This window comes from Brevundimonas diminuta (assembly GCF_039673845.1).
GTDB classification, from domain to species: Bacteria; Pseudomonadota; Alphaproteobacteria; order Caulobacterales; family Caulobacteraceae; genus Brevundimonas; species Brevundimonas diminuta_E.
Genome location: NZ_JBDJMK010000001.1, coordinates 336214 through 393884, shown reverse-complemented (window position 1 = coordinate 393884; position 57671 = coordinate 336214). Strand labels below are relative to the sequence as shown.

Genomic DNA, 57671 nt, shown 5'->3' with positions numbered 1-57671 from the left:
AACACCCTGATCTACATGCGCGGCAAGGGGATCGTCCTGAACGAGCCTTCGGTTGTCGCCCTGCGTAACGTCGGCGGTCGCAAGATCGTCCACGCCGTCGGTCTGGAAGCCAAGCAGATGCTGGGCCGCACCCCGGGCCACATGGAAGCCATCCGCCCGATGCGCGACGGCGTCATCGCCGACTTCGAAGTCGCCGAAGAGATGATCAAGCACTTCATCCGCAAGGTTCATAACCGCAAGGGCTTTGTGAACCCGAAGATGATCGTCTGCGTCCCCTCGGGCGCCACGGCGGTTGAGCGCCGCGCCATTCACGACAGCTGCCTGAACGCCTCGGCGCGTCGCGTCGGCTTGCTGCCCGAGCCGATGGCCGCCGCGATCGGCGCCGGTCTGCCGATCCATGAGCCGACCGGCTCGATGGTCGTCGATATCGGCGGCGGCACGACCGAGGTGGCGGTGCTGTCGCTGTCGGGCGTGGTCTATTCGCGCTCGGTGCGCGTCGGCGGCGACATGATGGACGACGCCATCATCGCCTATATGCGCCGCAACCATAATCTGCTCATCGGCGAGACGACCGCCGAGCGCATCAAGAAGGACATCGGCACCGCCCGCGTCCCCGCCGACGGCGAAGGCCTGTCGATCGAGGTCAAGGGCCGCGACCTGATGCAGGGCGTGCCGCGCGAAGTGAAGATGAGCGAGCGTCAGGCGGCGGAAGCCCTGGCCGAGCCGGTGGCCCAGATCGTCGAGGCTGTGAAGGTCGCGCTGGAAGCCACGCCGCCGGAACTGGCCGCTGATATCGCCGACAAGGGCATCATGCTGACGGGCGGCGGTGCGCTGCTGCGCGGGCTGGACACCGAAATCCGCGACCACACGGGCCTGCCGGTCCAGGTGGCGGACGATCCGCTGTCGTGCGTCGCCATCGGCTGCGGCAAGGTGCTGGAGCACCCGTCGTGGATGAAGGGCGTCCTCGAAGCGTCGCTCTGAGGCTGACTGGTCTGGCGCAGGCGCCGCTGTCCTGAAAAGGGGCGGATTCCTGCGGCAGGTTTAAATCATCGGCGGGCTGGCGCCCGCCGGTTCCTACGCTCTAGCAGGAAGGCTGGCCGTGGCGTTTCGCGACGGACCGTTCGAGAATCTGAAGGTGCCGCTGATTTGGACAGCGGCCATCATGGTCGTGGGCGGGATTATCGCCGCGATCATGCTTCTGCTTGTCGACAAGCCGCAACCGGCGATGGACGAACTGGATCCGCCCCGCGCCGGGTTCGACCGCGTCGCCGGGGCCGGGACCGGGGTTCTGGCCGCGCCCGTGCGCTGGTCGGGCGATGCGGTCGATTACGTCAAGGGCTACTTCTTCGCCGTGTCTGAAAACCGCCGCCTGCGCGCGGAGCTGGCCGAAATGAGCGGCTGGCGCGACGAAGCCCTGGCGCTGAAGAACATCAATGGCCGCTATGAGCGGTTGCTGGGCGTCCAGACCGAACCGCCGATACCCATGACGGCAGGCCGCGCCATCAGCGATGCGCGGGGGCCTTTCGCCCGTTCGCGCCTGCTGAACGTCGGCGCGGACAAGGGCGTTCGCGTGGGCAATCCGGTTCTGGGCGAGCATGGTCTGGTGGGCCGTATCGCCGGGGCTTCGGGCGCACACAGCCGCATGATCCTGCTGACGGATGTCGCCTCGCGCATTCCTGTGCTGGTCGAGCGCACGGACGCTCGCGCCGTGCTGACCGGCGACGGCAGCCGCAGCCCGCGTCTCGACTATGTGCGAGGGCAGGGTTCGGTGCAGGAAGGCGACCGTATCCTGACATCAGGCGACGGCGGCGGTTTCCCGCGCGGCCTGCCTGTCGGCGTGGTGGCCAAGGGCGTGGACGGCACATGGCGGATCAAGCTGTACAGCGACCGCACAGCCATCGACTATGTGCGCGTCCTGTTGTTCCAGGACTTCGGCCAACTGGCGGATCAGGACGCGCTGAACGCGCCGCCGCTGCTCAGCCTCGCCACAGCGCCGCCGCCTGACGCCGCACAGGCTGTCGCTATTCAGGACGTGGCCACGCGCCGCGCCGCCGCCGCCGAAGCCGCCGCCGAACGGGTTCGCGCCGCCAACGCCGCGCCGCCTCCCGACACCACTGTCGCCGCCGCGCCAGCGCCTGCGCCTGCGCCCGCCGCCCGCGCGCCGGTCCGTCGCGCGGCGACGCCGGCCTCGGCTCCGGTCCAGCCCGCGCCGCAGGCGCCGGCGGCGCCTGATGGAGGCGGGGAGTGAGACGCACGATCACGGTGCGGATGGTTGGTCCGATGCAGTGGATCGGCTACCCGGCGCTGATCGCCGCAGCCGCCACCATCCTGTTCGCCATTCCGCTGCGCCTGTTCGGCATGACCCTGCCTGAACCGGTCTGGCCCATGGTTCTGGCCTTCGCCTGGCCGCTGATCCGCCCGTCGATGCTGGCGCCTCTGGTGCTGTTCGGACTGGGCGTGTTCCTGGACTTCTTCTGGGGCGGTCAGACGGGATTGTGGGCGCTGAGCCTGCTGCTGATCTATGGCGCTATTCTTCTGGCGTCGAAATATCTGGCGGGGCAGGCGACGATCGTCCTGTTCGCCCTCTATGTGGCCTCAACCGGCATGGCCTTCGCCGTGGCGTGGTTCGTCACCCTGATGGAGTTAGGCGCCGCCCCTCATTTCCTGGCGATTCTGGGACAGATGATCCCGACGCTGCTGCTGTTCCCTCTGGCTCATCTGTTGATCGAGCGGTTTGACGACGCGGACGTCCGATTCCTGTGAGCAGCGAACCGAACATCTTCTTTTCGGACGTGAACGAGCGGCAGGGCTCCTTCCTGCGGCGCACCATGATTCTGGGCGCGGGCACGGTCATCGGCGGGCTGGCGCTGGTGGGCCGTCTGGCACATCTGCAGATCGTCAAGTCGGAAGAGTTCGCCACCCTGGCGACGCGCAACCAGTTCAACTTCCGCCAGGTGCCGCCGCCGCGCGGCCTGATCAAGGACCGCAACGGCGTGGTCATCGCCGGCAACCGGCCCAGCTTCCGCGTTCTTGTCGTGCGCGACGAGACGAAGGATCTGGATCAGACGCTGGACCTGCTGGGCCAACTGCTGCCCGACACTCTGGACCGTCGCCGCACCATCATCCGCGAGGTGAACGCCGCGCCGCGCTTCTCGCCCGTTCCGGTCAAGAGCGACCTGACGTGGGAAGAGTTCTCCAAGGTCAATCTGCACGCGGCTGAACTCCCCGGCGTCATGGCCGACATGAACGAGGCCCGCTATTATCCGCACGGCGGCGCCTACGCCCATGTGGTCGGCTATGTGGCCAAGGTGTCGGACCGCGACGTTCAGGCGATCCGCGACAAGGGCGAACAGCCGCCCGCCATCCTGTTCAACCCCGGTTTCCGTATCGGCCGTCAGGGCATCGAGCGCTCGCTGGACCTTGATCTGCGCGGCGTCGAGGGCGGCAAGCGGGTCGAGGTGAACGCACGCGGCCGCGTTGTGGCTGAGGATATCGCAGGGTCGCGTCCGGCGGTTCAGGGGGCCGAGGTCGTCCTGACGCTGGACAACGATGTCCAGCAGCGCGCGCTGGAAGTCTTCGGCGAAGAGGCGGGCAGCATCGTCGTGATGGACGTCCGCAACGGCGACATCCTGGCCATGGTGTCGTCGCCGTCGTTTGATCCCAACCTGTTTGTTTCAGGCGTCCCGACCAAGGTCTATCGCGCCCTGGCCGACTATGAACGTCGTCCGCTGCTGGACAAGGCGCTGAGCGGCACCTTCGCGCCCGGTTCGACCTTCAAGCCGGTCGTGGGTCTGGCGGCGATGAGGCGCGGTCTGGACCCCAGCCGCCGCATCTTCTGCAACGGCAGCTTCTATCTGGGGCGGCGGTTCGCCTGTCTGGGGCGTCACGGTGCGGTTGATCTGCGCGGCGCCATCAAGGCGTCCTGCAACGTCTACTTCATGACCCTGGCCAGCGAGATGGGGCCGGACGCCATCGCCGAGACCTCGCGCGATATGGGATTCGGTCAGACCTTCGATATCGGCATTCCGGGCCAGAAGGCCGGGCTGGTGCCCGATCGTGAATGGCGCCGCAAGAACCCGGTGCGGGGCGATCCGAACTGGTATCCGGGCGAGAACCCCAGCTATGGCATCGGTCAGGGCGCCCTGACGGTGAACGCCCTTCAGCTGGCGGTCTATACGGCGCGGATCGCCAATGGCCGCAAGGCGGTCGTACCTCGCCTGATCAAGTCGATCGGCGGCGTGGAGCAGACCAAGGGCACGGCGTTCGCCGATCTGCCCTTCACGCCGGAAATGCTGAAAGTCCTGCGCGACGGCATGGAGGCGGTGACGGCGGCGGGCGGCACCGGCTTCCGCAACAGTCAGCTGGGCCTCGGCACGGTGAAGATGGCGGGCAAGACCGGCACGGCGCAGGCGCGCAACTATGGCGCGGGTTCTCGCAAGGGAGCCGGGCGGCCGTGGTCCCAGAAGGATCACAACCTGTTCGTCGCCTATGCGCCGACGGATAATCCGCGTTACGCTGTTTCGGTCATCGTCCAGCACGGCGGTCTGGGCGGCGGCACGGCCGGGGCGCCGCGCGCGCGCGAAGTCATGAAGGTCGCCCTTTTGAAGGACCCCGAAATCCGCGCCCGCATCGAATCCGCCGGCTTTGAAGCTCAGGAAGACGAGGGCGCGCGTGAAGCCGAGGCGCGGGGCGAACCCGACAACGGGGCTGAAACCACGGCTGCTCCGCCTCCGCTGACGGAGCCAGGACAATGACTGCATCCGCCCTGACGCGCCCCGGCGAGCGGGACCGCCTGTCGACCAAGTTCGCGGAACTGGATTGGCGCATCATCGGCCTGCTGTGCATCCTGGCCGGGATCGGCACGGCCATGCTCTATTCGATTGCGGGCGGTCACTGGCAGCCGTGGGCGGCCAAGCACCTGATCCGTTTCGGCATCTTGCTGGCGGGCATGATCGCCCTGGCCATGGTTCACCCCAAGTGGTGGTTCCACGCGGCCTATCCGGTTTACGGCGTCCTGCTGTTCATGGTGATGCTGGTTGAGTTCACCCCGCTGGGCTATGTGGCGGGCGGCGCCAAGAACTGGCTGCATCTGGGCTTTATCCGCATCCAGCCCGCCGAGTTTGTCAAGATCGGCCTCGTTCTGGCGCTGGCGCGCTGGTACCATGGAGCTTCGGCGCAGGACGCGCGCTGGTCGTGGAAGCTGTTGATTCCGGCCGGGATTATCGGCGTTCCCTTCATCCTTGTCGCCAAACAGCCGGACCTGGGCTCGGCCATGATCATCGGCATGACCGGTGCGGCGATGATGTTTATGGCCGGTCTGAGCTGGCGCGTGATCGCCGCAGGACTGGCGGCGGCGGTGGCGGTCGTTCCGCCCTTCGTCATGTTCGGTATGCATGACTATCAGCGCAACCGGGTCCTGACCTTCCTGGATCCGGAGGCTGATCCGTCCGGCACCGGCTACAACATCATCCAGTCCAAGATCGCCCTGGGCTCGGGCGGACTGATGGGCAAGGGCTATGGTCTGGGCAGCCAGAGCCAGCTGGAATTCCTGCCTGAACGCCACACGGACTTCATCTTCTCGACCGTGTCGGAAGAGTTTGGCTTCATCGGCTCCTTCACCGTCCTGGCCTGTTATGTGGCGCTGATCCTGATTTCGCTGCGGATCGCGGCCCTGTCGCACAGCCATTTCGGTCGGATGGCGACCGCGGGCATGACGTCCTTTGTGGCGCTGTTCGTCCTGATCAATGGGGCGATGGTGATGGGGTTGGCGCCGGTCGTGGGCGTGCCCATGCCCATGCTGTCCTATGGGGGATCGTCGATGATGACGGTGATGGTGGGTTTCGGACTGGTGCTGTCGACGCGGGTTCACCGCTATGCCGAACTGCCAAAGGGGCAGGGCCTGTTCTGATCGCGGGTGCGCGGCGTTAGGTTGAGATCATGACTGTTCAGACGCCTGAGACTCAAGCCGCCGATATTCCCAAGGCTGACCCCGCCATGTTCTCGGACTGTGGCGCGACGCCCTGTCCCCAGCCGGTTCTGGCCGACCCTAGAAACGAAGCGGCGGTCCAGGCCGAGGGCATGCGGATGCGCGACAATCCGGCGGAATGGGCCTTTGTCCGCCTGTCCAAGCTGATCGAGGAATTCGAGGCCAACCTCGATAAGGACGAAGAGATCGGCGCCCGCATGGTCGGGCTGCCCGGCGACGGCGCCATGCAGATCATGGACGTCGGCTTCTGGGGGCCGGACCTGATCATGTTCTTCGGCAGCAACGCCGACGGCAAGCCGGTGCGCCTGATCCAGCACTATAGCCAGATCAATGTGGTCCTCAGCGCCATGAAGAAGCCGGAGGAGCGCGAGGCCCGCCGCATCGGCTTCCAACTCAGCGAAATGGTCGAAAAGACCAACCCGAAATAGCGCGGCTCAAACCGCCGCCCGGCAGGAAAACCGGGCGACGGCCGAGACCTGTTTCTAGAGCGAGGCGGCCCAGTCGGTGGCGCGGATCAGGCTGTCGATGATGCCCGGTTCGGACGAGGCGTGTCCGGCGTCGCCGACGATGTCGAGCTTCGCCTCGGGCCAGGCGCGATGCAGGGACCAGGCGCCGGAAATCGGCGTCACCACGTCGAACCGCCCCTGCGCGATCCAGCAGGGGAGGTGGCGGATGGTTTCGATGTTCTCGAGAATCCAGTTCTCGCTGTCGAAGAAGCCGCCGTTGGTGAAATACCAGTTCTCGATCCGGGCGAAGGCCACGGCGAACTCGGGGTCGGCGAACTTGTCCGGCTTGCCGGACGGGCCCTGGATGCTGACAGTATTGCCTTCCCAGGTGGCCCAGGCGACGGCGCAGCGGTTGCGCTCTTCGACATCATCGCCGGTCAGTCGCTTGTAATAAGCGGCCATCAGATCGCCGCGCTCGGCCTCGGGGATGGGGGCCAGGAAGTCTTCCCACGCGTCGGGGAAGATCATCGAGGCGCCGTCCTGATAGAACCAGTGCAGTTCCTTCTTCGTCAGCAGGAAGATGCCGCGCAGCACCAGCGACAGACAGCGGTCCGGGTGTTTGATGGCGTAGGTCATCGACAGGGTCGAACCCCACGAACCGCCGAAGACCACCCATTTGTCGATGCCCAGTTTCTCGCGCAGGCGCTCGATGTCCGCGACCAGATCCCAGGTCGTGTTGTTCTCCAGCGAGGCGTTGGGCCGCGACAGGCCGCACCCGCGCTGATCGAACATGACGATGCGATATTTGGCCGGGTCGAAGTAGCGGCGCATCCCCGGATTGACCGCGCCGCCGGGACCGCCGTGCAGGACGATGACCGGCACGCCATGCGGATTGCCGCTTTCCTCGTAATAGATCTCGTGGATGCTGTCGGTCTGCATCCAGCCCGAGGCGTAGGCTTCGATTTCAGGATAGAGGTCGCGGCGCACGGTATCGGTCACGGGGGCGGTGTCCTTCTGTGTAAAGGGGGGCGCGTCAAGGCGCTTAAGCAGTCAGGCCTTGGCGGTTCCTGACGAGAAGGCGGCGAAGATCATCAGCACCCATGCCGCGATCATCAGCAGGCCGCCGATCGGCGCCACGGCGCCCATGATCGGCATGGCCAGCAGTCCGACCATGGTCAGGGACAGGCAGAAGATCAGCCCGCCAGCGCCGGCCAGCCATCCGGCCAGCCGCAGCAGGCGCCCGGCGCCGAACAGGGCCAGCGCAGCGGTGAGGGCGGCGTGGACCATCTGATAATGGCCGCCGGTCGCCAACAGGTCCCTGATTTCGGGGGCGACGCCATGGGCGGCGAAGGAGCCGACGATCACGGCCATGGCGCCGTTGAAACCGGCGAATGCGAGGAGTTTGCGGTCAGGATTCATATCAGGGTGTCTAGACTACAAAAACGGTGAAGTCTGCTATCGGGCGCCGATGAAATCCGCATCGCGCATGGCGCTGCAATATATTCTGCTGTTCAGCGCCAGCGGCGTGACCCTGCCGTTCGCCGGACTGTGGTTCCGCGATCAGGGCATGAGCGGCGCACAGATCGGCGCCCTGCTGGCGATTCCCATGCTGGCGCGGGCCGTGACGGGACCGCTTCTGGCGGTCTGGGCGGATGGTTTCGCGCTGCGACGCACACCGATCGCCCTGTTGGGACTGGTCATGGCGATCGGCTATGGCGGCGCGGGTCTGGTCGAGGGATTCGCTGCGTGGGCCTTCTTTTGGCTGTTGGGGGCGACGGCGGCGGCGGCCCTGATTCCGCTCAGCGATGTGATGACGCTGCGGGTGTCGGCGCGTGAGGGGTTTGCCTTTTCCCTGCCGCGCGGGTGCGGCTCGGCAGCCTTCGTCTTCGCCAATCTGGCCATGGGGGCGCTGCTGACGCGGGTGTCGTCCGATGCGGTCATCGTCTGGGCGGTGGCGGCGTCCCTGTTGATCGCGATCACGGCGTGGCGCGTCCTGCCGGACGAACCGGTGTCGCAGGGCGGTCCCGTCTCAGGGCTGGAGCGGTTCCGCGGACTGGGGCGGCTGTTGCGCCAGCCGGTCTTCATGGCGGCCATCTACGCCGTCGGCGCGGTTCAGGCGGCGCACGCCTTCTACTACGGCTTTTCGGCCATCGCCTGGCGCGCGCAGGGGCTGGCCGAGAGCGTTACGGGGATGCTGTGGGCCTTTTCCGTGGTGGTCGAGATCGGCTTCATGTGGTGGGTCGAACCGTGGCGTCGCCGGATCGGCGTCGGCCCGTGGACGCTGCTGTTCATCGGAGCGGGGGCGGCGGTCCTGCGCTGGAGCCTGATGGCCTTTGCGCCGCCGCTATGGATGCTGATCCCGTTGCAGATGCTGCACGCCCTCACTTTCGCCGCCACCTATCTGGCGGGGGTGCAGATCGTCGAGAGGCTGTGCCCGCCGGACAGCCACACCGCCGCCCAGACGCTGTCGTCGGCCCTGTCGGCTGGGGTGCTGATCGGGCTGGCGACGCTGGCCAGCGGGCCGCTGTATGACGCCGTGGGGCTGAAAGCCTATTTGGCCATGGCGGTGTTGGCCCTGAGCGGGGCTCTGGTCGGCCTGTGGGCGCGATCAAAAGGGACGGCGTCAGGCCACGCTTGAGCGAGGCAGGGGCGCCAGACGCCGCGCCATGGCCGAGGCGGCCGTCTTGACCGCCGTGCGCACCATCGCCTCGCTCTGACCGTCGGGAATCCGCAGCAGGCCGATGGACGGCGAGTTCAGATTGTCCGGCAGTTCCGCCAGAATGCGATAGAGGACATGGCTTCCGGCGTCCTCTTCGGCGTCGGATGTGGCTATGGCGGAAACGCCCGCCTCCAGCAGATCGCGCAGGATGTCGGCGACCGGCGCCGTGACGCGGGCGATGCCGGGATCGGTTTCATCCGGGCGGTTCCGGGCGTCCGGGCGGCGATGCTCGACCCGCATCTGCACCCGCACGGGGCCGCTGTGGATCGTGCGACCCAGCAGCAGCAGGGCGGAACACTCGCCGCGCGTCAGCAGGCCGGTCAGGGTATCGGCTAACTGATCGGCCGAGGCGTCGCCGGGAATGGCCAGGGTGCGGGCGCCGGGCGGGCACCACGGCTCGCCCGACAGGTCTTCGACCGGATCCCAGGCGGTCCAGGACGGCGACCAGGCGCAGATGGCGATGCCCGGGCGACGGTCAGCAGACGCCGGGGGACGTGCGTTGGAAGCCTGGTCCATCAAGGGAAGAAGACCTCAATGAGCGCCCCTGGGGCGCGCCGCTGGGCGGACGGTGCGGTAAAAAGCGCCGACAGGTCAAGTGTGTCGGCAATCAGGCGGCCTGACCGCGCGGTCATGGCGGTCAGCCCAGATCGCCCACGGCGGCGTCCAGAAGCATAAAGGCGCGGCCTTCATCCGTGGCCAGCCGCATCTGCACATCCTCGGCGTTTCCGCGCTCGGCCTGAATCTTCAGGCCTTGGGCGAAGGCGCGGACATAGGTTTCGGCGTCCATGCGCAGTCCGTCGTCGGCCAGCACCCGGCGCGAGACGCTGCGCACGGCGGCGGGCGCCACGCGACGGACGATCTGGCGCGCGCGGGCGGGGTCATGCCCGGCGAAGGCCTGTGCCGCCTCTTCCACGCGCGGGCGCGGCAGCAGGGCGTTGGGATCAACTCCCATGCGCCGTATGGCCGAGGTCACACGGCCGGCCAAAGCGTCGATTTCCTCGGGCGTGCCGATGGCGGCGTTCAATTCCAGCGGAGCCGCCGCCGGGGCCGTCGCCTGTTCAGGCGGCGCCAGATCACGCCAGCTCAGAGCGTCGCCGATGCGTTCAGGCGCAGGCGCTTCAACCGGCGCCGGAGAGGGCTGGGCGGCAGGTGCCGGGGCGGGGTCCGCTTCCGGTGCGGCTTCGGGGCGGATGCGGCCGCGCAGGCCCAGACCTGAGGCGATGCCCGACACCAGGCCGGACGCCGCGGGGGCCGGACGCACCGGCTCTGGTTCCGGGGCAGGCGCAGGCGCAGCGGCTGGGCGGCGGCGGGCGCCGCCCTCGGCGGACACCACGCCCATCAGGCGCACGGCCTCGGTCAGCATTTCGTAGTTGCGGCGCACGCGATCCTGGAACCCGGCGTCCAGCGCCTCGGTGTCCTCGGCCGCCTTGCGCGAGGCGGCGGTCAGGGCGCTGAGTCCTTCTTCGACGGCGGTGCGCACGGAATCGACGCGGGCGCGGGCTTCGTCAGGCAGGCGTGCAGCGCGCTGATCCATTTCGGCGACCGCCTGTTCGACCGAGGTCAGGGCGTCGGTGACCTGAGCCAGCGTCGCCTGCAGGCTGTCGACCAGCTTCTGGCCGGTCAGGTCGACCATGTCGGCGGTCTGGGCGACGATGCGGCGGGCGCCGTCGATGCGGGCCTCGGCGGCTTCATCCGCCTTCTGGGCGGCGTCGAACAGGGATTCGCCCAGACGGTCGGCGCGGATCTGGGCCTGTTCGATCGCGGTCTGGGCGGCGGCGCGCTGTTCATCGGCCGTGGCCTGCAGGGCGGCCAGCGACCGGCGCGTCTCCTCGACCAGCAGGTCGCGGGATTCAGCGGCCAGACTTTCAAACCGGTCCAGCGACAGCTTGGTGGCGTGGTCGAAGCCGTCGGCCTCACGCTGGGACATTTCGACCAGCGCCTTGAACTGGTCGAGCACGGCGTCGACCTGAGACTTGATGGCGGCGGCGGCGTCATCGCCGCGTTGGTTGATGTCCTCGGCGGCCGTGCGGGTCTGGGACAGGTGATCCAGAAGCTGGGCGCGCTGGCTCTCGATCTGGGCCGAGAAGTCTTCCTGATCGGTGCGCAGAGCATAGGCGGCCGTGACCAGTGCGGCGCGCTGCTGGCCCAGGCCTTCCTCGACCGACTGAATCTGTTCGGCGACGCCGGAACCGGCCGTCTCCAGCCGCAGGGTCTGACGCGCCAGGTCGTCGGCGGCGGCGCGGGCGGCTTCTTGCGCCTCATTGGCGGCGGCGGCCAGATCGGCGGCGCGGGCGGCCAGCGCGGCCTCGGCTTCGCGCAACTGGGTCTGGGCTAGATCGGAGGCGTCGGCCACCATGCGCGACTGGCGCTCGACCGTCTCGACGACGGCGGAGGCCTGCCCCTCAAGCTTTCCGCCCAGCAGGCCCATCTGTTCGCGCTCCTGCGACAGTTGTTCGGCCAGACGGCGGGCCGTGCCGCCCGCCAGTTCGGCGGCGTCGTTCAGCAGGCCGGATTCCTTGACCAGAGCTTCGCGCAGGGCGGCCAGATCATTGCGCGCGCGTTCGGCGGATTGGGCGGCGCGGTCGATGTCTTCGCGCAGGGTGTTCAGCACCTGTCCGGCCTGATCGGCGGCCAGCGCCGTCGGCCCGACCATGGCGTCGGCCATTTCACGCGCGCGCCGCGTCTCCTGCGCCAGCCCGGCGCCCTGACGGATGGCGTGGGCCAGCAGGACGAACAGACCCACCGGCGCCAACAGGATCAGGACGTAGACAGCGATCCGCAGCGGATCCAGCTCCATCATCCCCGAGCCCAGCTCATAGGCGAACCATGACGCCAGCCCGCCGATCCACAGGGCCGAGGCCAGCCCGGCCATCAGATAGGCGTTGCCGCCGCTCGCGGCTTTGCCCGCCCGTTTCGCGCTGCGCTTTGCAGGAGGCGCGGCGGGCGTGACCGTGGTGGGCGGGGCGTCGGCGGATTCGGCGAACGGAGACAGGGCGCGCCCGGCCTTCTCGGCCTCGGCGGCGCGCTGTTCGGCCAATGCCTGCTGCTCGGCCAGACGGCGGCGCTGGCGTTCGGACATGGGGCGCGACGGCGCCTCGGGCAGGGGATCGAGCGTCGCGCCGGTCGCCGACAGGGCGTCATCAGCGGCATCGACGGCTTCGGGCGCGGCGAGGGGATCCGCTTCCGTTTCGGCGGACTCGGGGTCGGTCAGGTTGAGCGGCGGCCGATGGCTGGATTTCATGGGCGTCGATCCCGATCACTGATCGCCGCCAACGGCGACGAAGGGCGCAAGGCTGTGACCCTAACGGCTGGAGCGTGAGGCGAAAAGGCTGGAGCGCGGATTAGATCGCCGTTTGACGACGCAGATCAATGTGATCTGTGGATCAGCAGCTCGGCGGCGTGCTGACCTGAACCGTCGTGACGGCCGCAGCCGGGCGGGTTTCGCCGCAATCGCGCACGCGCTGAACCTCACGATCGGACTTGTGCGCCGGGTTCAGATCGACGCCGAATTGCGACAGCGCCGCTGCGGCGAGCAGGGCGATCAAACCGGCCAGCATCTCGATCAGAGCTTGCATCCTCTGATTGTGCCAGAAATCGGGCGCTTCCACAATGTGACGATGAGGGCGCGGACCCTCATTGCCGGGGCGCGCCGAAAATGAAACGATCCGTCCCGGCTGGCGCCTGAAGAGATCGTGACCGCATCCCGTCGTCACGCGAATCAGCCATTGCGGGGGGTATGCGAGCAGACCAGTTCTATGACGGCAGCCTGCTGGAGACCCCCAACGGCGTTTGGCGGTCCGCGACGGCGCATCGTTTCGCGCCGTTGATGGAGAACAAGACCTATTTCGACGCCTTGGCCTCGGCGTTGCAGAAGGCCGAGCGCTCCATCCTGATTCTGGGCTGGCAGTTCGATCCGCGCACCCGTCTGGACCCTGAAAGCCCGCTGTTGGATCGTCGCGGCGAGATCGGCCACCAGCTGAAGGCGCTGGTGCGGCGCAAGCCAGAACTTGAGGTCCGGCTGCTGATCTGGCGCTCGCCGCTGCTGATCGCCGCCTCGCAGGGCTTTTATCCGCACAAGGCCCAGCGCTGGTTCCGCGGCCGGATCGTCGAGTTCCGGCTGGATGGGCCGGGCCTGCTGGGCGCCTGCCATCACCAGAAGGTGGTGGTGATCGACAATCAGATCGCCTTCTGCGGCGGCGGCGACATCTCGACCGACCGCTGGGATTCCGAGGCGCACCTGTCCGGCGATCCGCGCCGCTGCGAGCCGACGGGCGTGATCCCGTCGCCCCGGCATGAGGTCATGTGCGTGGTGGACGGCCCGGCGGCGCACACCCTGGGCGATCTGGCGCGCGAACGCTGGCGCCGGGCCACGGGCGAGGTGCTGGATACGACCGTCTGGCGCAATCGCGACGCCTGGCCGGACGGGGTTCAGCCGACCCTGCACGACATTCCTATGGGCCTGTCGCGCACCGAGCCGCAGGTGCGCCGACGGGCCGAGGTGCGCGAGAATGAGATCTTGCACCTTGAAGCCATTAAGCGCGCGAAGTCTCTGATCTATATGGAAAACCAGTATTTCACCTCGCCCCAGCTGGCGGCGGCGCTGGCCGAGCGGCTGGCCGAGCCGGACGGGCCGGAGGTGGTGCTGGTGTCGACCGGGCGCAGCCCCAGCTGGTTCGACGGCCTGACGATGGACACGGCGCGGGCCGAGGTGCTGTACCGGCTGGAGCAGGCCGATATCCACGACCGCTTCACCGCCTTCTATCCGGTGACGAAACAGGGCGAGCGGATCATCGTCCACGCCAAGATGACCATCATCGACGACAAGCTTCTGCGGATCGGCTCCAGCAATCTGAACAACCGCTCGATGGGACTGGACACGGAATGCGACGCCTCGTTCGAGGCGGGCGATGAGGCCCAGCGTGAGGTGATCCGCCGCTTCCGCCACCACTCGCTGGGCCATTTCATCGGCGTGACGGGGGATGCGTTCGCCCAGGCGGAAAGCCTGATGGGCTCCATCGGTCAGGCGATCCAGACCTTTGGCCATGGGCGGATGAAGCTGTTGGGCACGGCCAGGCCGACGCGGGTCGAGCGGATGTTCGCCGAGTGGCAGTTCGGCGATCCGGTCTCGGCGACGGACGCGTGGCGGCCGTGGAAGCGGCTGAACCGCTCACAGCGCACCCGGCCGAAATCCGAGGGCGGTCAGGCGCCGGGCTGAGCGCCGGGCAGGTCGATCTCGAAATCGAGAATGAGCGGCAGGTGATCCGACGCCGTGCGCGCCATCAACGACGACGGCGCCTGAACGCCTGTCACGCGGATCTCCGGGCTGACGAAGCAGTGGTCGATGCGGATGGCCGGAAAGTTCGACGGAAAGGTCTTGATCGAGGGCTTCAGTCCCAGACGGCGCTGGGCGTCGTCCAGCCGCCGCGCCAGAGTCTGATAGGGGCGGGTGATCGAGGTCGCGTTGAAGTCGCCGGTCAGTATGGTCGGGCCGGTGCAGGCCGGATCGCCCAGCCAGTCCTCGCCCATCAGGGCCTCGGTCTGCAGACGCTGCTCGCGCGGGATCAGGCCCAGGTGGGTGTTCATGACGTTGACTGTGACGCCGTCGAAATCGATCGCCAACCACAGGGCGCCGCGCGGCTCCAGTCCCTTGAGGCCGGGCATGGTGGGCAGGGCGGCGGCGCGCACCAGCCGCTCGGGACGGCTGGTCAGGATGGCGTCGCCGTAAAGCTCGGCCTCGACGGTCATGGCGGGGTGGAACTGCACGCTCATGGCCAGACGTTGGGCGATGACGCCGGCCTGATCGACGTGGCCCGTGCGGGCGCGGCCGACGTCCAGTTCCTGCAGGCAGACGATGTCCGGCGCATATTCAGCGATGACGTCGGCGATGCGGCCTACGTCCAGCCTGCGGTCGACGCCGACGCAGCGGTGGACGTTATAGGTCAGTAGTCTCGGCATGAATTCCCTGCCTGCGGTCCTGCACGACTTTCGCGCGGCAATGCGGCGGTCGCGAGGCCCTGATTAACCGGACTAGATGACAACCAGTTTGTCGGGGATTTCGTTCACATCGGTCGGGCTGGGCGGGAAACGTTCGGCCAGCACCTGACCGCACAGGGCGACGGCCTTTTCAAAGCCCTCGACCGGCTGTTCGCGGCGCAGGGCGCCGGTCAGGGCCGCCACGGCGTCGGCCCAGACTTCAGGGCTGACGCAGGCGTGGATGGCTTCATCGGCCACCACCTCGACCTGATGATCGGCCAGGGCGGCGAAGATCAGGACGCCCGTGCGCGCCTCGGTGACGTGCAGGCCGTGGGCCAGGAACTGCTGCATGGCGGCGCGCCGGACGCGCGTGCGGCGCAGGGCGCGCGGGGTCAGCAGACGCCGCACGGGCGGGATCAGGCTGAGGAAGAAGACCATCAGAAACACGACGGCCTGCACCAGGGCATAGGCGCCTAGCGCCCGGCCGATGTCCGACGCGCGCTCGGCGTCATGGGCCGCCTCCCAGCCGCTGCCGAAGCTCAGCCAGTCGCCGTTGAAGCCGAACGGGATCAGCGCCAGCGGCGCCAGCAAGGCCGCCGCCGCCGCCCAGCCGACGCTGACATCGCGATAAGAGGACACCTGACGCGCGACGACGCAGAAGATCTCGCCCGCCGTATGGGTTTCGGCCGCAGCGATGGCGCGGGCGACCCGCGCGTGGTCGTCTTTCGTGAACTGCATCACCATCCCCCCGAGGCGCCCCCGCCGCCGAAGCCGCCGCCGCCTCCGCCAAATCCACCGCCGCCGAAACCACCGCCTCCGCCCCAACCGCCGCCGCGTCCGCCGCGGTCACGGTCTTTCAGCGCCTCGCTGGCGGCCCAGATCAGGATGGGCGACAGGCCGTCGCCGCGTCCGCCGCGCCGCTTGCGCCCGCCCGACGCCGCGCCGACCATGCTGAAAAAGATGAAGGCGAAGACCATCAGGATGACGATGGCGGGGATGACCGGCTTTTCGGTCTGACCGGCTGCGCTTTTCGCCGCCTCGGCGCGGGCCTGCGCCTCGGCCGGATCGGCGGTCAGCTGGGCGATGATGGCGTCGGTTCCGGCCAGTATGCCGGCCGCATAGTCGCCCTGACGGAAGGCGGGCAGGATGTCGTTGCGGATGATCAGGGACGAATAGGCGTCGGTCATGACGCCCTCCAGCCCATAGCCGACCTCGATACGCACCTTGCGCTCGTTCGGCGCGACGATCAGCAGGGCGCCGCCGTCGTTTTCCTTCTGCCCGATGCCCCAGTGGCGGCCCAGTTGATAGCCGAAGTCCTCGATCTCCTGATCCTGAAGCGAGGGCAGGGTGACGACGACCAGCTGGTCGCCGGTCTGCTGTTCCAGCAGGGCCAGCTTGCCGGTCAGAGCCTGTTCCTGCGCAGGCGTCAGCAGTTGAGCGTCATCGACCACCCGTCCGGTCAGGGCCGGAAAGCGGATTTCGGCGGCCAGACTGACGCCGGGCAGGGCGGTCAGCCACAGCACAAGGCCCAGCAAAAGCGCGGGGAGCAGCCCCCGCGCCGCGCGCTCGCCCGCCGTCAGGGCCGAAGGGACCATGTCGGCCTTACCGCGCCGCCGGGGCGGGCGGCGTCGACCCCGGCGCGGCGCCGGGCGTGGTCGCAGGCGCGCCGCCGCCGGGCTGGGCGCCCAGATCGAAGTTGACGGTGGGCGCCGATTGGGCCTCGGCCGTGGCGGTGAACAGCTGCATCGGCTTGGAGCCGCCGTGCAGGGTCTTGGCCCAGATCACGCTGGGGAAGGTGCGCAGCTCGGTGTTGTAGTCGCGCACGGCCTCATTGTAGTCGCGGCGCGCCACGGCGATGCGGTTCTCGGTGCCTTCCAGCTGCGATTGCAGGGTCAGGAAGTTTTGGTTGGCCTGAAGCTGGGGATAGGCCTCGACCGTCACCAGCAGCCGCGACAGGGCGCTGGAAAGCTCTCCTTGCGCCTGTTGATACTGCTGGAAGGCGGCGGCGTTATCGAGGTTGGAGGCGTCGATGTTGACGCTGGTGGCCTTGGCGCGCGCCTCGATCACCTGGGTCAGGGTGGTGCGTTCCTGAATGGCCGCGCCCTGAACGGTGGCGACCAGGTTCGGCACCAGGTCGGCGCGGCGCTGATACTGGCTCTGGACATCGGCCCAGGCGGCCTGGGCGCGTTCCTGCTTGGTCGGAATGGTGTTGTAGCCGCAGGCGCCCACGGCGGGGGCCAGGACGACGACAGCGGCGACGGCCGCGATGCGAGGCGAAAATCCAGCCATGAAGAAGCTCCTGCGCGGCGGCCCTCATGACCGCTGACCGCTAATGACTATCGGGGCCGAAAGGCTCCGCTTCAAGGCTGGATTTTTGACGCAGGCCTCAGCCGTTCAGGTCTTCCGGCGCCACGCCCGCCGCACGGCAGGCGGCGGTGTAGGTGTTGGCCAGCAGGCAGGCGATGGTCATCGGGCCGACGCCGCCCGGAACCGGGGTGATGCGCCCGGCGACCTCGACCGCTTCGTTGAAGTCCACGTCGCCGACGACGCGGGTCTTGCCCTCCGCCGCCTTGACCGGATCGCGCGAGGGGACGCGGTTGATGCCCACGTCGATGACGGTCGCGCCCGGCTTGATCCAGTCGCCCTTGATCATCTCCGGGCGGCCGACGGCGGCCACCAGAATGTCGGCGGTGCGGCACAGGGCGGGCAGGTCGCGCGTGCGCGAATGGGCCACGGTGACGGTGCAGCTTTCGCCCAGCAACAGTTGCGCCATCGGCTTGCCGACGATGTTGGAGCGACCGACGATCACGGCGTTCAGGCCGGACAGATCGCCCAACTGATCCTTCAGCAGCATCAGACTGCCCAGCGGCGTGCACGGAATCATGCCCGGCAGGCCGACGGCCAGACGCCCGGCGTTGACGACATGGAAGCCGTCCACGTCCTTGTCCGGCGAAATGGCGTCCAGCACGGCGGCCGAATCGATGTGCTTGGGCAGGGGCAGCTGCACCAGCACGCCGTGGATGCCCGCATCGGCGTTCAGCGTCGCGATCAGGGCCAGAAGGTCGGCTTGAGTCGTTTCGACCGGCAGACGATGGGTGTCCGACCGCATTCCGGCCTTCAGCGTCGTCTCGCCTTTATTGCGGACATAAAGCTGGCTGGCGGGGTCTTCACCGACGATGACGACGGCCAGTCCGGGCTTGACGCTGTGGGCGGATTCCAGCCGCGCAGAGGCCGCTGCGACGCGCTCCACCAGGGTCTGTGAGAAGGCCTTGCCGTCGATCAAAGAGGCGCGTGCGGGATCTACAGCCATAAATTGGCTCCATCTGCCGGGAACTGGAAAGCGTGGCCGCGATTTACAGGCGCTGCGGTTCGGCGTCTATGCTGACGCCAGCAAAGAGGTCTTTATGCGTTATTCCCTGTTCGCGGCGGTCAGTGCGGCCGCTCTTCTGTCCACCACCGCTGTATGGGCGCAATCGGCGACCGACGCCCGGCTGGGCGATGACATCCGCGGACGGCTGGAAGAAGGCGCCTCGCGTTCACGCGGCGGCGATTCCTACCGCTATGCCGACTACCGCGTCAGTCTGGCCGCCGGACAGCGTCTGGAAGCCGAGATGACCTCGGACGATTTCGACACCTATCTGGAAGTCTACGCCGAGGGCGCCATGCGGCAGTCGCTGGCCAGCGACGACGACAGCGCGGGCGATCTGAACGCACGTCTGCGCTTCACCGCGCCGGAAGCCGGGGTCTACATCGTGCGCGCCCGCAACTTCTCGGGCATGGCGACCGGCGACTATCATCTGACGCTGAAGGAGCGCGTGGCGCCGCGCCTGCCGCGACCGGGCAGCATCTCCGTCGGCCGCAACGCCAACGGCCGTCTGGGGTCGAACAGCGCCGAGGATGACGACGGCAAGCGCTATGACGCCTACGCCTTCCGCGCCACGGCGGGCGAGCGGGTCAAGATCGATCTGGAGTCGGATGACTTTGACGCCTTCCTGCGCGTCGGCCGCATCGCCAACGGCGCCTTCATCCAGATGGCCGAGAACGACGACGGCGGCGACGGCCTGAACGCCCGTCTGGTGTTCACGGCGCCGCAGGCCGGGGAATATCTGGTCCGCGCCACCTCCTACAGCGGCTCGGCCGATGGCAACTATCGCCTGTCGATGGAGCAGGGGCCGCCTGCGCCGACCGCGGCGGCCATCGCCATCGGCGACGAAAAGCGCGGCCGTCTGTCGTCCGACAGCCCCACCAGCGATTCCGGCGCCAAGGCCGACCTTTACCGTTTCAGCGGTCGCGCCGGGCAGCGTCTGGCCATCACTATGAAGGCGGATGGTTTCGACACCTACCTCGAACTGTTCGACGCCAACCGCAACAGCCTGGGCACGGACGACGACAGCGCGGGCGACCTGAACGCGCGACTGACCTACACCCTGACCGAGGACGGCGATTATCTGATCGAGGCGCGCGCCTTCTCCAGCGGAGAAGGCCCCTACACCCTCAAGATCGAAGAGATCGCGCCGCCGCCGCCGCCGACCCCCATCGCCTTCGGACAGACGGTCGAGGGCGAGCTGAAGAGCAACGCTGCCACCGACGACGACGGCCGCGCCTATGACGCCTATGTCTTCACCGGAGCTGAAGGGCAGCGCATTCAGGCCGTCATGCGGTCGGGCGATTTCGACGCCTATCTGCAACTGGGCCAGGGCGGCGAAGATTTCGATGAGATCGCCAGCGACGACGACGGTCTGGGGCAGGGCACCGACGCTCGCCTGATCTTCACCCTGCCGGAAAGCGGCGAATATGTGCTGCGCGCCCGCGCCTGGTCGCGCGAGTCCAAGGGTCTCTATTCGCTGGAGTTTCTTGATCTGGGCGGCGAACCCGCGCCGGGCAGCCTGATGATCGGCTCGACCGTGCGCAGCCGTTTGACCGAACGGGCCAGCATCACCGAGGACGGCGTCTATTACGACGCCTATCACTTCAAGGCCAAGGCGGACGAAAAGCTGCGCTTCACCCTGATCGCCAGCAGTTTCGATGCGGTGGTCGAGGTCGGTGAAGAAAAGGACGGCGACTACTTCAAGCTGGATGAGGACGACGACAGCCTGTCCGACACCCACGCCCGCCTGAACTGGACCGCGCCGCGCGACGGGACCTATGTGCTGCGCGCCCGCAGCTATGGCTCCAACGCGACCGGCGACTATGTCCTGATCACGGAGCGCCAACCCTGAACGAGGTCGCAGACGACGCCGCTGCGGCCCTGATCCTGGGCCGCAAGGACCAGCACCTTGACGTGGTGCTGGCGGGCGGCGGGCGTCATGCCCTTTCGGCGGGCTTCGATGACTGGCGCTTTGTTCACGAAGCCCTGCCGGATCTGGATCATGCGCGCATCGATCTGGGCGTCGACCTGCTGGGGCGACGTCTGCGCGCGCCGTTCCTGATCAGCGCCATGACCGGCGGTCCGGCGCGCGCCGGGGCCATCAACGCCCGTCTGGCCGAGGCGGCCCAGCATCTGGGCATCGCCTTGGCCGTCGGCTCGCAGCGCGCGGCGCTGGAAGGCGGGGCGGCGGATGGTCTGGATTTTTCGCTGCGGCTGAAGGCGCCGGACACGCCGATCCTGGCCAACATCGGCGCGGCCCAGCTGACGCGCGGCTTCGGCCGGGACGAGGCGCGCCGCGCGCTGGACATGATCGGCGCCGACGCCCTGGTTGTGCATCTGAACCCGCTTCAGGAGGCCTGCCAGCCGGAAGGCGACCGCGACTGGTGGGGCGTGGGCGCGGCGCTTCAGGCCCTGATCCGCGATCTGGATGCGCCGGTTATCGTCAAGGAGACGGGCGCAGGCATCTCCGCCGTCACGGCCCAGCGGCTGATCGCCATGGGCGCGGCGGGCGTGGATGTGGCGGGGGCGGGCGGCGCCAACTGGGGCCTGATCGAAGGCGAGCGGGCGACCGATCCGGCCGACAAGGCCCATGCCCTGGCCTTCGCCGACTGGGGCATACCCACCGCGCGCTCGCTGGCCGAGACCCGCAACGCTCTGCCGGACGCCCTGTTGATCGGGTCAGGCGGGGTGCGCGATGGCGTCGATGTGGCCAAGGCGATCCGGCTGGGCGCCGATGTGGTCGGCATGGCTTCAGGCGTCATTCAGGCTGCGACTGTATCAACGGAAGCGGTCATTGAGCGTTTCCAGCTGGCCATCCGACAACTGCGTACCGCCTGTTTTTGCGTAAACGCTTCAAATTTAGCGGCGCTGAAACGAGTTCCATTGCTTCCTGTCAAATAAGTCGGGCATTTCCGCCCCCTGAGTTTTTGCGTCGCACCCAAGGAGATTCCCATGCGCGCCCTGCTGATGACGTCGATCCTGACGTCCTCCCTGCTTCTGGCCGGCGCCGCCGCCGCCCAAAGCACCATCCGTCCCGGTCAGACGGTGACGTCCAGCTTCAGCAGCAAGGACGCCCGCATGGACGACGATTCGCACTACCGCTGCTATATCGTCCAGACCCAGCCTGAGATGGTCTACACCGTCACCATGCGTTCGGATGATTTCGACGCCTACCTGATGGCGGGCATGGGCAGTGACTGCGATGAGACCAGCATCAGCAACGACGACGGCCCTGACATGGGCACGGACGCTCAGCTGCGTTTCCGTGCAAGCGGGGGTCCGTGGGTGATCCGCGCCAATACTCTGAGCGGCGATCAGACGGGCTCGTTCCGTCTGTCGGTGTCTGAAGGTCAGCGCCTGCGTCCGACGACCCAGATCGTACCGATCACGGTTGGCGAAAGCCATCAGGGCCGCCTGGAATTCAGCGATCGTCAGGCTGACGACGGCTCCTATTACGACTGCTACGCCCTGACGATCAGCCGTGCGGGCAAGGTGGCGATCCGCATGGATTCGTCGGAGTTCGACTCCTATCTGGCCCTGCACGAAGGGCCTCAGTGCGACGGCGACAATATCGCCTCGGACGACGACAGCGGCGGCGGTCTCAGCGCCATGATCGTTCAGGAGCTGCGCCCGGGCTCCTATTCCTTCCGCGCCAACAGCCTGCGCGACAGCCAGGAAGGCGATTATACGGTGACGGTCACCACCATGCGGTGATCAGAAAAAGGCCCCGGCGAAACCGGGGCCTTTTTTATGGGCTGGGCGACCTTGAAACATGGTCACGACCGTTCAATCCCGCTCATCCCGGCGGCCGCCGGGATGAGCGGAAACCAGGCAGCGGCGCCAAACACCGATGTGAACGCGGCCTATTGGACAGGATCTTGGGCGGCTGGGCCATCCAGCGCGGAAATGCGCGCCTCGCGCTCGGCCTGATAATCGGGCCGGGGCGCATCAAAGCCGAAGCCGTAGTCATCCTGTCCCAGTTCCGGCCGTGGCGGCGTCGCCATGGTGATGACCGGCGGAACAGGCGCTGCAACCGCTTCATGGGCCAGGGCGGGCATCAACTCCACCCAGGCGCTTTCGAGGGCGCTCTCGTCAGGATCGCCCAGCGGCGCCAGGCGCTCGGGATCATGCTCATAACCGTCGCGCAACTCGCCCACCGTCAGGATGGAGCCCTGCGGCAGGTCGGGTTCGACCGGCGGCACGACTTCGACGGTCACGCCGTAACCTGAGGCCCGCCCGCCATGCGCGGCTGATGTCGAGTTCCACATGGCCCAGCCCGCTGCGCCCGATCCCGTCAGGATCAGGGCGGCGGTAGCCAGAATGGCGGTGCGCTTGTTCACGGCGGCGTCCCTGCGTTCGTCGCCGCTACGAAAGCGCTCAACCGCCTTGAGTTCAAGCCGACGGCAACAGATTTCCGGCGAAGGCGCGATAGCGGCCTGCGCGGACGCCTTCGGTCGCACGGGCGATGTCCGGTGCGAAATAGCGGTCTTCGGTGTAGGGACCGCAGGCCTCGCGCACGATGGCGTAGGTCTGCTCCAGCTCCGACGACGAGGTCAGCGGACGGCGGAACTCGATGCCCTGCGCGGCGGCCAGCAGTTCGATGCCCACAACGGTCGCCGTATTGGCGGCCATGTCCAGCAGGCGGCGGGCGCCGTGGGTGGCCATCGAAACGTGGTCTTCCTGATTGGCGCTGGTCGGCACGGTGTCGATGACGCAGGGGTGGGCGACCATGCGGTTCTCGGCCACCAGCGCCGCAGCCGTCACCTGAGCGATCATGAAGCCCGAGTTCACGCCGCTGTCCTTGACCAGGAAGGCGGGCAGGTCGGTCATCTTGGGGTCGACCAGGATGGAGGTGCGGCGCTCGCTGATGTTGCCGATCTCGCACAGGACCATGGCGATCTGATCTGCTGCATAAGCAACGGGTTCCGCGTGGAAGTTGCCGCCCGAGATGACGTCGCCGTCCTCGATGAAGACCAGCGGATTGTCGGTCACGGCGTTGGCTTCGCGCTCCAGCATGGCGGCGGCGTTGCGCAGCACGTCCAGCGTCGCGCCCATCACCTGCGGCTGGCAGCGCAGGGAGTAGGGGTCCTGCACCTTGGCGCAGTCGTGGCGATGGCTGTCGCGGATGGCGCTGCCGCTCAGCAGTTCGCGCAGGCGACGGGCCACGTCGATCTGACCCGGCTGGCCGCGCAGGGCGTGGATGCGCGGGTCGAACGGCGCGTCCGAACCCAGCAGGGCGTCGACCGACAGACCGCCTGCAGCGATGGCGGCGGCGAACACATCTTCGGCAGCGAACAGGCCGGTCAGGGCCAGCGCCGTCGAGCACTGGGTGCCGTTCAGCAGGGCCAGGCCTTCCTTGGGGCCGAGTACGACTGGCTTCAGCCCGGCTTTGGCCAGCGCTGAAACGGCGTCCAGCACCTGACCCTGATAGCGGGCCTCGCTGACGCCGATCAGGACGCACGACATATGGGCCAGCGGCGCCAGATCGCCCGAGGCGCCGACCGAGCCCTTGGACGGGATCAGCGGCAGAATCTCGGCGTTGACCATGCCGATCAGGGTCTCCAGCGTGTGACGACGTACGCCCGAGGCGCCCTTCGACAGGCTGGCGATCTTCAGCACCATCAGCAGGCGGGTGGTGTCCGCGGTCAGCGGCTCGCCGACGCCGCAGGCGTGGCTGAGCACCAGGTTCTTCTGAAGGGTTTCAAGGTCTTCCGCCGCAATGCTGGTGTTGGCCAGCAGGCCGAAGCCGGTGTTGATGCCATAGACCGTGCGGCCTTCGTCCAGGATGGCGGCGACGGTCGCCGCGCCCTTTTCGACATTGGCCCAGGCGGCGTCGGTCAGGCTGACCGTGACCGGGCCGTTCAGGGCGGCGCGGAGCTGGGCGAGGGTGAGCGGCGAGGCGCCGATTTCAATCGTCGTGGTCATAATCTTACAGGTCCAGCGAGGGCAGGTTCAGGTCATGTTCGCGCGCGGCGTCCCTGGCGATGTCGTATCCGGCGTCGGCGTGACGCATGACGCCGGTGGCCGGGTCGTTCCACAGCACGCGCTCCAGACGCCTGGCGGCTTCATCCGTTCCGTCGGCGACGATGACGACGCCCGAGTGCTGGCTATAGCCCATGCCGACCCCGCCGCCGTGGTGCAGCGACACCCACGAAGCGCCCGACGCCGTGTTCAGCAGGGCGTTCAGCAGGGGCCAGTCGCTGACGGCGTCCGAGCCATCCATCATGGCCTCGGTCTCGCGGTTCGGGCTGGCGACGGAGCCGCTGTCCAGATGGTCGCGGCCGATGACGATGGGGGCGCTCAGTTCGCCCGAAGCGACCATCTCGTTGAACATCAGGCCCGCACGGTGACGGTCGCCCAAACCGATCCAGCAGATGCGCGCGGGCAGGCCCTGGAAGGCGATGCGCTCGCCCGCCATGTCCAGCCAGCGGTGCAGACCGGCGTTGTCGGGGAAGAGCTTCTTCATCGCTTCATCCGTCTTGCGGATGTCCTCGGGATCACCCGACAGGGCGGCCCAGCGGAACGGGCCGATCCCACGGCAGAACAGCGGGCGGATATAGGCGGGCACGAAGCCGGGGAAATCGAAGGCGTTCTCGACGCCCTCATCGAAGGCGACCTGACGGATGTTGTTGCCGTAGTCGGTCGTGGGGACTCCCATCTTCTGGAAGTCCAGCATGGCCCTGACGTGGGTCGCCATCGACGCGCGGGCGGCGGTCTCGACCGCGGCCGGGTCGCTGACGCGCTTTTCTTCCCACTCGGCGACGGTCCAGCCGGAGGGCAGGTAGCCGTTGACCGGGTCGTGGGCGCTGGTCTGATCGGTCACCAGATCGGGGCGGACGCCGCGCTTGACCATTTCAGGCAGAAGATCAGCCGCATTGCCCAACAGGCCGATCGACAAGGCTTTCTTGTCCTTGAACGATTGCTCCAACAGGGCCAGAGCCTCGTCCAGCGTTTCGGCCATGACGTCGACGTAGCGGGTGCGAAGGCGGAACTCGATGCGGCTGCGCTGGCACTCGATGGTGATGCAGGAGGCGCCGGCCATGGTCGCAGCCAGCGGCTGGGCGCCGCCCATGCCGCCCAGACCCGCCGTCAGGATCCACTTGCCCGACCAGTCGCCGCCATAGTGCTGACGACCCGCTTCCATGAAGGTCTCATAGGTGCCCTGAACGATGCCCTGGGTGCCGATGTAGATCCACGACCCGGCGGTCATCTGGCCGTACATGGCCAGACCCTTCTTATCGAGCTCGTTGAAGTGATCCCAGGTCGCCCATTTGGGCACCAGGTTGGAGTTGGCGATCAGCACGCGCGGCGCGTCGGCATGGGTGCGGAACACGCCGACCGGCTTGCCCGACTGGACCATCAGCGTCTCGTCGGCCTCCAGCTTCTGCAACTGGTCGACGATGGCGTCGAACGCCTGCCAGTTGCGCGCCGCCTTGCCGATGCCGCCATAGACGACCAGATCCTCGGGACGCTCGGCCACCTCGGGGTCGAGGTTGTTCATCAGCATCCGCATGGCGGCTTCGGCCGCCCAGGTTTTTGCAGTCTTTTCCGGCCCGCGCGGGCTACGGATAATGCGAGTGTTGGGCGTGGACATCGAATCCTCCATGCGGCTTCGGCCGTCGAATGTTGGGCTCAGTGTTATGTCTAGACATTAATGCGCGCAAGGGGCAGTTTCGCATGATGGATCAGGAGCCGCTTCATCGTCGCATCGCGGGCGACATCGAGCGCCGCATCGCCTCTGGCGAGTGGCGGCCGGGTTTCCGCATCCCGACCGAGGCCGAACTGACGACGGAGTACGGTTGCGCCCGCATGACGGTGTCGCGCGCCATGTCCGACCTCTCGGCGCGCGGGCTGGTGGTGCGCCGCCGCCGCGCCGGAACCGTTGTGGCCCATCCGCCGGTGCATTCCTCGGCCCTCGTTTCCATTCCCGACATCCAGTCCGAGGTCGAGGGCAGGGGGCTGGCCTATTCCCACCGCCTGCTGGGCCGGATCGTGCGCCCGGCCGGTGAGGACGAAGAAGGTCTGGGCGAACGGGTGATCGAACTTCAGACCCTGCATCTGGCGGACGATCTGCCGTTCGTGTTCGAGCGCCGCCTGATCTGCCTGTCCGCAGCGCCAGAGGCGGAGGCCGCCGACTTCACGACGCAGCCGCCTGGCGGTTGGCTGTTGGCCCACATGCCCTGGACTGAGGCCGAGCATCGCATCTCGGCCGTCGGCGCTGATCATGAGACGGCGGCGGGGCTGGGTCTGGCCGATGGCGCGCCCTGCCTGCGGCTGGAGCGCCGCACCTGGCGCGACGGTCAGGGCGTGACCTGGGCCTCACAGATTTTCCCCGGCGCGGCCTATGATCTGGTCGCGCGCTTTTCCCCGACTAAAGGATGATCCCCATGAGCGAACCGTCTGAGGCACTCGGCTGGCGCTCTGTCGGCGATCTGGTGGGCAACCATCCTGACGCCCGCGTCGCCCTGATCGGCGCGCCGCTGAACGAGCGTTCGCTGACGCCGGGCCGTTGTGACCTGGGCCCCAAGACTCTGCGCGCCGTGCTGCCGCGCCTGTCGACCTATGATGTAGAGACGGGGCTCGAGCTTGAGATCACGGTCCACGACGCCGGGGACGTGGCGTTGAAGGCCGTCTCGCCTTTCGACGCCTTTGAGCCGGTGCGCGATGCGGTGGCGGCGCAGGCTCACCGAGACCTGACCATCTTGGTCGGCGGTAACAACGCCATCACCCGGCCGGGCGCCCATGCTCTGGGACTGGACCGCGTCGGCGTGCTGACGCTGGACGCCCACTTCGACCTGCGCGACACGGATCAGGGCCTGACTAATGGCAACCCGATCCAGGCCCTGCTGGACGACGGTATGGACGGGCGCCGCATCAGCCAGGTCGGCCTCGCGCCCTTCGCCAACACCCGCCGCGCCCATGAAAAGGCTGAGGCGGCGGGTATCAGCGTCCGCACCGCCCGCGAGTGCCGCCAGCGCGGTCTGGCCAACGTCGTGGTCGAGGAACTGGAGCGTCTGTCATCCCTGTGCGAGGTCATCTACGTCGACTTCGACATAGACGTGATCGACCGCAGCCAGTGGCCCGCCAGCCCCGGCGCGCGGCCGGGCGGAGTGTCGGTGCACGACTTCTTCGATGCTGCCCGCGCTATCGGCGCTCATGCCAAGGTGCGCGCCGTCGACCTGACGGAATACGACCCCTCGCTTGAAGTCGGCGACCTCGGCTCCCTGACGGCGGGGCGCTGGTTCTGTGAAATCCTGGCTGGAGTAGCCGCACGATGATCGACGCCGATCTGCTGATTACCGACTGCCACGTCGCCGCCATGACCGAGGGCGGCGCCCCCTATGGCGCGATCGAGGACGCCGCCATCCTGATCAAGGACGGGCGCATGGCCTGGATCGGGCCGCGCGCGGACCTGCCTGTGCACAAGGCTGTGGAAACCGACCGTCTGGGCGGGCGCTGGGTCACGCCGGGGTTGGTCGACTGCCACACCCATCTGGTCTTCGGCGGCGACCGCTCGGGCGAGTTCGAGCGGCGGCTGGAGGGCGCGACCTATGAAGAGATCGCGCGTGCCGGGGGCGGCATCGTCTCGTCCGTGCGCGCCACGCGCGAGGAGAGCGAGGATCAGCTCTACGCCTCGGCCCTGGCGCGGCTGGAGGGGCTGAAGGCCACCGGCGTCACCACCGTCGAGATCAAGTCCGGATACGGTCTGGATCACGACAGCGAGCTGAAAATGCTGCGCGTCGCCCGCCGCATCGGGCGCGAGGCGGGGGTGCGGGTGCGCACATCCTATCTGGGCCTGCACGCTGTCCCGCCGGAGCATAAGGCCGACCGCGCCGTATATGTGGACAAGGCTGTGGATGAGATTCTGCCCTCCGCTCACGCCGAGGGGCTGGTCGATGCGGTGGACGCCTATTGCGAGCCCATCGCCTTCTCGGTCGAGGAGGTCAGCCGCCTGTTCGACAAGGCCGAGGAACTAGGCCTGCCGGTCAAGCTGCACGCCGACCAGTTGTCGGACGGCGGCGGGGCGGCGCTGGCCGCGCGCTATCAGGCGTTGTCGGCCGACCATATCGAGCACACGACCGAGGCGGGCGTGAAGGCGATGGCCGAGGCGGGCGTGGTGGCCGTGTTGCTGCCCGGCGCCTTCCTGATGCTGCGCGAGACGCAGGCGCCGCCGATCGCCCTGCTGCGCCAGCATGGCGCGCGCATGGCGGTGGCGACGGACTGCAACCCCGGCACCTCGCCGGTCGCCTCGATGACGGCTGCGATCAACCTGGCCTGCGTCCAGTTCCGCCTGACGCCGGAAGAGGCCTTGGCGGGCGCCACACGCAATGCGTCCCGCGCGCTAGGGTTGCACGATGAGATCGGCACGGTGGAGGCGGGCAAGGCCGCCGACCTGGCCGTCTGGGACATCAGCCGCCCGGCGGAACTGGCCTATTGGCTGGGCAAGCCGTTGCTGCATCGCCGCTATCTGGCGGGACGCGCGACCCAAGGCTGAATGGTCTGATTGTGTATGACGCCCCCGGCTTTCTGAAAGAGCCGGCGTGAAGCTGTCGCGTCTCTTGCGCGGCGGTTCAGGTTGTGTGTTCGTCGAACACAAGTAATAGTTGAAACATTTTACATATTTCCGTTATGGGTGAGTTCTTCGCGGGAGGGACCACCTATGGACGTCGAGACTTTTATTGCGCGCTGGAGCGAGGCGACGATCAGCGAAAGGGCGAACTGTCAGAGCTTCATCATCCAGCTATGCGCTGTCCTGGGCGTCGCGGCGCCGGGGCAGCAGGCGGTCGGGGACCGCGATTACTGTTTCGAGCGCGCGGCGAAATTTCGGACACGGAGCGGCGCTGACCACAGCGGCTTCATCGACTGCTCCAAGCGCGGCGCTTTCGTGATGGAGATGAAACAGTCGCCCAAACGCGCGCCGGGCGGTGATCTGGATGTGCGTCAACTGGCGACACTTCTGAACGGTCGCGGGCGAAAGGCGCCGCAGGCAGGCAAGCAGGCCCTGGACCGCCTGATGAGCCGGGCTCGGGTTCAGGCTGAACACTATGCTGCGGCCCTGCCTGAACGCCCGCCGTTCCTGATGATGGTCGATGTCGGCGTCGCCATTCACCTGTGGGCCGATTTCGAGCGGGAGGGTAAGGGCTATGCGCCTTTTCCGGATGTGGACAACAGCCGCATTGATTTGACAGATCTGCGCGATCCGAAGATCAGGGAGCGTCTGCGTCGGGTGTGGGACGACCCACGCAGTCTTGATCCGCAACGCTCGATCACTGAGGCGACACAGGAAGTCGCAGGCCTGCTCGGGCAACTGGTCCGCTCCATGCGGGCGCGGGCGCTGCATGATCCGATGCACACATTTCAACCGGTTACGGATCGCCGCATCTTCATGTTCGTGATGCAGTGCATCCTGGCGATGTACGCCGACAGCGTGGGCCTGATCCGTAACCGGGGATTCCTGACGCTGCTTGAAAGCTATCGCGGTCATGCTGCCCGCTTTCATCTCAGCGCCACGACCGTATTTCGCAGCATGGCGCAAGGCGGGCACTGCGCCGCCCTGCGACAGGACGTGCCTGCGTTCGGCGGCGGCCTGTTCCGCGAAGAGGCGGCCCTGCCGCTTAGCGAGGTGGATCTTGAGGTGTTGATCTGCGCGGCCGATTGCGACTGGTCGGCGGTCGAGCCGGATGTCTTCGGAACCTTTCTGGAGCAGGCGCTGGAACCCGGCGACCGCGTGGAGCTCGGCGCCCACTACACGCCCAAAGCCTATGTGCAACGGCTGGTCGAGGCGACCGTCATTGAGCCATTACGTACCGACTGGGAGGCGATCGAGGCATGCGCTTTGGCGGACTTCAGCCGGGGCGATGCGACGACCGCCCGAAAGGCCGTGCGTCGTTTCCATCAGCAATTGTGCAAGGTCAGGGTTCTCGATCCGGCCTGCGGCGCCGGCAACTTTCTCTATGTCGCCATGACCATGATGAAGGATCTGGAGCGCCAGATCCTCGGCGCCCTGAAGGAACTGGGAGGCGACGCATCTGACGCGGCGGTATCACGCAGGGTCGGGCCGGATCAGTTCTGGGGCATTGAGAAATCCGATCACGCCGCCTCTATCGCCGAAGTTGTGATGTGGATCGGCTACCTGCAATGGCGCATCCGCAACGGAGAGGCGCCGTCGCAGTTGGCCTGTGCCGGCGACCTGGCCCCAAGGCGCGGACGCGAGCGGATCATCAGGGCAGACGCCCTGCTGGTGTCGGCGGGTGAAGACCTGCGCCGCGATGCGCGCGGGCGGCCGATCAGCCTGTGGCGGTTCAATCAGGAAACAGAGGTCGTCCATTATCGCGATCCCCAGCCGACTCAATGGCCCGTGGCGCACTTCATCATCGGCAACCCGCCCTTCATCGCAGGCAAGAATCTGCGTCGCGATCTGGGCGACGGTTATGTCGAGGCCCTGTGGCATATCCGGCAAGGGCGTTTCCGCTCGGCCGATCTGGTCATGGCGTGGTGGGATCGCGCGGCTGAAATCCTGACGGCGCGCAAGAGCCCGTTGCGCCGGTTCGGCTTCATCACCACCAACTCCATCACCCAGACCTTCTCGCGTCGGGTGCTGGAACATCATCTGAACGGCGAGCCGCCCATGCGGCTGGTCTTCGCCATTCCCGACCATCCGTGGAGCAAGGGCGCAGCACGGGGCGCCGAGGTTCGCATCGCCATGACGGTGGCCGAGCGCGGGGCGCCCAACGGGCAGGGGCGCCTGCTGACCGTCCGCGAAGAGCAACTGGATGCGAGCGGGATGATTGTCCCTCAGTTTGATGAACAGCGCGGCGACATCGGCGCTGATCTGACCATCGGCCGCGCTTTGTCCAGTGCACAGCCGCTGAGGGCGAACGCCCTGCTGTGTTCGCCGGGCATGAAACTGCACGGCGCGGGCTTCATCGTTTCTGCACGCGAGGCGGCAGGACTGACGGAGGATGCGACCGACGCGCCGCCGATCCGCGCCTATCGCAACGGGCGCGATCTGGCGGCCTGCCCCCGAGGCGCGAAGGTGATTGACCTGTTCGGCCTTGATGAAGCGGAGGTCCGGCGTCGCTGGCCACGGGTCTTCCAACATCTAGCAGACACGGTGAAGCTCGAACGCGACCGGAATATCGCGACAACTGGTGGGTGTTCGGCGAGCCTCGGGGCGCCTTTCGCGAGGCTCTCAGCGGGCTGCCCCGCTACATCGCCACGGTAGAGAAATCCAAGCACCGCTGGTTCCGCTTTCTCAATGCGGATGTCCTGCCTGACAATACGGTGGTGACGATCGCCTCGGACGATCCGCGCGTTCTGGGGGTGCTGTCGTCGCGGGCGCACGGCGTCTGGGCGCTGGCGCAGGGCGGGCGTCTGGAAGATCGGCCCGTTTACAACAAGAAGGTCTGCTTCGACGCCTTTCCCTTCCCTCCGCTGGATGCCTATGCGGGGCATGAGATCGGCGTCATAGCCGAGCAAATCGACACGCTGCGCAATGAGATCATTTCCCGGGACCGCTCCGTGACGATGACGGCGCTCTATAATCAGCGAGATTCAGATCAGTTCGGGCTACTGGGGCACCTGCACCGGCGTCTGGACGGCGTGGTTCATCGCGCTTACGGCTGGCGCGCTGACATGACGGATGAGGATACGCTGGCGGCTCTGCTGGAGTTGAACGGGGTCCGCGCAGGGCAGGAGGCGAGGGGGGAGGTCCTCTTTCTGCGTCCCGACTATCAGCAGGATCGTGTGAAACCGGCGCGTCGTTCCCGAGTCGTGTCGTCGCCGTCCCCATCTGCGGTCGAGCTTCGCCCCTTGCCGGAGACGGCGGAAGAATTGGCCGCAGACGTTCTGGATATTCTGCGGTTGGAGGGCGGGCCGCTGTCGCTGCGGGAACTGTCGAGCCGTTTTTCCGGACCCAATGGTCGCCGCAAGACAGACCGCGTTGAGCAGATGCTGGCGATTCTGGCTGTTGTGGGATCGGTCCAGCGGGCGGGGCAGGAATGGTTCTCGCCGCGCGGCTTCTGATTTGACCTAGCCGTAGGCTGCGGCGATCATTAAGTCCTATGAGGGCGGTTCCGGCGGGGCCGCCCTTTGCTTTACCGAAGAATTCCAGCCCCGATCGACGGCGCGCCGCGTCGGTCGCCGGGGAAACGAGATGACCATGCTTGAGAAGACGTTCGAACCCAAGGCCGCCGAGCCGCGCATCTACGCCCAGTGGGAGGACAGCGGCCTGTTCGCCCCGCGCGCGGCCAAGCCGACCGACGGCGCCGCCGATGCCTATTCGATCGTCATTCCGCCGCCGAACGTAACGGGCAGCCTGCATATCGGCCACGCTCTGAACAACACGCTTCAGGACATTCTGGCCCGCTATCACCGCATGAAGGGCAAGGCGGTCCTGTGGTTGCCGGGCACCGACCACGCGGGCATCGCCACCCAGATGGTGGTCGAGCGCAAGCTGGCGGCGGAGGGCAACATCGGCCGCCGCGACATGGGCCGCGACGCCTTCATCGAAAAGGTGTGGGAGTGGAAGGCCGAATCCGGCGGGACCATCGTGCGCCAGTTGCGCCGTCTGGGCTCGTCCTGCGACTGGTCGCGCGAACGCTTTACGCTGGATGAGGGGCTGAACGCCGCCGTCCGTAAGGTCTTCGTGCAACTGCACAAGGACGGCCTGATCTATCGCGACAAGCGTCTGGTGAACTGGGACCCGCATTTCCAGACCGCCATCAGCGACCTTGAGGTCGAGCAGAAAGAGGTCGACGGGGCCTATTGGCATTTCGCTTATCGCCTGTCGGACGGCGTGACCTATGAGCATCCGATCGCCTTCGACGAGGACGGCAAGGCGACCGAGTTCGAGACGCGCGACTTCATCGTCGTCGCCACGACCCGGCCGGAGACCATGCTGGGCGACACCGGCGTGGCCGTTCACCCCGAGGACGAGCGTTACAAGGGCCTGGTGGGCCGGTTCGTCACCCTGCCGATCACCGGCCGCCGTATTCCGATTGTCGCCGACGACTATGCCGACCCGACCAAGGGCTCGGGCGCAGTGAAGATTACGCCTGCCCATGATTTCAATGACTTTGGCGTTGGAAAGCGTGCAGGACTTGAAGCCCTGAACATCATGGACGCCTTCGGCCGCATCACCGCCGCCGACACGCCCGACGTGCCCGCTGAATACGAGGGCATGGACCGCTTCGCGGCGCGCAAAGCCATCGTCGCCCGCGCTGAAGAAGAAGGCTGGCTGCGCGAGATCGAGAAGACCAAGCACATGGTCCCGCACGGCGACCGCTCGGGCGTCGTCATCGAGCCGTGGATGACGGACCAGTGGTACGTCGACGCCAAAGTCATGGCCCAGCCTGCCCTGAAGGCGGTCGAGGACGGCGCCACCGTCTTCGAGCCGAAGTCCTATGAGAAGATCTATTTCGAGTGGCTGCGCAACATCGAACCGTGGTGCATTTCGCGCCAGCTGTGGTGGGGCCACCGCATCCCCGCCTGGTACGGCCCGAACGGCGAGATCTACGTCGCCGAAACGGAAGAGGACGCCCGCGAACAGGCATTGTCGGACTATGATTCCGAGGTGGTGCTGACCCAGGACGAGGACGTTCTGGACACCTGGTTCAGTTCCGCCCTGTGGCCATTCTCGACCATGGGCTGGCCGGAAAAGACCGAGGATCTGGAGCGCTTCTATCCGACCAGCGATCTGGTGACGGCGGCGGACATCATCTTCTTCTGGGTCGCCCGGATGATGATGATGGGCCTGCACTTCATGGACGGCGAAGTTCCCTTCAAGCGCGTCATCATCAACGGTCTGGTCTGCGACGGGAAGGGCCAGAAGATGTCGAAGTCCAAGGGCAACGTCATCGACCCGTTGAACATTATCGACGAACTGGGCGCCGACCCCCTGCGCTTCACCATGGCCATCCTGTCGGGTACGCGCGACATCAAACTGTCGAAACAGCGCATTGAAGGTTATCGCAATTTCGGCACCAAGCTGTGGAACGCCGCCCGCTTCAGCCAGATGAACGAGGCGCGCCGTGTCGAGGGTTTCGACCCCGCAGGCGTGCAGCAGACGATCAACCGCTGGATTCGCGGCGAACTGACCAAGGCCGAGCGGCAGGTGTCGGACGCCATCGAAGGCGGCCGTTTCGACGATGCGGCGGGCGCGCTTTACCGCTTCATCTGGAACGTCTTCTGCGACTGGTATCTGGAGCTGGCCAAGCCGGTGTTCAACGGCGCCGATGAAGCCGCCAAGGCCGAGACCCGCGCCATGACCGCCTGGACCATCGACCAGACGTTGAAGCTGCTGCACCCGGTCATGCCCTACATTACCGAGGAGCTGTGGGCCGAGTTGGGCAAGGAGGGCCCGGCTCGCGACGGTCTACTGATGGGCGAAACCTGGCCTGTGCTGCCGGATGCCTTCGTCGATGCTTCGGCCGAGGCTGAGATCGGCTGGCTGGTCGATTTGATCGGTGAAATCCGCGCTCTGCGGGCTGAGATGAACGTGCCGCCATCGGCCAAGCCGCCGCTGGCCTTCGTCTCGCCGGACGCCGCCACGGCTGAACGCATCGCGCGCCATCGCGACTTGATCCTGACCCTGGGACGGGTGTCCGAGGTCGCCGTTGCCGAGGCCGCGCCCGCCGGGGCCGTGACCTTCGTCTCGGGCGGGGCGACGGTCGCGCTGTCGCTGGCCGGGATCATCGATCTGGCGGCCGAACGCGCGCGTCTGGAGAAGGAGATCGCCGCCTTCGACGCCGACATCGGCCATGTGAACAAGAAGCTGGGCAACCCCAACTTCGTCGCCCGCGCCGCCGCCGAGGTGGTCGAGGAACAGCGCGCCAAACTGGCCGAGGCGGAGGAGGGCAAGGCCCGCCTTCAGGGCGCGCTCAAGCGGCTGGAAGCCCTGTAAGGACTCTCAGGCCGTGAGGATCGACCAGCTTCTCGTCGCGCGGGGCGTCTTCGACAGTCGCGCCCGCGCCCGCGCCGCCATTGAGGCGGGGCTGGTGACGGCGGATGGCCGCACGGTCGCCAAGCCGTCGGAAAAAGTCGCCGAGGACGCCCTCATCGAGGCTGAGGCCGCCCATCGCTGGGTCGGGCGCGGCGCGCTGAAGCTGGAGCGGGCGCTGGACCTGTGGCCGGTTGCGGTCAAGGGGCGCGCGGTGCTGGATGTCGGCGCCTCGACCGGAGGCTTCACCGAGGTCTGTCTGGATCGCGGGGCGGCGCAGGTCTTCGCCGTCGACGTCGGCACGGGCCAGCTTCACCCGACAGTCGCCGTCGATCCCCGCGTGATGAATCTGGAAAAGACGGACGCCCGCGACCTGACGCCCGCCATCATCACCGAGGCGCCGTCGCTGATTGTCTGCGACGCCAGCTTCATCAGTCTGGCGAAGGTGCTGCCCGCCGCGCTTGATCTGGTGGCGCCGGGAGCGGATCTGATCACTCTGGTGAAACCTCAGTTCGAGGCGGACGGCCCCAAATCGGTCGGCAAGAAGGGGGTGGTCAAGGACCCTGAAGCTCATGCCGCAGCCGTGGCGCGGGTGCGGGAATGGCTGGTGCTGAGCGGCTGGACCGTACGCGAGGTCGCCGACAGTCCGATCACCGGCGGCGACGGCAATGTCGAGTTCCTGCTCTGGGCGCAAAAGGCCTGAGCCTGAAAGATTAGAGGGCCGCCGGTGATCCGGCGGCCCTCTTCACATCGTCGATTGACAGGGGGGCTGAAACTTAATCGACGACGCGATAACGGCCCGATTGGTCCATGCAGGTGCGCACATAGCGCGTCTCCATGCGACCGTCGGGAAGACGGATGTTGCTCTCGGCCAGGCGGCACTGATCGGCGTCGCGCGGCGCGGAAGCGCGGGTGTCGGAATAGTCCCGGTAATAGTCGTAACCATCGCGGCGGTCGTCGTAGCGACGGTCGTAGTCATAGTTGCGGTTATCGTATCCGCGATTGTCATAGCCGCGGTTGTCGTAGCCATAGGCCGGCGGGACATAGGTTCCGGAATAGGCCGAGGTCGGATAGCGCGCGTCGCGGCGATAGTTGCTGTCGCAGGCGGCCGAGCTGTTGCCCACGCCCGCGCCGATCGCGGCGCCCAGCACGCCGCCCAGGGCGCTGCCCTCGGTGCGGCGACCACGCGCGGCCATCTGTGAGCCGGCCACGGCGCCGATCGCGGCGCCCAGCAGGCCGCCGGTCGTGGCGCGCTGACGCTGATCGCGGGCGCAGGGATCGTAATAGGTCCCCTGGCTGTAACCGCCGTTTCCATAGCCATAGGCGGGCGGATAGTCATAGCCATAGCTCTGGGCCGAGGCGACGCCGGGCAGGGCGACAGCGGAGGCGCAGGCCAGAACGGCGATGGCGGCGGCCGAAGCTTTTTTCGAGATGAGAGCGATCATCGTGTTTTATCCTTCGACAGAAGATGTTCCTGAACGGGTCAGGCCGCTGTCTGTTGCAGCCATGAATAGGGGTGTGAAGCTGAACGGCTTTTGATCGGCCCGTTCATCTTCGTTCATGTTTCGGTTTTTATGCCGAAACGGCTAGAAGCCGCCCATGATGCAGACGCTGACCATATCCCGCATGGGCCATCAGGGCGATGGAATCGCCGACACCGCAGACGGCTCCGTCTTCGTGCCGGGCGCCCTGCCGGGCGAGGTGGTCGCCGCAGAGGTCCACGACGGCCGCGCCGGGCCTTTCGACCTGATTGAGGCCAGCCCCGACCGGCGCCCAATCCATTCGCAGACCTATGCCGAATGCGGCGTCGCGCCGCTGCAGCACTGGGCCGAGGAACCCTATCTGGCGTGGAAGCGCGAGGTGGTGATCCAGACCCTGTCACGCGAAGGGCTGGAGACCGAAGTCGAGGCGACCGTGGCCACGCCGCTGGCTGCCAGACGCCGACTGGCGCTGCACGCCCGCAAGGGGCCGGACGGCCGCGTCATTCTGGGCTTCAAGGCGCGCAAGTCGTGGCGGGTGGTCGAACTGACGGATTGCCCGCTGTCCGACCCGCGCCTGACGGCGGCGCTGCCTGCGCTGGCAAGGGTTGCAGAGCCTTTTCTGGGGCATCCCAAATCAGCGCCGACCCTGCACGTCACGGCGACCGACGCGGGGCTGGATGTCGATGTGACAGGCGTGGAGAAGCGTTCGGGCGGGCTGAACGGCGATCAACTGGCCATGGCCATTGCGGCGGCGGCCGAGGCGGATCTGGCGCGGCTCAGTCTGGATGGCGATACGCTGGTCATGGCGCGCCAGCCGCGCGTGCGGTTCGGGCGCGCGTCTGTGCCGCTTCCCCCTGGCGGTTTCCTTCAGGCGTCGCCCGTCGCCGAGGCGGCCATGGTCGAGCGTGCGGTGCAGGCGGTGCGGGGCGCCAAGAAGGTCGCCGACCTGTTCTGCGGCGGAGGCACATTCACCTTTCCTCTGGCCGAGGTCGCAAGCGTGACGGCCGCTGATTCCGCCGCGTCCTCCATCGCCGCCCTGAAGGCAGGCCTCGGCACGGCGCAGGGGCTGAAGGGAATCGAGGCTCAGGCGCGCGATCTTTTCCGGCGTCCGCTGTCGCCCTTCGACCTGAAGGGATGCGAGGCCATCGTCATGGACCCGCCGCGCGCGGGCGCGCTGGAGCAGACGCAGCAGCTGCCGGGCACGAAGGCATCAATCATTGTCGGCGTATCGTGCAATCCCCAGACCTTCGCCCGCGACGCGCGCGTTCTGGTCAACGCCGGTTTCCGGCTGGAGCAGGTCACGCCGATTGACCAGTTCATCTGGTCGACGCACATCGAACTGGTCGGCGTATTCAGGCGTTGATCAGCAGGCCAGGTCGAATAGTTCCAGTTGCGGCCGGGCGTCGGCGGGAACGCGGAAGCGGCTGACGTCCAGCGCCGGACGCGGCGCATCCAGACCATAGCGTTTGATCGCCGCCTTGAAGCGCGTGGCGATCAGTTCGGCCACCGGGCCGGTTCCCTTCATGCGCTGTGACCAGTCGGGGTCGTAATCCTTGCCGCCCCGCGTCTGGCGGATCAGGGACATGACCCGCGCCGCGCGCTCGGGGCGGGCGTCGGCCAGCCATTCGCGGAAGAGATCCTTGATCTCCAGCGGCAGCCGTAGCGTCACATACATGGCCGAGGTCGCGCCCGCCTTCTGCGCCGCTTCAAGCACAGCCTCCAGCTCATGATCGTTCAGGCCCGGAATGACCGGCGCGAAGCCGACGCCGACCGGGCATCCGGCCTCGGCCAGACGGCTGATCGCCTCAAGCCGCTTGGCGGGTGTTGAGGCGCGCGGCTCCATCGCCCGCGCCAGCCTGCGGTCCAGGGTGGTGATGGAGACATAGGCCGAGGCCAACCCCTGTCGTCCCATGTCGCCCAGAATGTCGGCGTCACGCGCGATCAGCACCGACTTGGTGATGATGCTGAACGGCTGATTGAAACGCTGCATGACCTCAAGGATCGAGCGGGTCGAACGGGTGTTGCGTTCAACCGGCTGATAGGGGTCGGTGTTGCCGCCTATGTGGATGCGCCGGCAGACGTATCGCGGTTTTGAGAGCTCCCGTTCCAGCAGACGCGCGGCGTCCGGCTTGAAGAAGATCCGGCTCTCGAAATCCAGGCCCGGGGATAGGCCCATCCAGGCATGGGACGGACGGGCGTAACAGTAGATGCAGCCATGTTCGCAGCCCTTGTAGGGGTTGATGGAGCGATCGAAGCCGACGTCGGGACTTGTATTACGGGCGATGATGGTGCGGGCGTGTTCCGGGGACAGGGTGGTGCGAAGCGGGGCGGCCGCCTCGTCCTGATCTGTCCAGCCGTCGTCCCAGTCCTCGCGCTGGTCGGCTTCATACCGGCCCGAGGCGTTGGAACGGGCGCCGCGTCCATTGATCGCCTTGTTCATGGCCGCATGATGCGGAACGGTCTAGAACAAAGCAAGAACAAAATGGGCGAAAAACAACCCGGCGATCAGGCCGGGTTGTCTGTTCTAGCGTCGCGCGGAGGCGTTGGGCCTGCGGTCACGTCGGTCGCCGCCCGGGCGGGGGCCTTCGCGACGCCAGCGGACCGACAGGGCGGTGTCGCCTTCGCCGCCGAACTGGGAGGTGACGGCCAGGTTGCGGCGGACCTGCCACTCGACCTTGACCGCCGCGCTGCGCTCGGCGCCGCCGATGACCTCAAGATAGATGTCGTCGGTGATGTAGCGGCCGCCGGCGACGGTCAGGCTGGACGCCTCGCCGCTGAATGATAGTCGGTCCAGCCCGGCCAGCTCGCGCAGGTTGCCGACCACGTCGAAGCCGCCGCCGCCCGCCAGGGACGCCACGGCCGAGGCCAGTTGCGCCGCCTCGAACGGCGACAGCTGCGCCGCCGACCGGCCGAACAGCACCCGCGACAGGATTTCATCCTGCGGCAGTTCCGGCTTGGACGTCAGCTCGATCTTCGGCGAGGCGGCCGTGCCCGTGACCTTGATGACGGCGGTCAGGGCGGGGTCCTCGCGCACGGCCTCCAGATTCAGGCGGATCCGCGCCGGATCGGTCGACAGGGTGACCGATCCACGGTCGTCAAACACGAAACGCTTGCCCGAGAACTCATAGTCGCCGCGCACCACATTGGCCGTGCCGCTCAGCTCGGGCTGGGCGATGGTTCCGCGCACGCGGGCGTCGGCGCGCAGTTCGACGTTCAGCCCGCGTCCGCGTAGATAGATTTCGCGGCCGGTCAGGTTGATGTTGAGGCCGATCTGCGGGCCGCCCTTGGCCTTCTTCTCGACCTCGACCGGGTCGCCGCCGGGACGGTTGATCTCGACCACGTCCATTTTGACGATGCCGGTTGAGCCGGGCATGTCGGGCGAGATCTGGGCTTCGTCGATGTTCACGTCGCCGGTCAGCTGGATGTTGCCGTCCGCGCCGCGCACGGCGGTCAGGCGGCCGTTGGCGCGGGCCTTGGCCAGATCATTGTCGATGACCCGGAACCGCGTCAGCTCCAGCCGCAGGGTCGAGGGCGAACCCTCGCGCAGGCCCAGATCGCCGCTGCCCGACACCTCGCCCTTCTGGCCGTCGGTGGCCTGGAAGCGTTCGATGACGGCCTGACTGTCGTTGAAGCGGCTGGCCAGGGTCACGTTTTCGAGGCGCAGGCCGGTCATGCTGTCGCGGAAAGCGCCCTCGTTCAGGTCCAGACGGCCGTTGAGGCGCGGCGCGTTCAGGGTGCCGGCGATGCTCGCCTGACCATTGACCTGACCCGACAGCGACTGGGCGCCGCCCAGGAACAGGTCCCAGATCGGCTGGACCTGACCGCGGATGGACACCTGACCCGACAGGTCGCGGGTCCGGGCGATGGCCAGACGCAAGGGGGCGGCCGAAGTCTCGACCGGCAGGGTGACGTCCGCCGAGGCCTGAACCGTCGTGCCGTTCCGCGCCTGAGCCTGCAGGCGCAGGGTGTCGCCGCTGAGGTCGGCGTTCAGCGCGCCGTCGACCGCCAGACCGCTGGGCGCGTCCAGACTGCGCAGTCGCCTCAGATCGACATTGGCCGATCCGCTCAGGCTGTCGCCCTGACCCTGCAGGGACAGGCGGCCCGTCACCTGACCGCGCAGGTCGGGGACGAGTGAGCCCATTTCGACATTGTTCAGGTCGGCCTGGATGACGCTGCCCTTGCTGTCCTGCTTCAGTTCGCCGGTCAGGAAGCCGCCGCCGACGCCCAGATCCACACGGGCCACGCGGCCGTCGCCGTTCAGAGCGAAGACAGCAGGCGCGCGGGTGGTGAAGGCGATGTCGCGCACACGACCGCCGCCGCGCAGGGTCAGGCTGTGCGCCTCGTTCTGGCGGGCGTATTCGCCCGAGCCGTTGAACTGCACCGGATTTTCGCCGCCCACATCGGCGGCCAGGGTGAAGGGCAGGCGGTCCAGCGTGCCCTGACCCTTCAGCGACAGGTTGCGCAGGGTCCAGTCCTGACCGGTCAGGCGTATGTTGCGGCCTGTGACGTCCAGCACGGCGGTCTGATCGCCCGCGCCTTCAGTCAGGCGCACGCGGCCGTTGGCCTCGCCCGTGGCCAGGAAGGCGCCCTGACGCGCCGTGAAGGTCAGATCGGCGCTGGAGGGGAAGTTGTTCGACAGGGCGACGTCGCCCTGGGCCGTGATCCCGCCCGCGTTCACGTCCACGTCCGAAAGGCGCAGACGCGGCCCGCCCAGGAAGAAGTTCCCCGAGGCGCGCGCCGGTCCATAGTTGGAGCCGGAGTTCAGCACCACCCGCCCGTCAGAGGCGTCGGCGCCCTTGCGGAAGCTGAGGATCAGATCGGCCTTGGTCAGGATCAGTCCGCCCGCCTCGACCTTGTCGAAGGCGGCGCGCAGGTCGGCGCGCGGCTGGGCCAGGGTGCCGGTCAGGGCGCCGTCGCCCGACATGGCGCCGTCGATGGCGACGGGGCCGACGCCGAATGGCCCGTGGGCGTTCCAGTTCAGGGCCAGCCGCATCTTGGCGCCCTCGATCAGGCCCTTGGCGCCGGCGCGTCCGGCCGCGCCTGTCAGCTCGCCGCGATCAATGGAGATGACGTTGTTGTTCAGCGACCCGGCCAACTGAAGGCGCGGGGCGGCGCCCAGCAGGCGGTCCAGCTCTTCCATGCCGATGGCCATGCGCGAGCCGCGACCGTCGAAGCTGAGGGTCCAGGGCGCGCCCGTTTTGGCCGATGCGGCGCGGATCGGGCCGCCGAAGGCGCCGCGCGCGCCCGGCTGGATGCGCGACAGGTCGGTCAGGTCGGCGCGGCCGTTGAAGTTCAGCCCGCCGTTCAGCGTGCGTCCGCCCGATCCGGTCAGGGTCAGGCCCTGTCCGCGCGCGTCGATCTTCTTCAGCAGCATGGCGCCGTCGGCCATGCGGGTGCCTTCCAACTGGATGCGCGGGGCGGCGCCCAGCAGGCCGCCGATGATGCCCGCAGATGAGCCTCCGGCCGCCTGAACGTCCGTCGTCACATCGATGCGGCCCTTGTTGGCGGCGATGTTCACCGGGCCTGAGATTCGCGTCGCGCGATAGGAGGCGATGTCGGCCTGTTGCAGGCTGGCCGACCCCTGCAGGGTCCAGACATTGGCGTCGCCCTTGAACACGCCCGTATAGGCGGCGGGACCGGCGATGGGGCTGCCTACCAGACGGCTGAGCGAGGGGGTCTTCACCTCCAGGCTGACGCCTTCAGGAGCGGTGTTGTCCGTTGTGCGGATCAGGCCGCGCGCGCTGGATTCGATATTGTCGGCATACAGGCGCCAGGCCACGCCCTGATAGTCTTCACGCCTGGCGTCCGGCGTCATGGCGAAGCCGAAGCGCGCCGTGCGGCCGATGCGCTCGATAAAGGGCTCCAGCAGGTCCGAGCCCGAGAAGTCGGCATAGCCCGACACGCGGGCGCCCTTGTCGCCATAGGTCCCCTTGACCAGCAGGGGACGGAACTGGCCGGTCTGGACCGCCACGTCCACGACCTCGCCATTGACCACAGCGACGGCCGAGAACGGCTGGTTCGGCGAATAGCCCAGGGCCCCGGCGATGGGGCCGCCCTGGGCTTCATTGGCGCGCAGGTTGACGCGCAGGTCGGCGGGCTTGTCGCCGAAAGCGGCGGCGAGGCGCAGATAGTCGCCCTTGCGGTTCAGGCTGTAGGCGTTGACGTTGGCCTGTTTGACGCCCTTGCGCGGAATGGCGGCGTCGCCGCTGAGGGTCCAGCGGCCGTATTCCTTGGAGAAGTCCTCCATCAGCTCGATATTGGCGCTGAAGCGGTCGACATTGATGTCGATGGGCTGCGGCCCGCCCGGTTCGCCCGGCGGCTCCAGTTCCGGGCGGCGCAGGACGCGGATCTGGCCCGCGCTGATGTCCTTGGCGTGGAAACGGCGGCCCAGCAGCGGCCAGTAGGACCAGTCGACGTGGATGTCGCTGGCTTCCAGCCAGACGCCCTTTTCATCGGTCACGGTGACGCGCTTCAGGCGGAAATCGCTGAACAGGTCGCCCTGAAGCCCCTCGACATTGATGCGGCCGTAACGGCTGATCTTCTTTCCGGCGACAAAGCTGGTGACCAGGTTGCGCCCGGAATCGGACAGCAGATACATCCGCCCGCCCACCGTCAGCACGATCACCAGCGCCAGCAGGCCCGCGACGATCATTCCGCCGATGAAGGCGGCCATCTGCAGGCGCGTGCGTTTGCGCTTCGCCTTTTTGGCTGGCGTTTCGGCGGCGTCTGCGCCCGTTTCGTGAGGCGGAGGTGTGTCGGTCAAAACGCCTGGCCGATGCTGAGATAGAGCTGGAATTCGGAGTCGCCCTCACGCTTGTTCAGCGGGAAGGCGATGTCGGCGCGCACGGGGCCGAACGGCAGTTTGTAACGCACGCCGACGCCCGCGCCATAGCGCATGTTGTTCAGGTTCGGCGTCGCCTGAAAGCCCACGGCGCCGCCGTCGACAAAGGCTACGGCCTGGAATTTCTCACCGATGTCGCGCCGCACTTCAAACGACGACTCGAACAGCGACAGACCGCCGCGCGGGCGGTTGTTGGGCAGGCGCGGGTTGATGCTCTGATAGGAATAGCCGCGCACTGAGCCGCCGCCGCCGGAATAGAACAGACGATCCGACGGCACCGTCAGTTCCTCGCCGCCGATGATGGAGCCGATGCGCACCCGACCGGCCAGCACCGTCTTGGCGTCTGCGCCGACCGGGCGATAGGTCGTCGCCATGCCGTCTGTGCGCAGGAACACCACCGTGTCCTCGCCCGTCACCGCCGTCGGCTGGGTCGACAGCGACAGTCGATAGCCGTGCGTCGGGTTCAGCGGATCATTGGTGCGATCCATGAAGGCGCTGCCGCGCAGGGTGACGATGGCCAGATCGCGGTCAAAGGTGATCGGCGCCTGGCTGACCGGATCATAGCGGTGCTCTTTATAACGGCCCGCATCGACGCCGACGCCATAGCTGAACCAGGACGTCTTGCCCAAGCGTTGTGACAGGTCCGCCGCCAGGGTCAGGGCGTTGCGGTCATAGGCGTCGGTCTGTTCGTTGACGATATAGGACGACAGCTTCAGCGTGCGGCCCGGCTTGCGCCAGTGAGGCTGGGACCACTCGCCGCCGATACGGCTGTCGATGCTGGCGATCCGCGCGCCGTAACGCAGGGTGTCGGCGCGCCCGAACCGGTTGTAGCGCGTGCGGAAGATATCGACGCCGATGCCTTCATAGGTCGAATAGGAGGCACCGGCCTCCAGCAGGCTGACCGGACGATCGGCCAGGCTGACCACGACCGGACGCAGCCCGTCCGGGCGCGTGTCGTCCAGCGGCGACAGGGAGACGCTGACCGAGTCATAGACGCCGGTGTCCTGAAGCCGCCGCTCCAGTTCGGCGACATCCTCGGGATCATAGCGGTCGCCTTCCTTCCAAGGGACCAGACCCATGACCCAGTTCTCGCGGCTGGGCCCGCGTGTGCGCAACTGGATGCCGTTCAGTCGGACCAGTTCGCCCGAGGCGATGTTGAAGCCCGGCTCCACCAGATATGTGGCGTGATCGACGACGACCCGGCGGGGCAGGGCGACTGCGTCCGCATAGCCGCGACGGCTCAGATCGGCGACGATCCGACCTTCGGCCTCCAGTATGTTGGCGGCGCGGCCGGGTTCGCCGGGCTCCAGGCGGATATCTTCTATGACGGCGCTGCTGGTCTCGGCGTCCGGCGCGGGCGCGCTCCAGTTAACTGAGGTTTCCCCCAGCAGGAAGCGGCGGCCGGGCGTGATCTGAACGGCGGCAACGGGCTTGTCGTCGCCCTCGACCAGTTCCTCGACCTCGGCCTGATAATAGCCTTCGGACCGCAACAGGGCCTGAGCCGAGGTCAGCGCCGCATGGGCGCGGCGCCGCGCTTCGAACCGGTTGGACGGCGCGCCGTCCACATCACCGATCGCCTGCTGGAGCTGACGTTTCAGATCGCCGTCTACTTCACCGCGAATCTGCGCACGGGGTTCAGCGGCGGCCTGGCTTGCAAGAGCGCATAAGGCTGCGCCAGCAAGAAGGAGGGGAAGCCTCGACGTCAAATCCGGACCCTGGTTGCGTGACGATCTCGGGCGCTTAGTCCCGTTCGCCGGAGGAATCAGTAAAACAGCGTATCGCTTTCGGGCTGGACTGTCTGTTCTGATGAGCGCTGGTCGGGCGGCAGGGCCTCGACGGGCGTGACAGGCGCGGGCGCGGCCGGGGTTTCGGCGACGACCGGCGCGGCGGCGTCTTCGGCGGCAGGCGCCTCGACGGGGGCGGGGGCCTCTACCGGCTCGGGCTCGCTGTAGGGCTGTTCGCAGGCGGCCAGAAAGCCGGTGGCGCACAGGGCGGCGCCGATCAGGATTCGATTCAACATGGGTCGGTTCATGATGTGGCCCCCTCTTGAGGGCTGGAAACGTCGGGAAGACACGCCGGTTCCCCCATTGCGGGCATTTAACTGATCGATGTGAACCCGGAGTGAATCGACAGGGTGAAGGCGCTTTGCAGAGGCTTTTCCGTCTGGCGAGAGTGTTGTTTTCACGCTGGAAAATTTACTGAAATTTCCTCTTGCCCGCCGCGGAACCCATCCGTATGTTCCGCGCCTCTTCGCAAACGCGATGTGCGCCCCTAGCTCAGTTGGTTAGAGCATCTGACTTTTAATCAGAGGGTCCCCGGTTCGAGCCCGGGGGGGCGTACCACTTCCTTTCAACGGGTTAGCAGGAAGACCTGCTGAAACCGGCGAAGCCATATCACAGCTCATATGACATTTCGCGTTTATGGCGGTGCTGGTCTGCTGCGCGACAGGTCTGCGACCGGCGACGGCATTTGCGTCCTGCGTTTTTTGCAGCTGTATCCTGCGAATTCCTTCTGCCCTGTGGATTCCGCCTAGCGTAACTGTTCTTATCGTCAGAGCTGCGGCGCGCGCCGCGTGATGGATGAGGATGGGCCTGTGAAAACCTGGTTCGGTGGAGTCTCACGGACGCGCAGTCTGCATCATGGTGCGACTTGCGCCTGTCACAGTCCGCAGGCGCAGAAACTACTGGCGCGTATGGAAGGAATGTCGCGGCGCGCGGTTCTGGCGGGCGCGACGGCGGGGTTCGCTGCGGCCGGGCTGCCAGCCTTTGCGCAGGACGCCGCCAAACCGCGTCTGCTGACCAATGTCCGGATTTTCGACGGCGCCAGCACCCGCCTGATCGAGGGGCGCAATGTCTTGATCGTCGGCGACCGCATTCAGGCGCTTGTTCCAGCGGGCGAGGCGGTGGCGGACGCCGATGTGGTCGATTGCGGCGGGCGCGTTCTGATGCCGGGCATGATCGATGCGCACTGGCACACCATGCTGGTCGGCATTTCCCAGATGGCGGCGATGACCGCCGACATTCCCTATCTGCATCTGGTCGCCGCTCAGGAAGCCGAGCGGACTCTGATGCGCGGGTTTACGACCGTGCGCGACATGGGCGGGCCCAGCTTTGCGTTGAAGCGGGCGATTGACGAGGGGCGTTTCGCCGGGCCGCGCATCTATCCTTCGGGCGCGATGATTTCCCAGACGTCGGGTCATGGCGATTTCCGCATGCGGACGGATCTGCCGCGCACCGCGCAGAGCCCTCTCAGTGTCGGCGAGCAGGCGGGCATCGCCGCCATTGCAGACGGCGAGGCCGAGGTGCTGCGCCGGGTGCGCGAGCAACTGATGCTGGGCGCCAGCCAGATCAAGATTCATGCGGGCGGCGGCGTCGCCTCGACCTATGATCCGGTCGATGCGCTGCAGTATTCCGAAGCGGAAATGAAGGCGGCCGTGTCGGCGGCGACGGACTGGGGCGTCTATGTCTGCGCTCACACCTATACGCCGGGGGGCATCCAGCGAGCCCTCGCCGCGGGCGTGAAGTCCATCGAGCACGGCCAGTTGGCGGACGAGGAAACGGTGCGCCGCATGGCCGACGCCGGGGCCTGGTGGAGCATTCAGCCCTTCCTGGCCGATGAAGACGCCAATGTTTACGCCTCGGCCGAGCAGCGCGCCCAGCAGCAGGCGATTGCTCAGGGCACGGCCATGGCGGTCGAGTGGGGCCGCAAGCACAAGGTGAAGATGGCGCTGGGCACCGATATCCTGTTCAGCCCCAAGGGGGCGACGACGCAGGGACGGCAACTGGCCAAGTTCGCGCGCTGGTATGGCGACGCCGAGGTGCTTCGTCTGCTGACGGGCGGCAACGCCGGTATCCTGAACCTGTCCGGGCCGCGCAATCCCTATCCGGCCGGGCTGGGGCGGATCGCGCCTAGCGCCTATGCGGACCTTCTGGTGGTCGAGGGCGATCCGCTGACCGATATCTCGATCATCGCTGACCCGGATCGCAACATGAGGCTGATCATGAAGGGCGGGCGGGTTCACAAGAATACGCTGTAACGGCGGGCAGGGGCGGGACCGCTGAGGCCTGTCCCTGCATGGTTTTTCAAAAAAGCGGCGGCGTGTGTCTTTTGTGCCGATACACTTTTCGCGTGTCGATCAATAGCTTATGGATTCCATCCGTCAGGTTGATCGGCGGGCCTGTATTCCAACCTGTCGGTTGCATTGACAGCAATAGTCGGATGAGGCGTATATGAATCTGGCCTCATATTTAATTCTAACGATAGTCAGAGGCGTTTTAGGGGAAGAAGCGTGAACAAGACCAGCCTGTTCGGAGCCGTATGCACTGTGGCGATCGCCTTTGCCGCGAATGCCCAGGCACAGACCGCCCAAGTTCAGCCGGACGCCGCCTCTGATGTCGCAACAGTTGGCGACATTGTCGTGACGGCGCGTCACCGCGCACAGAATCTGCAGGACGTGCCGATCTCCATTACAGCCTATTCGGGCGAAAATCTCGACCGGATGAATGTGAATAACGTTTTGGAATTAAGCGGTCTGGCGCCGGGTCTTCAGGTCCACGGCGGCGATTCGTCCGTTGCGCCCAAGGTCTATATCCGCGGCGTCGGTTCGAACGACTTCAACCCCACCAACCCCAGCCCGACCGCCGTCTATGTGGATGGGGTGATCCGCGGCTCGTCGATCATGCAGCTGGATTCCTTCTTCGACCTGTCGCAGGTCGAGGTGCTGCGCGGGCCGCAGGGCACGCTGTTCGGCCGCAACACCACGGGCGGCGCCCTGAACATCACCAGCCGTCGTCCGACCGACTATTACACGGCTGACCTGACCGCCCGTTATGGCTCGCGCGAGCGGCTGGAGCTGGAAGGCGGCGTCGGCGGCCCGGTGATCGAGGACGTTCTGGCCTTCCGCGCGGCGGCCAACTACGTCCGCGACGACGGCTATACGAAGAACCGCCTGACCGGCCACAACGTCAACGACGCCGACCGCTGGGCCGCGCGGATGTCGCTGCTCTATACGCCCAACGACCGGGTCGAGGTTCTGGCCCACGTCGGCGGCGGCAACAGCCGCAACGGCGCCCTGCAGGGGCAGGCGAGGGGGCTGATCCCCCATACGGCCGAGGCGACGGGGGCTGACGGCTGGTGCCTGCCGGCCTTCTACGGCACCTCGGCCTGCACTGATGCGTTGGGCTATGTCGACACGGACGGCGATCCCTATGCGGGCGACTATTCGATGGAAGGCCGCGACCGGCTGAAGCTGTTCAACGCCGACGTCACCACCACGGTCGATCTGGGCCAGCTGTCGCTGGTGTCGGTCACCGGCTTCGTCAGCGCCCGTCACCGCGACGACGAGAATACGGATTCAGGCCCGAATAATCTGATCAAGGGCTTCTACCGCGTCGATCAGGACCAGTTCACCCAGGAGTTCCGCCTGCAGTCCAACAGCGGCGGCCGCTTCGACTGGGTCGCAGGCGTCTTCTACATGAACGACAGCCTGAAGTCGGACAACACCTTCGAGATCGGGCTTGATCTGCTGAACACCCTGCCGGACCCGATGACCGGCGTCGCGATGGGCGTGGGCAGCGTCTATTATCCGCACGATCTGAAGACCGAGAGCTACGCTGTCTTCGGTGAGGTCGACTACAAGCTGACCGACCGTCTGTCGCTGGTCGCGGGCCTGCGCTGGTCGCGCGACGACAAGACCATGGACTATCACAGCCGCTTCACCGAGGCGGGCGTGACCCTGGTCGATTTCCACGGCTCCAAGTCGTTCGAGAGCATCTCGGGTCGCGCCGTCTTGAACTATGACATCAGCGACAACTCGCGCGCCTATGTCAGCTACAACCGCGGCTACAAGAGCGGCGGCTTTGCGGGCGGCATGATCACGGACGTGCAGGATCTGGGTCCGTATGACGATGAAGTGCTGAACGCCTATGAGATTGGCTTCAAGAGCGAGCTGTTCGGGCGTCGCGCGCGCCTGAACGCGGCGGCCTTCTACTACGACTATCAGGATCTGCAGGTTTACAGCTACGTCGTGCGCGGCCCGACCAGCGTGCCGATCCTCGACAACGCCTCGGACGCCGTCATCAAGGGCGCCGAAATCGAGCTGACCGTCGCGCCGATGAAGGGGCTGGACATCTCGCTGGGCGCCGCCGTTCTGGACAGCGAATACAAGAACTACATCTCGGTCGGAGAGGACTTCTCGGGCAACCGCCTGCCGACTGCGCCTGAGTTCACCTTCAACGGGGCTGTGTCGTATCAGCACAGCCTGGCGGACAAGGGCGACCTGCTGATGACCCTGTCGGGGTCGTATCGCTCTAAGTTCTACTTCAGCTCGGGCAACGTCGAGCGGCTCAGCCAGGACGGCTACTGGACCGTCAACGGCGAGCTGGGCTGGGCGCTGCCGGACGGCAAGACCGAGGTCGGCCTGTGGGCGCGCAACCTGACGGACGAAGTCTATCAGCGCGGCATCGTCAATCTGGAGGCCCTGGGCATGGACCGGGTGTCGATGGGCGAGCCCCGCTCCGCTGGCGTCTATCTTCGTTTGCGTTACTAAGGGGGCTGGCGGCGCCGGATGCTATCCGGCGTCGCCCCTACTTGATCGAAACGGCGGGCTGGGGCGTGATCCGACCTCGTCGAAGACGGGGCGTTGATGGAACTGCAGAGCTACTCCTCCTATCTGGCAGCCGAACTGCGGGACAATCCGCCCCGGCTCAAGGGACAGCGCACGCGTGCGCGTCTTCTGCTGTCAGCGGCGCAGGTGCTGGAAGAGCGCGGCTATCACGCCATGCGCGTGGGCGACATCACCGCCCAGGCCGAGGTGGCCGAAGGCTCCTTCTACGTCTACTTCAAGGATAAGGTCGAGATTTCGGGAGAGGCGCTGAACCGCTTCTTCGACGACTATGTGGCCAAGGCGATGACGCTGGCCACGGGCGATACGCCCTTTGCGCGGATCCGCTCGACCAACCGTCTGTGGTTCCGCGTCTGCCGCGAGAACCCGGGCCTGATGAAGTGCGTCTTCCAGGTCGGCGACTATGTTCCCGAGTTCCTGCAGATCACCCAGAAGATCAACCGCCGCTGGGCCGAGGCCGTGGCCGAAAGCATCCAGCGGCGCCGCGCCGATGACGACCCGGACGCCGTGCGTCTGGCGGGCTATATGCTGGTCGCCATGGCCGATGAGATCGCCCGCAAGATGATCGTTCTGCCCGACGAATCCTTCATCGAGGTGCTGGCGCGCATCGGCGCTGACGCCGATGACATCCTGGCCGACGCCGTGACCGTGGTCTGGCACCAGCTGGCCTATGGCGACGCGCCGATCAACGACTATACCGGGGGCGAGGCCCTGCCCGAGGCGGCCCTTCGGCTGGCGGGCTTCCTGTCGCGTTCCTCGCGCCCGGCGGCCGGAAGCGCCGCCTGAGGCGGCGGCCGCCCTACAGCGGTCGGCCCTGACGGCGACGCAGCCGGTCCAGCATCAGCATCAGCGGCGCGCTGCACGCCAGCATCAGGGCCGGCCCCGCCGCGAACAGCAGGGGAATGGCCTTCAGCGCCGACTCAGGCTGTGCCTGCCCGCCGGACACATAGCCCGCCAGTCCCAGCAGGACGCCCGCCGCAGCGCCGCCCAGCGCCAGCCCCAGCTTCTCGCCAGACACCCACACCGCCGTCAGCAGGCCCAGATTGGCCTCGGCCTCGTTCTGATCGCGAGCGGCGACGACGCTGGGCATCAGGGCGAAGGGCAGGACGTAGCACCCTGCCTGACCCAGTCCCGCCAGCGCGGCCACGACCGTCGCCAGCGCCACATCGCCCGGTCCGCACAGCACATAGCCCAGCGTGGCCAGTGCATAGGCTCCGGCGGCGCCGATGGCGGCGCGCGTCGCACCCCAGCGGTCGGCGATCTTGACCCACAGGGGCATGGCCGCGACCTGAACGATCGCTCCAGCCACGAACAGCTGGGCCAGCACGCCGGATGACGCCTGAATCTGATAGGTGACGGCATAGGGCATCATCGCCGACTGGGCGCCCATGGCGACCGTCTGGAAGGCGTAGCCGATCCACAGGAAGCGATAGGCCGGATTGCCCAGCGTCGCGCGCACCCCGGCGGCCAGCGCCTTGACCGGCTTCAGCGGCGTGCCGAAATCCCGGCTGCGGTCCTGCAGTTTCCACACCGCGCGCAGCGATCCCAGCAGGGCGCCGCCCGCCATCAGCGCCAGCAACAGGCCCATGACGGCATAGCCGGGCCTTCCGCCGCCCGCCATGTCGACCAGCAGGGGCGAGACGCCGCCCGCGATCATCAGGCCGACGGCCAGAAAGCCCACGCGCCAGGCGACGACGCGGGTTCGGTCCTGCTGGCGCCGGGAAATCTCGCCGGGCATGGCGGCATAGGGAATCGAGAAAAGGGCATAGGCCGTCGTCGCCGCCATATAGGCCGCCATCACCCAGACCACGGCCCCGAACCCGGTCAGATGCGTCGGCGGGGCGAACATGGCCGCAAAGCCCAGCGGAAACAGGGCCGCGCCCGCCGCCATCAGGGGCCAGCGCCGTCCCATCCGGCCGCGCAGCCGATCCGACATCAGGCCGACGACAGGGTCGAACACCACCTCCCAGATCTTGGGCAGCATCAGCACCAGACCCGCCGTCGCCGCCGGCACCGCCAGGGTATCGGTCAGGAAGTAGAGCAGCAGCAACTGCGGCGTGATCAGGAAACAGGCCAGCCCGATATTGGCCAGTCCATATCCGGCCAGCAGGCGCGGGCGCAGGGGCTTGTCCCGCCCCATGGCGTTCGTCGTCTCGACAGCGGCGTCCATCAGTCCTCCAGCGCCAGACGGCGCAGGGCCATCTTGTCTGCCTTGCCGACCGGCAGGCGCGGCAGGTCCGGCGCGATCACGAAGCGTTTGGGAATTTTATAGTTGGCCAGACGATGGCGGCAATGGGCCTGAAGCTGCGCCTCGTCAACGGTGCCGCGGGCGATGACGAAGGCGACGCCGACCTCGCCCCAGACCGGATCGGCGATCCCCACCACGGCGGCCTCGGTGATGGCGGGATGCGCTTCAAGGGCCATCTCGATCTCGCGCGGATACACATTATAGCCGCCGGACTTGTACATCTCCTTCAGGCGGCCGGTGATGCGCAGGCGGCCGTCCTCCAGCCAGGCCCCGACGTCGCCGGTGCGGAACCAGCCGTCCTTGGTGAAGGCTTCGGCCGTCGCGTCGGGCCGGTTCCAGTAGCCGAGGAACAGCGACGGTCCCCTGGCTTCGATCTCGCCGTCCACGCCGGGGTTCTGCACCAGCGCCCCGTTTTCGGCGCGCAGCCGGACCTCATAATGGCGCGTCGGAAGGCCGACCGAGGCCGTGGCGAAGGCGATGTCGTTCTCGCCCTGCACGGTCATGTCGCCGGTGGCGGTGATGGGGCCGCAGGATTCCGTCAGCCCATAGTTGGTGCCCATGCAGGTCGCGACGGGCATCAGCGCCTTGATTGTCGACGCAGGCATGGCGGCGCCGCCCCAGAACACCCGCCGCACCGCCGACAGGTCCGCCTGGGCAAAGGCCGGGTGAGCCACCGTCATTTCAAACACGGACGGCACCGTGCCCCACAGGGTCACGCCCTCGGCTGTCATGGCGTTCAGGCCCGCCTCGACGTCGAACTGCTCCATGAAGGCCAGCTTGCCGCCGTTGACCAGCACCAGGGCGCTGATGTCCCCGACACAGCCGATGTGATTGATCGGCAGATAGTTCAGCATGCACAGCGGTTCGCCGCGCATGGTTTCGCCCTGTTCGAGCGCGGGCAGGATCAGCCCTTCATGATGCAGGACGGCGCCCTTCGGCTTGCCCGTGCTGCCCGAGGTATAGACGATCAGGCAGGGATCGCGCGTCGTGACCGACGCCCTGCGCTCCGCCAGCATTTCATCCGTGACGGCCGCGCCCTGGGCTACATAGGCGCCGAGCGGCAGGTGGGCGCGGGCGTCCAGTTCGTCTTCGCCGATCAGCACCAGGTCGGCCGAGGATTCGGCGGCCAGCGCTTCCAGCTCCTTGACGTAATCCCGCTCCGCCACCCGGCGGCGGCCGATGATCAGCGACGGCGAACAGTCGCGCACCACATAGGCCAGTTCTTCATGACGATAGCGCGGGTTCAGTCCGACCCAGATCGCGCCGATCGACGCCGTCGCCAGGAAGACGGTCAGAAAGTCGGGGGAGGGGGGCGCCAGCATGGCGACCCGGTCGCCCCTGTTGATGCCCGCCTCGATCATGGCGCGGGCCAGGGCGTCGACATTCTCCGCCAGTTCAGCCCAGGTCAGGACCTGCCCGTCCAGGCTTGCCGCCGGAGCATCGGGCGTCCGTTCGGCATACCAGGCGGGATAGTCGGAAATCAGCGTCAGCAGCGGGGCTTCTCCTGCCGCCGACGTCTTCATGGAAGGCATCAACCGCTGCTGGACGCTGGACATCAGGCCCTCTCTTCCATCGCGCTGTCAGGCACCCAGACGCTGAGCCAGGTAGCCACCAGGGCAGGCCGCTCGCGACCCTCGATCTCGACAACGGCGTCCATCGAGCGGCGCACGCGCCCGGCTTCGTCCGTATGCTCCGGTCCCTTGACGAAACGGCCGCGCACGCGGCTGCCCGTCGGCACCGGCGCCACCAGACGCATACGGTCAAATCCGTAGTTCAGGAAGTAGCCGCCGGCAGGTTTGAAGTTCCCGCCTGCGCCCTCGATGGCGTTGGCGGCCAGATGGGTCAGCAACGACACCGTCAGGAATCCGAACGCGATCGTTCCGCGATAGGGCGTGTTTTCCTTCGCCCACGCCGGATCATTGTGGAACGGGTCGTTGTCCAGCGTCGCACGACCGAAGTCGTCGATCATGGTCTGCGTCACCTCGACCCAGTCCGAAACCAATTCCTGAGTCTGATCGACCGGCTGAACCATTACTGAACTCCCCCAAAAATTGAAGATGATCTCATATTCACACATTATACGGGCGGCGCAAGGCTTGGTTTGCCCCTGTATGAAGCCGGGTTGGGCGCGGGAGGCCAGCCCTGTGAACCGTAATGAGGCGGCTGATTGCGAAAGCGTCGTTGGATTTCAGGATCTTCTTGTGAGGATCGCCCATTTGGGCTTGCGTGGGTCGAAGGGCCACGCTATGTCCCCGCCTCCCGACGGCGCAGTCACTGACCGCCCCGTTCCAGAGCGGACGCGTAGCTCAGCGGGAGAGCACCTCGTTCACACCGAGGGGGTCACAGGTTCAATCCCTGTCGCGTCCACCATTTCTTTCACTATCGAATGTCGGAAAGCCTTTTGCGGCCTGCGCTGTGCGTTGGGTCAATAGGCGACGGTCGCTATGATTGTGTCTGTATAGGCGCCGGGAGGCACATTCTGGCCGGTGGGAATGCGACCGTAGACGGTGAATGCTCTGTGATGATTGAGGACGCCGATAACCCGTCCGGTCGTCGTTTGGCTCTGGCCTGAGCCGTCGCCCCAAATCTGGTTTAGAGCGGATGAGTTGTAGAGGTTGTACGTCAGGCTTGAAGCGCCGTGTGACATTCGGCGTTCTGAGAAACTGCCGCTGTCACCGGGGCTGAGGCTAATCTCATAGGTGGTGGTGACCGTGATTGTGAAGGTGCAGTTGACGGTCACTGTTCCAGTGGCCTCATTCGGCGCAGCGGAAAAAGGATCATAGGTTCCGAAGGCGACGCCTGTCGCCGACACGCTGCATGTGCAGAACGCCAGCGGGGGACATGCGGCCTCAGCCTCTTTTCCGAAGGCGAGTGTGCAGCAGGCTGCCACCAGCAGCATCAGGATCCAAAGACGCGTCATGGCCGCTCTCCTTTTGGATGGCAGGTAACTGGGCCCGCCTGCGGCAGGATTTCCGCTGATGGAAGGGCGGGGACCACTGCAATGCAGACGCCGTGAGGGCGATGGACTTCCAGCATCAGGCCCTCGCGTATGGGGGCCAGGAAGACTTCGCCGTCATAGCCGACAAAGGTGGATGCGTTTTGCGTCTGAACGGTTGATCCCGCTTCGACGGCGCGCCCATCGGGCAGGCGCAGAAGCACGCTCCCGCTCCTGTCGCGGGCAAGGTCGAAGCGCGCCAGAACGCCGCCTCTGTATGGCGGCGTGACGACCAGGGCGTCACTCTGCATCCTTATGTCAACCGGCAGGTCGCTGATCGCCAGGCTGATGCGGTTGTTGTCAAAGGCGCGCAATCCGGTGACGATCATTCGCCCTGCGGTGTTGGTGCGGCCGACAGGGCGGTTGTCCTGATAGATGCGCACGCCGGAATGGCCCGGCGTTTCTACGATTGCGAAGCCTTCATCGATCCGGCGTGACAGGTGCACGCCATCCCGTGTCAGAATCAGGCCGCCGCTGCCCCACAGTCTGGCGCCCGTCTTATCGTCATCCAGATGCACGGCCTGGGCGACGATCTGGCCGGGCCTGCCGACCCATGTCGCTTCGATCTCTTGCCGTTTCAGGTCGCCGGTGCTGACGGATGTTCGATAGCCCCAGCCCTGATCTGTTGGCGGGTTACGTCTGTATTCGGCCATGGCGACCCGATGGTCGACGCGGGCATAGGCGCTGCTGCGATCGCCCAGCGCGACGGTCAGGCCGACGCCCGCCAGGGTCTCTGACCTGTCTCCCGCCTCGCTATACAGGGTGAAGACGTTCACAAAGGCGCGTGCGCCAAGCGGAATGGCGTAGTTGGCGGATGTGACCTTGGTGGGCTGTCTGTCGCCTCGCTCCAGCGCGATGAAGGCTATGCCCAGGGAGCCATGCCGACCCACGGAAAAGCTCGTTGAAATCGAGACCTGTTCCAGGATCTGCTCTGCCTTTGTGCGCACGCCGATTTGAGCAAAGGATGAACCGGCGTGCATATAAGAGGCCGATACGTTCCAGTTCGGCGAGATGTGGCTGAAATAGGCGCGCGCCATTGCGCCGCCGCCGTGATTTCCGTTCGACGCCGCCGCAGCAAGGCCGAACTCGCCCAATGCAGGCCATACGGCGCTGAACCCCGCACCGAAGTTCTGGACGTCGCCACTGACTTCGCCGCGCGTTTCCAGGGTCAATCGTTCAGTCAGACCGCGCCTGTAGGAGCCGGCGAAGAACGCTGTGCCGTAGTTGAAGCTTTCGATCGCATACTGTCGACGTTCTGCGCCGATCTCGATGGAATAGTCGCTTAACCCCGGTCTCAGCAGGCGCGAGCTGACATAGTAGGGCGTTGTTACGCGATGCTCATTGCCCAGGGCGTCACCTACGACCAGCGTCACTTCCCCGGCGCCTGTGATCAGAGGAAGGTGGCTCAGGGTGAACGGGCCGGGGTTCACGTCAGACCGGAACCGCAAGGCGTTGTTCATGTACAGTTCGACGTTTGACGGCAACGCGGTCCGTCCTTCGAAAACAGGCGACGGAAAGGTCGCCAGTCCCGGTTGAAGCCCGAAATCCGTGCCGTATCTTATGCCGCCGAAACGGATCGGTCGGCTCCACTCCGTCGCGCGGGTCACGGTGTCGCCCAGCACGAGGCGCGTAAGATGGGCCGGATCGTCCCGTATGTAATAGGTGTCCAGCCGTCGCGCCCGTGCCGGTCGATCGCCTGAATCGCCCACGGTCATCGTATTGACGAACAGGCCCGCCCTGCTTGACGCGCCCATTTCCAGAAAAGCAGAAGCCTTTCCCGCGCCTGGCATCGTTCCCAGCGCCACATCATAGTTGATGAAGGCTGCCGTCGCCGACGGCGACAGAGAGCGCACACGCCCGGTCTGCGCGTCGAGAAACGTCGGCTCGAACAGTTCTGCAGGCGCGGTCAACCGCAGTAATTGAGCGGCATCGTCGATAGAGACGCTCAGCCCAGGCAGGGCGGCCAGTGAGACCAGTCCGTGCCCCTCCAGGGTCAGGGCGACGTCCGGTCGGGTTCGGATGCGCCATTCCTCAAGATCGGTCACCCGCGCATA

General features: G+C 66.8%; 45 protein-coding genes and 2 tRNA genes (2 of these 47 only partly in view). 24 read left to right on the top strand and 23 right to left on the bottom strand.

The window, feature by feature from the left end; genetic code table 11:
- The 6 genes from ABE454_RS01875 to ABE454_RS01850 all read left to right on the top strand — a co-directional run.
- Positions 1–981: the 3' portion of a rod shape-determining protein gene (locus ABE454_RS01875; RefSeq protein WP_003168146.1), read on the top strand. The gene continues 60 nt to the left of window position 1, outside the view; the window shows 981 of its 1041 coding nt (coding positions 61–1041); its start codon lies beyond the left edge, outside the window; the stop codon is at positions 979–981.
- A gap of 118 nt (positions 982–1099) precedes the next feature.
- Complete coding sequence (mreC, locus tag ABE454_RS01870) at positions 1100–2248, top strand: rod shape-determining protein MreC (RefSeq protein WP_346528455.1); 1149 nt, start codon at positions 1100–1102, stop codon at positions 2246–2248.
- The gene (locus ABE454_RS01865) at positions 2245–2763 is read left to right on the top strand and encodes a hypothetical protein (RefSeq protein WP_346528453.1); all 519 of its coding nucleotides are present in this window, start codon (positions 2245–2247) and stop codon (positions 2761–2763) included. The genes mreC and ABE454_RS01865 overlap by 4 nt, the downstream gene beginning before the upstream one ends.
- On the top strand, positions 2760–4754 hold the full coding sequence (mrdA, locus tag ABE454_RS01860) for a penicillin-binding protein 2 (protein ID WP_346528451.1): 1995 nt from the start codon (positions 2760–2762) through the stop codon (positions 4752–4754). Before ABE454_RS01865 ends, mrdA begins: the two co-directional genes overlap by 4 nt.
- Positions 4751–5908 carry a rod shape-determining protein RodA gene (rodA, locus tag ABE454_RS01855; protein WP_346528449.1) on the top strand — a complete coding sequence of 386 codons (1158 nt, stop codon included), beginning with the start codon at positions 4751–4753 and terminating at the stop codon, positions 5906–5908. The genes mrdA and rodA overlap by 4 nt, the downstream gene beginning before the upstream one ends.
- A gap of 29 nt (positions 5909–5937) precedes the next feature.
- The gene (locus ABE454_RS01850; protein WP_346528447.1) at positions 5938–6414 is read left to right on the top strand and encodes a DUF6173 family protein; all 477 of its coding nucleotides are present in this window, start codon (positions 5938–5940) and stop codon (positions 6412–6414) included.
- Between the two features lie 54 nt (positions 6415–6468).
- Here ABE454_RS01850 and pip read toward each other — a convergent pair whose 3' ends face one another.
- Positions 6469–7431 carry a prolyl aminopeptidase gene (gene pip, locus ABE454_RS01845; protein WP_346528445.1) on the bottom strand — a complete coding sequence of 321 codons (963 nt, stop codon included), beginning with the start codon at positions 7429–7431 and terminating at the stop codon, positions 6469–6471.
- Positions 7432–7482: 51 nt separating this feature from the next.
- Positions 7483–7851 (bottom strand): DUF423 domain-containing protein, encoded by a 369-nt coding sequence (locus tag ABE454_RS01840; protein ID WP_346528443.1) that lies wholly within the window; start codon positions 7849–7851, stop codon positions 7483–7485.
- Between the two features lie 49 nt (positions 7852–7900).
- Here ABE454_RS01840 and ABE454_RS01835 point away from each other — a divergent pair, with 49 nt between their 5' ends.
- The gene (locus tag ABE454_RS01835) at positions 7901–9070 is read left to right on the top strand and encodes an MFS transporter (RefSeq protein WP_346528441.1); all 1170 of its coding nucleotides are present in this window, start codon (positions 7901–7903) and stop codon (positions 9068–9070) included.
- Here ABE454_RS01835 and ABE454_RS01830 read toward each other — a convergent pair.
- The 3 genes from ABE454_RS01830 to ABE454_RS01820 form a co-directional block, all read right to left on the bottom strand.
- Positions 9056–9667: a hypothetical protein gene (locus ABE454_RS01830; protein ID WP_346528438.1), complete on the bottom strand. Its 612-nt coding sequence runs from the start codon at positions 9665–9667 to the stop codon at positions 9056–9058. The genes ABE454_RS01835 and ABE454_RS01830 overlap by 15 nt on opposite strands.
- 121 nt (positions 9668–9788) lie before the next feature.
- Positions 9789–12392, bottom strand: coding sequence for a tipN (locus tag ABE454_RS01825; RefSeq protein ID WP_346528436.1), 2604 nt, complete (start codon positions 12390–12392; stop codon positions 9789–9791).
- Positions 12393–12534: 142 nt separating this feature from the next.
- Complete coding sequence (locus ABE454_RS01820) at positions 12535–12726, bottom strand: hypothetical protein (protein ID WP_346528434.1); 192 nt, start codon at positions 12724–12726, stop codon at positions 12535–12537.
- Positions 12727–12887: 161 nt separating this feature from the next.
- Between ABE454_RS01820 and ABE454_RS01815 the strand changes: the two genes are divergently transcribed.
- The gene (locus ABE454_RS01815; RefSeq protein WP_346528431.1) at positions 12888–14366 is read left to right on the top strand and encodes a phospholipase D-like domain-containing protein; all 1479 of its coding nucleotides are present in this window, start codon (positions 12888–12890) and stop codon (positions 14364–14366) included.
- Here the strand turns inward: ABE454_RS01815 and ABE454_RS01810 are convergent.
- The 5 genes from ABE454_RS01810 to ABE454_RS01790 form a co-directional block, all read right to left on the bottom strand.
- Positions 14351–15106 (bottom strand): endonuclease/exonuclease/phosphatase family protein, encoded by a 756-nt coding sequence (locus ABE454_RS01810; RefSeq protein WP_346528429.1) that lies wholly within the window; start codon positions 15104–15106, stop codon positions 14351–14353. The two genes, ABE454_RS01815 and ABE454_RS01810, sit on opposite strands and share 16 nt — an antisense overlap.
- 72 nt (positions 15107–15178) lie before the next feature.
- The gene (locus ABE454_RS01805; protein ID WP_346528427.1) at positions 15179–15862 is read right to left on the bottom strand and encodes a TPM domain-containing protein; all 684 of its coding nucleotides are present in this window, start codon (positions 15860–15862) and stop codon (positions 15179–15181) included.
- Entirely contained in the window at positions 15862–16719 is an 858-nt protein-coding gene (locus tag ABE454_RS01800) for a TPM domain-containing protein (protein ID WP_346528425.1), read from the bottom strand. Before ABE454_RS01800 ends, ABE454_RS01805 begins: the two co-directional genes overlap by 1 nt.
- Positions 16720–16726: 7 nt before the next feature.
- Positions 16727–17413, bottom strand: a complete 687-nt coding sequence (locus ABE454_RS01795; protein WP_346528423.1) for a LemA family protein — start codon at positions 17411–17413, stop codon at positions 16727–16729.
- 97 nt (positions 17414–17510) lie between these two features.
- A complete protein-coding gene (locus tag ABE454_RS01790; protein WP_346528421.1) occupies positions 17511–18434 on the bottom strand; it encodes a bifunctional methylenetetrahydrofolate dehydrogenase/methenyltetrahydrofolate cyclohydrolase in 924 nt (307 codons plus the stop codon).
- A 94-nt stretch (positions 18435–18528) separates the two neighbouring features.
- Here ABE454_RS01790 and ABE454_RS01785 point away from each other — a divergent pair, with 94 nt between their 5' ends.
- The 3 genes from ABE454_RS01785 to ABE454_RS01775 are packed head-to-tail and all read left to right on the top strand — an operon-like array spanning position 18529 to position 22205.
- The gene (locus ABE454_RS01785; protein WP_346528419.1) at positions 18529–20343 is read left to right on the top strand and encodes a PPC domain-containing protein; all 1815 of its coding nucleotides are present in this window, start codon (positions 18529–18531) and stop codon (positions 20341–20343) included.
- A complete protein-coding gene (gene fni, locus ABE454_RS01780; protein ID WP_346528515.1) occupies positions 20340–21392 on the top strand; it encodes a type 2 isopentenyl-diphosphate Delta-isomerase in 1053 nt (350 codons plus the stop codon). Before ABE454_RS01785 ends, fni begins: the two co-directional genes overlap by 4 nt.
- A gap of 51 nt (positions 21393–21443) precedes the next feature.
- The gene (locus ABE454_RS01775; RefSeq protein ID WP_346528417.1) at positions 21444–22205 is read left to right on the top strand and encodes a peptidase; all 762 of its coding nucleotides are present in this window, start codon (positions 21444–21446) and stop codon (positions 22203–22205) included.
- 149 nt (positions 22206–22354) lie between these two features.
- Here the strand turns inward: ABE454_RS01775 and ABE454_RS01770 are convergent, their stop codons facing one another.
- Genes ABE454_RS01770 through hutU form a run of 3 tightly spaced genes read right to left on the bottom strand, consistent with a single transcriptional unit; the run spans position 22355 to position 26085 of the window.
- A complete protein-coding gene (locus tag ABE454_RS01770; RefSeq protein ID WP_346528416.1) occupies positions 22355–22831 on the bottom strand; it encodes a hypothetical protein in 477 nt (158 codons plus the stop codon).
- Positions 22832–22883: 52 nt separating this feature from the next.
- Positions 22884–24416, bottom strand: coding sequence for a histidine ammonia-lyase (gene hutH, locus ABE454_RS01765; protein WP_346528414.1), 1533 nt, complete (start codon positions 24414–24416; stop codon positions 22884–22886).
- Positions 24417–24420: 4 nt separating this feature from the next.
- Entirely contained in the window at positions 24421–26085 is a 1665-nt protein-coding gene (hutU, locus tag ABE454_RS01760) for a urocanate hydratase (protein WP_346528412.1), read from the bottom strand.
- 86 nt (positions 26086–26171) lie between these two features.
- Between hutU and ABE454_RS01755 the strand changes: the two genes are divergently transcribed.
- The 7 genes from ABE454_RS01755 to ABE454_RS01725 all read left to right on the top strand — a co-directional run bounded on the left by ABE454_RS01755 (position 26172) and on the right by ABE454_RS01725 (position 36133).
- A complete protein-coding gene (locus tag ABE454_RS01755; RefSeq protein ID WP_346528513.1) occupies positions 26172–26873 on the top strand; it encodes a UTRA domain-containing protein in 702 nt (233 codons plus the stop codon).
- Between the two features lie 5 nt (positions 26874–26878).
- Positions 26879–27769 carry an agmatinase family protein gene (locus tag ABE454_RS01750; RefSeq protein WP_346528410.1) on the top strand — a complete coding sequence of 297 codons (891 nt, stop codon included), beginning with the start codon at positions 26879–26881 and terminating at the stop codon, positions 27767–27769.
- Positions 27769–28986 carry an imidazolonepropionase gene (gene hutI, locus ABE454_RS01745; RefSeq protein WP_430825423.1) on the top strand — a complete coding sequence of 406 codons (1218 nt, stop codon included), beginning with the start codon at positions 27769–27771 and terminating at the stop codon, positions 28984–28986. The genes ABE454_RS01750 and hutI overlap by 1 nt, the downstream gene beginning before the upstream one ends.
- 165 nt (positions 28987–29151) lie before the next feature.
- The gene (locus tag ABE454_RS01740; protein WP_346528406.1) at positions 29152–31716 is read left to right on the top strand and encodes a DNA methyltransferase; all 2565 of its coding nucleotides are present in this window, start codon (positions 29152–29154) and stop codon (positions 31714–31716) included.
- Entirely contained in the window at positions 31647–32516 is an 870-nt protein-coding gene (locus ABE454_RS01735) for a type IIL restriction-modification enzyme MmeI (protein WP_346528404.1), read from the top strand. The genes ABE454_RS01740 and ABE454_RS01735 overlap by 70 nt, the downstream gene beginning before the upstream one ends.
- A 136-nt stretch (positions 32517–32652) precedes the next feature.
- Positions 32653–35394 (top strand): valine--tRNA ligase, encoded by a 2742-nt coding sequence (locus tag ABE454_RS01730; RefSeq protein ID WP_346528401.1) that lies wholly within the window; start codon positions 32653–32655, stop codon positions 35392–35394.
- Positions 35395–35407: 13 nt separating this feature from the next.
- Positions 35408–36133, top strand: coding sequence for a TlyA family RNA methyltransferase (locus tag ABE454_RS01725; protein WP_346528399.1), 726 nt, complete (start codon positions 35408–35410; stop codon positions 36131–36133).
- Positions 36134–36206: 73 nt separating this feature from the next.
- On the opposite strand, the gene ABE454_RS01720 is transcribed toward ABE454_RS01725, so the two are convergent.
- The gene (locus ABE454_RS01720; protein WP_346528397.1) at positions 36207–36875 is read right to left on the bottom strand and encodes a glycine zipper 2TM domain-containing protein; all 669 of its coding nucleotides are present in this window, start codon (positions 36873–36875) and stop codon (positions 36207–36209) included.
- A 157-nt stretch (positions 36876–37032) separates the two neighbouring features.
- Between ABE454_RS01720 and ABE454_RS01715 the strand changes: the two genes are divergently transcribed.
- On the top strand, positions 37033–38274 hold the full coding sequence (locus ABE454_RS01715; protein ID WP_346528511.1) for a class I SAM-dependent RNA methyltransferase: 1242 nt from the start codon (positions 37033–37035) through the stop codon (positions 38272–38274).
- Here ABE454_RS01715 and ABE454_RS01710 read toward each other — a convergent pair whose 3' ends face one another.
- The 4 genes from ABE454_RS01710 to ABE454_RS01695 all read right to left on the bottom strand — a co-directional run bounded on the left by ABE454_RS01710 (position 38275) and on the right by ABE454_RS01695 (position 45772).
- A complete protein-coding gene (locus ABE454_RS01710; RefSeq protein WP_346528395.1) occupies positions 38275–39351 on the bottom strand; it encodes a PA0069 family radical SAM protein in 1077 nt (358 codons plus the stop codon). It abuts the gene before it with no gap.
- Positions 39352–39435: 84 nt separating this feature from the next.
- On the bottom strand, positions 39436–43674 hold the full coding sequence (locus ABE454_RS01705; RefSeq protein WP_346528393.1) for a translocation/assembly module TamB domain-containing protein: 4239 nt from the start codon (positions 43672–43674) through the stop codon (positions 39436–39438).
- Positions 43671–45317 (bottom strand): autotransporter assembly complex protein TamA, encoded by a 1647-nt coding sequence (locus ABE454_RS01700; RefSeq protein WP_346528391.1) that lies wholly within the window; start codon positions 45315–45317, stop codon positions 43671–43673. Before ABE454_RS01700 ends, ABE454_RS01705 begins: the two co-directional genes overlap by 4 nt.
- A 197-nt stretch (positions 45318–45514) precedes the next feature.
- Positions 45515–45772 carry a hypothetical protein gene (locus ABE454_RS01695; protein ID WP_346528389.1) on the bottom strand — a complete coding sequence of 86 codons (258 nt, stop codon included), beginning with the start codon at positions 45770–45772 and terminating at the stop codon, positions 45515–45517.
- A gap of 245 nt (positions 45773–46017) precedes the next feature.
- Between ABE454_RS01695 and ABE454_RS01690 the strand changes: the two genes are divergently transcribed.
- The 4 genes from ABE454_RS01690 to ABE454_RS01675 all read left to right on the top strand — a co-directional run bounded on the left by ABE454_RS01690 (position 46018) and on the right by ABE454_RS01675 (position 51160).
- Positions 46018–46094 (top strand) — tRNA-Lys (locus ABE454_RS01690).
- A gap of 359 nt (positions 46095–46453) precedes the next feature.
- Entirely contained in the window at positions 46454–47788 is a 1335-nt protein-coding gene (locus tag ABE454_RS01685) for a metal-dependent hydrolase family protein (protein ID WP_346528387.1), read from the top strand.
- A 252-nt stretch (positions 47789–48040) separates the two neighbouring features.
- Positions 48041–50299, top strand: coding sequence for a TonB-dependent receptor (locus ABE454_RS01680; RefSeq protein WP_346528385.1), 2259 nt, complete (start codon positions 48041–48043; stop codon positions 50297–50299).
- 96 nt (positions 50300–50395) lie between these two features.
- Positions 50396–51160: a TetR/AcrR family transcriptional regulator gene (locus tag ABE454_RS01675; RefSeq protein ID WP_346528384.1), complete on the top strand. Its 765-nt coding sequence runs from the start codon at positions 50396–50398 to the stop codon at positions 51158–51160.
- Positions 51161–51173: 13 nt separating this feature from the next.
- Here ABE454_RS01675 and ABE454_RS01670 read toward each other — a convergent pair whose 3' ends face one another.
- The 3 genes from ABE454_RS01670 to ABE454_RS01660 are packed head-to-tail and all read right to left on the bottom strand — an operon-like array spanning position 51174 to position 54654.
- Positions 51174–52544: an MFS transporter gene (locus ABE454_RS01670; protein WP_346528382.1), complete on the bottom strand. Its 1371-nt coding sequence runs from the start codon at positions 52542–52544 to the stop codon at positions 51174–51176.
- The gene (locus ABE454_RS01665; RefSeq protein ID WP_346528381.1) at positions 52544–54178 is read right to left on the bottom strand and encodes a class I adenylate-forming enzyme family protein; all 1635 of its coding nucleotides are present in this window, start codon (positions 54176–54178) and stop codon (positions 52544–52546) included. The genes ABE454_RS01670 and ABE454_RS01665 overlap by 1 nt, the downstream gene beginning before the upstream one ends.
- Entirely contained in the window at positions 54178–54654 is a 477-nt protein-coding gene (locus tag ABE454_RS01660) for a MaoC/PaaZ C-terminal domain-containing protein (protein ID WP_346528379.1), read from the bottom strand. The genes ABE454_RS01665 and ABE454_RS01660 overlap by 1 nt, the downstream gene beginning before the upstream one ends.
- A 263-nt stretch (positions 54655–54917) precedes the next feature.
- On the opposite strand from ABE454_RS01660, the gene ABE454_RS01655 reads away from it, so the two are divergent.
- Positions 54918–54992 (top strand) — tRNA-Val (locus tag ABE454_RS01655).
- Between the two features lie 55 nt (positions 54993–55047).
- On the opposite strand, the gene ABE454_RS01650 is transcribed toward ABE454_RS01655, so the two are convergent.
- Positions 55048–55542, bottom strand: a complete 495-nt coding sequence (locus tag ABE454_RS01650) for a Csu type fimbrial protein (RefSeq protein WP_346528377.1) — start codon at positions 55540–55542, stop codon at positions 55048–55050.
- On the bottom strand, positions 55539–57671 hold the 3' portion of the coding sequence (locus ABE454_RS01645) for a fimbria/pilus outer membrane usher protein (RefSeq protein WP_346528375.1). 192 nt of this gene lie beyond the right edge of the window; 2133 of the gene's 2325 nt are visible here — the last part of the coding sequence; the start codon falls outside the window, past its right edge; it ends in the stop codon at positions 55539–55541. Before ABE454_RS01645 ends, ABE454_RS01650 begins: the two co-directional genes overlap by 4 nt.

What these genes read in the sequence shown, in the direction of transcription:
- rodA (WP_346528449.1), top strand. Translation starts at nt 4,751, where the DNA reads ATGACTGCATCCGCCCTGACGCGCCCCGGCGAGCGGGACCGCCTGTCG.
- ABE454_RS01850 (WP_346528447.1), top strand. Translation starts at nt 5,938, where the DNA reads ATGACTGTTCAGACGCCTGAGACTCAAGCCGCCGATATTCCCAAGGCT.
- ABE454_RS01840 (WP_346528443.1), bottom strand. Translation starts at nt 7,851, where the DNA reads ATGAATCCTGACCGCAAACTCCTCGCATTCGCCGGTTTCAACGGCGCC.
- ABE454_RS01835 (WP_346528441.1), top strand. Translation starts at nt 7,901, where the DNA reads ATGAAATCCGCATCGCGCATGGCGCTGCAATATATTCTGCTGTTCAGC.
- ABE454_RS01830 (WP_346528438.1), bottom strand. Translation starts at nt 9,667, where the DNA reads ATGGACCAGGCTTCCAACGCACGTCCCCCGGCGTCTGCTGACCGTCGC.
- ABE454_RS01825 (WP_346528436.1), bottom strand. Translation starts at nt 12,392, where the DNA reads ATGAAATCCAGCCATCGGCCGCCGCTCAACCTGACCGACCCCGAGTCC.
- ABE454_RS01820 (WP_346528434.1), bottom strand. Translation starts at nt 12,726, where the DNA reads ATGCAAGCTCTGATCGAGATGCTGGCCGGTTTGATCGCCCTGCTCGCC.
- ABE454_RS01815 (WP_346528431.1), top strand. Translation starts at nt 12,888, where the DNA reads ATGCGAGCAGACCAGTTCTATGACGGCAGCCTGCTGGAGACCCCCAAC.
- ABE454_RS01810 (WP_346528429.1), bottom strand. Translation starts at nt 15,106, where the DNA reads ATGCCGAGACTACTGACCTATAACGTCCACCGCTGCGTCGGCGTCGAC.
- ABE454_RS01805 (WP_346528427.1), bottom strand. Translation starts at nt 15,862, where the DNA reads ATGCAGTTCACGAAAGACGACCACGCGCGGGTCGCCCGCGCCATCGCT.
- ABE454_RS01800 (WP_346528425.1), bottom strand. Translation starts at nt 16,719, where the DNA reads ATGGTCCCTTCGGCCCTGACGGCGGGCGAGCGCGCGGCGCGGGGGCTG.
- ABE454_RS01795 (WP_346528423.1), bottom strand. Translation starts at nt 17,413, where the DNA reads ATGGCTGGATTTTCGCCTCGCATCGCGGCCGTCGCCGCTGTCGTCGTC.
- ABE454_RS01790 (WP_346528421.1), bottom strand. Translation starts at nt 18,434, where the DNA reads ATGGCTGTAGATCCCGCACGCGCCTCTTTGATCGACGGCAAGGCCTTC.
- ABE454_RS01785 (WP_346528419.1), top strand. Translation starts at nt 18,529, where the DNA reads ATGCGTTATTCCCTGTTCGCGGCGGTCAGTGCGGCCGCTCTTCTGTCC.
- ABE454_RS01775 (WP_346528417.1), top strand. Translation starts at nt 21,444, where the DNA reads ATGCGCGCCCTGCTGATGACGTCGATCCTGACGTCCTCCCTGCTTCTG.
- hutH (WP_346528414.1), bottom strand. Translation starts at nt 24,416, where the DNA reads ATGACCACGACGATTGAAATCGGCGCCTCGCCGCTCACCCTCGCCCAG.
- hutU (WP_346528412.1), bottom strand. Translation starts at nt 26,085, where the DNA reads ATGTCCACGCCCAACACTCGCATTATCCGTAGCCCGCGCGGGCCGGAA.
- ABE454_RS01755 (WP_346528513.1), top strand. Translation starts at nt 26,172, where the DNA reads ATGGATCAGGAGCCGCTTCATCGTCGCATCGCGGGCGACATCGAGCGC.
- ABE454_RS01750 (WP_346528410.1), top strand. Translation starts at nt 26,879, where the DNA reads ATGAGCGAACCGTCTGAGGCACTCGGCTGGCGCTCTGTCGGCGATCTG.
- ABE454_RS01740 (WP_346528406.1), top strand. Translation starts at nt 29,152, where the DNA reads ATGGACGTCGAGACTTTTATTGCGCGCTGGAGCGAGGCGACGATCAGC.
- ABE454_RS01730 (WP_346528401.1), top strand. Translation starts at nt 32,653, where the DNA reads ATGCTTGAGAAGACGTTCGAACCCAAGGCCGCCGAGCCGCGCATCTAC.
- ABE454_RS01720 (WP_346528397.1), bottom strand. Translation starts at nt 36,875, where the DNA reads ATGATCGCTCTCATCTCGAAAAAAGCTTCGGCCGCCGCCATCGCCGTT.
- ABE454_RS01715 (WP_346528511.1), top strand. Translation starts at nt 37,033, where the DNA reads ATGCAGACGCTGACCATATCCCGCATGGGCCATCAGGGCGATGGAATC.
- ABE454_RS01710 (WP_346528395.1), bottom strand. Translation starts at nt 39,351, where the DNA reads ATGAACAAGGCGATCAATGGACGCGGCGCCCGTTCCAACGCCTCGGGC.
- ABE454_RS01695 (WP_346528389.1), bottom strand. Translation starts at nt 45,772, where the DNA reads ATGTTGAATCGAATCCTGATCGGCGCCGCCCTGTGCGCCACCGGCTTT.
- ABE454_RS01685 (WP_346528387.1), top strand. Translation starts at nt 46,454, where the DNA reads ATGTCGCGGCGCGCGGTTCTGGCGGGCGCGACGGCGGGGTTCGCTGCG.
- ABE454_RS01675 (WP_346528384.1), top strand. Translation starts at nt 50,396, where the DNA reads ATGGAACTGCAGAGCTACTCCTCCTATCTGGCAGCCGAACTGCGGGAC.
- ABE454_RS01670 (WP_346528382.1), bottom strand. Translation starts at nt 52,544, where the DNA reads ATGGACGCCGCTGTCGAGACGACGAACGCCATGGGGCGGGACAAGCCC.
- ABE454_RS01665 (WP_346528381.1), bottom strand. Translation starts at nt 54,178, where the DNA reads ATGTCCAGCGTCCAGCAGCGGTTGATGCCTTCCATGAAGACGTCGGCG.
- ABE454_RS01660 (WP_346528379.1), bottom strand. Translation starts at nt 54,654, where the DNA reads ATGGTTCAGCCGGTCGATCAGACTCAGGAATTGGTTTCGGACTGGGTC.
- ABE454_RS01650 (WP_346528377.1), bottom strand. Translation starts at nt 55,542, where the DNA reads ATGACGCGTCTTTGGATCCTGATGCTGCTGGTGGCAGCCTGCTGCACA.